This is a genomic window from Cryobacterium breve (genome assembly GCF_004402375.1).
In the GTDB taxonomy this organism is placed as follows: Bacteria; Actinomycetota; Actinomycetes; order Actinomycetales; family Microbacteriaceae; genus Cryobacterium; species Cryobacterium breve.
Genome location: NZ_SOGJ01000021.1, coordinates 171,439 through 225,421, shown reverse-complemented (window position 1 = coordinate 225,421; position 53,983 = coordinate 171,439). Strand labels below are relative to the sequence as shown.

Annotated in this window: 66 protein-coding genes (2 of these 66 running past the window's edge); 9 read left to right on the top strand and 57 right to left on the bottom strand. The window is 65.7% G+C overall.

From position 1 onward, the window contains the following. The 7 genes from guaA to E3O65_RS08890 all read right to left on the bottom strand — a co-directional run. Window positions 1-475, bottom strand: the 5' end (the start) of a protein-coding gene (guaA, locus tag E3O65_RS08920) for a glutamine-hydrolyzing GMP synthase (RefSeq protein WP_134363398.1). It extends 1,106 nt beyond the left edge of the window; the window shows 475 of its 1,581 coding nt (coding positions 1-475); its start codon is at window positions 473-475; its stop codon lies beyond the left edge, outside the window. A gap of 8 nt (window positions 476-483) precedes the next feature. Next, window positions 484-927, bottom strand: a complete 444-nt coding sequence (locus E3O65_RS08915; RefSeq protein WP_134363367.1) for a DUF3817 domain-containing protein — start codon at window positions 925-927, stop codon at window positions 484-486. A 9-nt stretch (window positions 928-936) separates the two neighbouring features. Then, the gene (locus E3O65_RS08910) at window positions 937-1,722 is read right to left on the bottom strand and encodes an SURF1 family protein (RefSeq protein WP_134363366.1); all 786 of its coding nucleotides are present in this window, start codon (window positions 1,720-1,722) and stop codon (window positions 937-939) included. Continuing rightward, window positions 1,722-3,170: a cation:proton antiporter gene (locus E3O65_RS08905; RefSeq protein ID WP_134363365.1), complete on the bottom strand. Its 1,449-nt coding sequence runs from the start codon at window positions 3,168-3,170 to the stop codon at window positions 1,722-1,724. Before E3O65_RS08905 ends, E3O65_RS08910 begins: the two co-directional genes overlap by 1 nt. 3 nt (window positions 3,171-3,173) lie before the next feature. Beyond that, window positions 3,174-3,701, bottom strand: coding sequence for a cation:proton antiporter regulatory subunit (locus tag E3O65_RS08900; protein ID WP_104100916.1), 528 nt, complete (start codon window positions 3,699-3,701; stop codon window positions 3,174-3,176). Between the two features lie 237 nt (window positions 3,702-3,938). Beyond that, a complete protein-coding gene (locus E3O65_RS08895) occupies window positions 3,939-5,669 on the bottom strand; it encodes a glycerol-3-phosphate dehydrogenase/oxidase (protein WP_134363364.1) in 1,731 nt (576 codons plus the stop codon). Window positions 5,670-5,788: 119 nt separating this feature from the next. Next, window positions 5,789-6,907 carry a GuaB3 family IMP dehydrogenase-related protein gene (locus E3O65_RS08890; protein WP_134363363.1) on the bottom strand — a complete coding sequence of 373 codons (1,119 nt, stop codon included), beginning with the start codon at window positions 6,905-6,907 and terminating at the stop codon, window positions 5,789-5,791. Window positions 6,908-6,970: 63 nt separating this feature from the next. Here E3O65_RS08890 and E3O65_RS08885 point away from each other — a divergent pair, with 63 nt between their 5' ends. Then, on the top strand, window positions 6,971-8,113 hold the full coding sequence (locus tag E3O65_RS08885; RefSeq protein WP_134363362.1) for a MalY/PatB family protein: 1,143 nt from the start codon (window positions 6,971-6,973) through the stop codon (window positions 8,111-8,113). Here the strand turns inward: E3O65_RS08885 and guaB are convergent. Continuing rightward, window positions 8,110-9,612 (bottom strand): IMP dehydrogenase, encoded by a 1,503-nt coding sequence (gene guaB / locus E3O65_RS08880; protein WP_134363361.1) that lies wholly within the window; start codon window positions 9,610-9,612, stop codon window positions 8,110-8,112. The two genes, E3O65_RS08885 and guaB, sit on opposite strands and share 4 nt — an antisense overlap. Before the next feature lie 278 nt (window positions 9,613-9,890). Between guaB and E3O65_RS08875 the strand changes: the two genes are divergently transcribed. From E3O65_RS08875 to E3O65_RS08860, 4 genes are read left to right on the top strand one after another with little or no spacing between them, the layout of a single operon-like run. Continuing rightward, window positions 9,891-11,168: a branched-chain amino acid ABC transporter permease gene (locus E3O65_RS08875; RefSeq protein ID WP_134363360.1), complete on the top strand. Its 1,278-nt coding sequence runs from the start codon at window positions 9,891-9,893 to the stop codon at window positions 11,166-11,168. A 14-nt stretch (window positions 11,169-11,182) separates the two neighbouring features. Beyond that, on the top strand, window positions 11,183-12,163 hold the full coding sequence (locus E3O65_RS08870) for a branched-chain amino acid ABC transporter permease (protein WP_134363397.1): 981 nt from the start codon (window positions 11,183-11,185) through the stop codon (window positions 12,161-12,163). After that, window positions 12,153-13,067: an ABC transporter ATP-binding protein gene (locus tag E3O65_RS08865; RefSeq protein WP_134363359.1), complete on the top strand. Its 915-nt coding sequence runs from the start codon at window positions 12,153-12,155 to the stop codon at window positions 13,065-13,067. Before E3O65_RS08870 ends, E3O65_RS08865 begins: the two co-directional genes overlap by 11 nt. Beyond that, complete coding sequence (locus E3O65_RS08860; protein WP_134363358.1) at window positions 13,064-13,834, top strand: ABC transporter ATP-binding protein; 771 nt, start codon at window positions 13,064-13,066, stop codon at window positions 13,832-13,834. Before E3O65_RS08865 ends, E3O65_RS08860 begins: the two co-directional genes overlap by 4 nt. Window positions 13,835-14,127: 293 nt before the next feature. On the opposite strand, the gene E3O65_RS08855 is transcribed toward E3O65_RS08860, so the two are convergent. The 4 genes from E3O65_RS08855 to groES form a co-directional block, all read right to left on the bottom strand. Further along, window positions 14,128-15,423: an ABC transporter substrate-binding protein gene (locus E3O65_RS08855; RefSeq protein WP_134363357.1), complete on the bottom strand. Its 1,296-nt coding sequence runs from the start codon at window positions 15,421-15,423 to the stop codon at window positions 14,128-14,130. Between the two features lie 126 nt (window positions 15,424-15,549). After that, window positions 15,550-16,278 carry an ABC transporter substrate-binding protein gene (locus E3O65_RS08850; protein ID WP_134363356.1) on the bottom strand — a complete coding sequence of 243 codons (729 nt, stop codon included), beginning with the start codon at window positions 16,276-16,278 and terminating at the stop codon, window positions 15,550-15,552. Between the two features lie 46 nt (window positions 16,279-16,324). Further along, complete coding sequence (rarD, locus tag E3O65_RS08845; RefSeq protein WP_422386414.1) at window positions 16,325-17,293, bottom strand: EamA family transporter RarD; 969 nt, start codon at window positions 17,291-17,293, stop codon at window positions 16,325-16,327. Between the two features lie 74 nt (window positions 17,294-17,367). Continuing rightward, the gene (gene groES / locus E3O65_RS08840; RefSeq protein WP_066597535.1) at window positions 17,368-17,664 is read right to left on the bottom strand and encodes a co-chaperone GroES; all 297 of its coding nucleotides are present in this window, start codon (window positions 17,662-17,664) and stop codon (window positions 17,368-17,370) included. A gap of 128 nt (window positions 17,665-17,792) precedes the next feature. Here groES and E3O65_RS08835 point away from each other — a divergent pair, with 128 nt between their 5' ends. Then, window positions 17,793-18,992, top strand: coding sequence for a class I SAM-dependent methyltransferase (locus tag E3O65_RS08835; protein WP_134363355.1), 1,200 nt, complete (start codon window positions 17,793-17,795; stop codon window positions 18,990-18,992). Between the two features lie 17 nt (window positions 18,993-19,009). On the opposite strand, the gene E3O65_RS08830 is transcribed toward E3O65_RS08835, so the two are convergent. The 10 genes from E3O65_RS08830 to glmS all read right to left on the bottom strand — a co-directional run bounded on the left by E3O65_RS08830 (window position 19,010) and on the right by glmS (window position 26,810). Continuing rightward, a complete protein-coding gene (locus E3O65_RS08830) occupies window positions 19,010-19,420 on the bottom strand; it encodes a DUF4190 domain-containing protein (protein WP_134363354.1) in 411 nt (136 codons plus the stop codon). 19 nt (window positions 19,421-19,439) lie between these two features. Beyond that, a complete protein-coding gene (locus tag E3O65_RS08825; RefSeq protein ID WP_134363353.1) occupies window positions 19,440-19,985 on the bottom strand; it encodes a DUF4190 domain-containing protein in 546 nt (181 codons plus the stop codon). 93 nt (window positions 19,986-20,078) lie between these two features. Continuing rightward, window positions 20,079-20,498 carry a DUF4190 domain-containing protein gene (locus tag E3O65_RS08820; protein ID WP_166785702.1) on the bottom strand — a complete coding sequence of 140 codons (420 nt, stop codon included), beginning with the start codon at window positions 20,496-20,498 and terminating at the stop codon, window positions 20,079-20,081. Window positions 20,499-20,634: 136 nt separating this feature from the next. Next, window positions 20,635-21,729, bottom strand: a complete 1,095-nt coding sequence (tsaD, locus tag E3O65_RS08815; protein WP_134363351.1) for a tRNA (adenosine(37)-N6)-threonylcarbamoyltransferase complex transferase subunit TsaD — start codon at window positions 21,727-21,729, stop codon at window positions 20,635-20,637. Next, window positions 21,726-22,238 (bottom strand): ribosomal protein S18-alanine N-acetyltransferase, encoded by a 513-nt coding sequence (gene rimI / locus E3O65_RS08810; protein ID WP_134363350.1) that lies wholly within the window; start codon window positions 22,236-22,238, stop codon window positions 21,726-21,728. Before rimI ends, tsaD begins: the two co-directional genes overlap by 4 nt. Then, complete coding sequence (gene tsaB, locus E3O65_RS08805; protein ID WP_134363349.1) at window positions 22,238-22,870, bottom strand: tRNA (adenosine(37)-N6)-threonylcarbamoyltransferase complex dimerization subunit type 1 TsaB; 633 nt, start codon at window positions 22,868-22,870, stop codon at window positions 22,238-22,240. Before tsaB ends, rimI begins: the two co-directional genes overlap by 1 nt. Before the next feature lie 9 nt (window positions 22,871-22,879). Further along, a complete protein-coding gene (gene tsaE, locus E3O65_RS08800) occupies window positions 22,880-23,398 on the bottom strand; it encodes a tRNA (adenosine(37)-N6)-threonylcarbamoyltransferase complex ATPase subunit type 1 TsaE (protein ID WP_134363348.1) in 519 nt (172 codons plus the stop codon). Next, window positions 23,398-24,558: an alanine racemase gene (gene alr, locus E3O65_RS08795; RefSeq protein ID WP_134363347.1), complete on the bottom strand. Its 1,161-nt coding sequence runs from the start codon at window positions 24,556-24,558 to the stop codon at window positions 23,398-23,400. The genes tsaE and alr overlap by 1 nt, the downstream gene beginning before the upstream one ends. Then, the gene (locus E3O65_RS08790; protein WP_134363346.1) at window positions 24,555-24,911 is read right to left on the bottom strand and encodes a holo-ACP synthase; all 357 of its coding nucleotides are present in this window, start codon (window positions 24,909-24,911) and stop codon (window positions 24,555-24,557) included. Before E3O65_RS08790 ends, alr begins: the two co-directional genes overlap by 4 nt. A 48-nt stretch (window positions 24,912-24,959) precedes the next feature. After that, on the bottom strand, window positions 24,960-26,810 hold the full coding sequence (glmS, locus tag E3O65_RS08785) for a glutamine--fructose-6-phosphate transaminase (isomerizing) (RefSeq protein ID WP_134363345.1): 1,851 nt from the start codon (window positions 26,808-26,810) through the stop codon (window positions 24,960-24,962). A 33-nt stretch (window positions 26,811-26,843) separates the two neighbouring features. Here glmS and coaA point away from each other — a divergent pair, with 33 nt between their 5' ends. Next, window positions 26,844-27,800 (top strand): type I pantothenate kinase, encoded by a 957-nt coding sequence (coaA, locus tag E3O65_RS08780; protein WP_134363344.1) that lies wholly within the window; start codon window positions 26,844-26,846, stop codon window positions 27,798-27,800. A 220-nt stretch (window positions 27,801-28,020) separates the two neighbouring features. Here coaA and glmM read toward each other — a convergent pair whose 3' ends face one another. The 4 genes from glmM to E3O65_RS08760 form a co-directional block, all read right to left on the bottom strand. Beyond that, window positions 28,021-29,382, bottom strand: a complete 1,362-nt coding sequence (glmM, locus tag E3O65_RS08775) for a phosphoglucosamine mutase (RefSeq protein WP_134363343.1) — start codon at window positions 29,380-29,382, stop codon at window positions 28,021-28,023. 21 nt (window positions 29,383-29,403) lie between these two features. Then, window positions 29,404-29,889 carry a 30S ribosomal protein S9 gene (rpsI, locus tag E3O65_RS08770; RefSeq protein ID WP_104100939.1) on the bottom strand — a complete coding sequence of 162 codons (486 nt, stop codon included), beginning with the start codon at window positions 29,887-29,889 and terminating at the stop codon, window positions 29,404-29,406. A gap of 49 nt (window positions 29,890-29,938) precedes the next feature. Continuing rightward, window positions 29,939-30,385 (bottom strand): 50S ribosomal protein L13, encoded by a 447-nt coding sequence (rplM, locus tag E3O65_RS08765; RefSeq protein WP_134363342.1) that lies wholly within the window; start codon window positions 30,383-30,385, stop codon window positions 29,939-29,941. A 175-nt stretch (window positions 30,386-30,560) separates the two neighbouring features. Beyond that, a complete protein-coding gene (locus E3O65_RS08760; RefSeq protein ID WP_134363395.1) occupies window positions 30,561-31,394 on the bottom strand; it encodes a tRNA pseudouridine synthase A in 834 nt (277 codons plus the stop codon). Between the two features lie 190 nt (window positions 31,395-31,584). On the opposite strand from E3O65_RS08760, the gene E3O65_RS08755 reads away from it, so the two are divergent. Continuing rightward, a complete protein-coding gene (locus E3O65_RS08755; protein ID WP_134363341.1) occupies window positions 31,585-33,489 on the top strand; it encodes an acyltransferase family protein in 1,905 nt (634 codons plus the stop codon). Between the two features lie 366 nt (window positions 33,490-33,855). Here E3O65_RS08755 and rplQ read toward each other — a convergent pair whose 3' ends face one another. From rplQ to E3O65_RS08710, 9 genes are all read right to left on the bottom strand, one after another. Further along, the gene (gene rplQ / locus E3O65_RS08750; protein ID WP_134363340.1) at window positions 33,856-34,353 is read right to left on the bottom strand and encodes a 50S ribosomal protein L17; all 498 of its coding nucleotides are present in this window, start codon (window positions 34,351-34,353) and stop codon (window positions 33,856-33,858) included. 46 nt (window positions 34,354-34,399) lie between these two features. Further along, window positions 34,400-35,392 (bottom strand): DNA-directed RNA polymerase subunit alpha, encoded by a 993-nt coding sequence (locus E3O65_RS08745; protein ID WP_134363339.1) that lies wholly within the window; start codon window positions 35,390-35,392, stop codon window positions 34,400-34,402. 184 nt (window positions 35,393-35,576) lie between these two features. Next, window positions 35,577-35,975, bottom strand: a complete 399-nt coding sequence (rpsK, locus tag E3O65_RS08740) for a 30S ribosomal protein S11 (protein WP_055821293.1) — start codon at window positions 35,973-35,975, stop codon at window positions 35,577-35,579. Window positions 35,976-36,020: 45 nt separating this feature from the next. Continuing rightward, window positions 36,021-36,395, bottom strand: coding sequence for a 30S ribosomal protein S13 (rpsM, locus tag E3O65_RS08735; RefSeq protein ID WP_134363338.1), 375 nt, complete (start codon window positions 36,393-36,395; stop codon window positions 36,021-36,023). Window positions 36,396-36,546: 151 nt separating this feature from the next. After that, on the bottom strand, window positions 36,547-36,660 hold the full coding sequence (gene rpmJ / locus E3O65_RS08730; protein ID WP_035834639.1) for a 50S ribosomal protein L36: 114 nt from the start codon (window positions 36,658-36,660) through the stop codon (window positions 36,547-36,549). A 66-nt stretch (window positions 36,661-36,726) separates the two neighbouring features. Beyond that, entirely contained in the window at window positions 36,727-36,948 is a 222-nt protein-coding gene (infA, locus tag E3O65_RS08725) for a translation initiation factor IF-1 (protein WP_022883252.1), read from the bottom strand. Window positions 36,949-37,103: 155 nt separating this feature from the next. After that, window positions 37,104-38,255 carry a mannitol-1-phosphate 5-dehydrogenase gene (locus E3O65_RS08720; RefSeq protein ID WP_134363337.1) on the bottom strand — a complete coding sequence of 384 codons (1,152 nt, stop codon included), beginning with the start codon at window positions 38,253-38,255 and terminating at the stop codon, window positions 37,104-37,106. Beyond that, complete coding sequence (locus tag E3O65_RS08715; protein WP_134363336.1) at window positions 38,252-38,692, bottom strand: PTS mannitol transporter subunit IIA; 441 nt, start codon at window positions 38,690-38,692, stop codon at window positions 38,252-38,254. The genes E3O65_RS08720 and E3O65_RS08715 overlap by 4 nt, the downstream gene beginning before the upstream one ends. After that, window positions 38,689-40,152 (bottom strand): PTS mannitol transporter subunit IIBC, encoded by a 1,464-nt coding sequence (locus E3O65_RS08710; RefSeq protein WP_134363335.1) that lies wholly within the window; start codon window positions 40,150-40,152, stop codon window positions 38,689-38,691. Before E3O65_RS08710 ends, E3O65_RS08715 begins: the two co-directional genes overlap by 4 nt. A gap of 235 nt (window positions 40,153-40,387) precedes the next feature. On the opposite strand from E3O65_RS08710, the gene E3O65_RS08705 reads away from it, so the two are divergent. Then, on the top strand, window positions 40,388-42,313 hold the full coding sequence (locus E3O65_RS08705; protein WP_241985813.1) for a BglG family transcription antiterminator: 1,926 nt from the start codon (window positions 40,388-40,390) through the stop codon (window positions 42,311-42,313). Window positions 42,314-42,321: 8 nt separating this feature from the next. On the opposite strand, the gene E3O65_RS08700 is transcribed toward E3O65_RS08705, so the two are convergent. From E3O65_RS08700 to rplD, 22 genes are all read right to left on the bottom strand, one after another. After that, a complete protein-coding gene (locus tag E3O65_RS08700; protein ID WP_134363334.1) occupies window positions 42,322-42,651 on the bottom strand; it encodes a PTS sugar transporter subunit IIB in 330 nt (109 codons plus the stop codon). A gap of 117 nt (window positions 42,652-42,768) precedes the next feature. After that, window positions 42,769-43,599: a type I methionyl aminopeptidase gene (gene map / locus E3O65_RS08695; RefSeq protein ID WP_134363333.1), complete on the bottom strand. Its 831-nt coding sequence runs from the start codon at window positions 43,597-43,599 to the stop codon at window positions 42,769-42,771. A 57-nt stretch (window positions 43,600-43,656) separates the two neighbouring features. Then, window positions 43,657-44,271 carry an adenylate kinase gene (locus tag E3O65_RS08690; protein ID WP_134363332.1) on the bottom strand — a complete coding sequence of 205 codons (615 nt, stop codon included), beginning with the start codon at window positions 44,269-44,271 and terminating at the stop codon, window positions 43,657-43,659. Further along, window positions 44,268-45,590, bottom strand: coding sequence for a preprotein translocase subunit SecY (gene secY, locus E3O65_RS08685; protein WP_134363331.1), 1,323 nt, complete (start codon window positions 45,588-45,590; stop codon window positions 44,268-44,270). The genes E3O65_RS08690 and secY overlap by 4 nt, the downstream gene beginning before the upstream one ends. A 98-nt stretch (window positions 45,591-45,688) precedes the next feature. Next, on the bottom strand, window positions 45,689-46,246 hold the full coding sequence (gene rplO / locus E3O65_RS08680; RefSeq protein WP_134363330.1) for a 50S ribosomal protein L15: 558 nt from the start codon (window positions 46,244-46,246) through the stop codon (window positions 45,689-45,691). After that, window positions 46,246-46,428 carry a 50S ribosomal protein L30 gene (gene rpmD, locus E3O65_RS08675; RefSeq protein WP_174235710.1) on the bottom strand — a complete coding sequence of 61 codons (183 nt, stop codon included), beginning with the start codon at window positions 46,426-46,428 and terminating at the stop codon, window positions 46,246-46,248. The genes rplO and rpmD overlap by 1 nt, the downstream gene beginning before the upstream one ends. Beyond that, entirely contained in the window at window positions 46,428-47,099 is a 672-nt protein-coding gene (gene rpsE, locus E3O65_RS08670; protein ID WP_104101028.1) for a 30S ribosomal protein S5, read from the bottom strand. Before rpsE ends, rpmD begins: the two co-directional genes overlap by 1 nt. A 35-nt stretch (window positions 47,100-47,134) precedes the next feature. Continuing rightward, window positions 47,135-47,506 (bottom strand): 50S ribosomal protein L18, encoded by a 372-nt coding sequence (gene rplR / locus E3O65_RS08665; protein ID WP_134363329.1) that lies wholly within the window; start codon window positions 47,504-47,506, stop codon window positions 47,135-47,137. Window positions 47,507-47,508: 2 nt separating this feature from the next. Then, on the bottom strand, window positions 47,509-48,045 hold the full coding sequence (gene rplF, locus E3O65_RS08660; protein ID WP_134363328.1) for a 50S ribosomal protein L6: 537 nt from the start codon (window positions 48,043-48,045) through the stop codon (window positions 47,509-47,511). A gap of 6 nt (window positions 48,046-48,051) precedes the next feature. Beyond that, a complete protein-coding gene (gene rpsH / locus E3O65_RS08655) occupies window positions 48,052-48,450 on the bottom strand; it encodes a 30S ribosomal protein S8 (RefSeq protein ID WP_134363327.1) in 399 nt (132 codons plus the stop codon). Window positions 48,451-48,568: 118 nt separating this feature from the next. Then, window positions 48,569-49,171, bottom strand: a complete 603-nt coding sequence (gene rplE, locus E3O65_RS08650; RefSeq protein WP_134363326.1) for a 50S ribosomal protein L5 — start codon at window positions 49,169-49,171, stop codon at window positions 48,569-48,571. After that, window positions 49,171-49,530 (bottom strand): 50S ribosomal protein L24, encoded by a 360-nt coding sequence (rplX, locus tag E3O65_RS08645; RefSeq protein WP_134363325.1) that lies wholly within the window; start codon window positions 49,528-49,530, stop codon window positions 49,171-49,173. Before rplX ends, rplE begins: the two co-directional genes overlap by 1 nt. Window positions 49,531-49,533: 3 nt before the next feature. Further along, complete coding sequence (rplN, locus tag E3O65_RS08640) at window positions 49,534-49,902, bottom strand: 50S ribosomal protein L14 (RefSeq protein ID WP_104100960.1); 369 nt, start codon at window positions 49,900-49,902, stop codon at window positions 49,534-49,536. A gap of 33 nt (window positions 49,903-49,935) precedes the next feature. Further along, entirely contained in the window at window positions 49,936-50,235 is a 300-nt protein-coding gene (gene rpsQ / locus E3O65_RS08635; RefSeq protein WP_134363324.1) for a 30S ribosomal protein S17, read from the bottom strand. Between the two features lie 2 nt (window positions 50,236-50,237). Further along, complete coding sequence (gene rpmC / locus E3O65_RS17420) at window positions 50,238-50,555, bottom strand: 50S ribosomal protein L29 (protein WP_134363323.1); 318 nt, start codon at window positions 50,553-50,555, stop codon at window positions 50,238-50,240. Continuing rightward, on the bottom strand, window positions 50,555-50,974 hold the full coding sequence (gene rplP / locus E3O65_RS08625; protein WP_104100963.1) for a 50S ribosomal protein L16: 420 nt from the start codon (window positions 50,972-50,974) through the stop codon (window positions 50,555-50,557). The genes rpmC and rplP overlap by 1 nt, the downstream gene beginning before the upstream one ends. 2 nt (window positions 50,975-50,976) lie before the next feature. Further along, entirely contained in the window at window positions 50,977-51,738 is a 762-nt protein-coding gene (rpsC, locus tag E3O65_RS08620) for a 30S ribosomal protein S3 (RefSeq protein WP_134363322.1), read from the bottom strand. Beyond that, window positions 51,738-52,103: a 50S ribosomal protein L22 gene (gene rplV, locus E3O65_RS08615; RefSeq protein WP_104100965.1), complete on the bottom strand. Its 366-nt coding sequence runs from the start codon at window positions 52,101-52,103 to the stop codon at window positions 51,738-51,740. Before rplV ends, rpsC begins: the two co-directional genes overlap by 1 nt. A 26-nt stretch (window positions 52,104-52,129) precedes the next feature. Continuing rightward, a complete protein-coding gene (rpsS, locus tag E3O65_RS08610) occupies window positions 52,130-52,411 on the bottom strand; it encodes a 30S ribosomal protein S19 (protein WP_104100966.1) in 282 nt (93 codons plus the stop codon). 9 nt (window positions 52,412-52,420) lie between these two features. Beyond that, a complete protein-coding gene (rplB, locus tag E3O65_RS08605; RefSeq protein ID WP_104100967.1) occupies window positions 52,421-53,260 on the bottom strand; it encodes a 50S ribosomal protein L2 in 840 nt (279 codons plus the stop codon). A 25-nt stretch (window positions 53,261-53,285) separates the two neighbouring features. Continuing rightward, on the bottom strand, window positions 53,286-53,588 hold the full coding sequence (gene rplW / locus E3O65_RS08600; protein WP_104100968.1) for a 50S ribosomal protein L23: 303 nt from the start codon (window positions 53,586-53,588) through the stop codon (window positions 53,286-53,288). Beyond that, window positions 53,588-53,983, bottom strand: partial view of a 50S ribosomal protein L4 gene (gene rplD, locus E3O65_RS08595; RefSeq protein ID WP_134363321.1) — the 3' portion only. 255 nt of this gene lie beyond the right edge of the window; the window shows 396 of its 651 coding nt (coding positions 256-651); the start codon falls outside the window, past its right edge — the gene reads right to left on this strand; its stop codon occupies window positions 53,588-53,590. The genes rplW and rplD overlap by 1 nt, the downstream gene beginning before the upstream one ends.

The following is a 53,983-nucleotide window of genomic DNA, read 5'->3' as shown; positions in this document are numbered from 1 at the left end:
CGACCGGGGTGGAGGCGGTGGACGCGAGCACCGCGAAGCCCGCGGGGGCCTTCGACACGGAGTCGCCGTGGCTCATCCACGCCGTCTGCTCGGCCGGCTGGCCGGCCAGCAGCGCGTTAGCGCTGTCGGTGACTCTGACCGGGGTCGCGCCGTACTCGCTCTGCCCGGTTCGGGCCACCTCGCCGCCGAGGGTCGTCGCCATCACTTGGAAGCCGTAGCAGATGCCGAGGATCGGGATGCCGAGGTCGAAGATGGCCGGGTCGAAGGTGGGGGCACCCTCGGCGTAGACGCTGGACGGTCCGCCGCTGAGCACGATGCCGAGCGGGTTCTTCTCCACGACCTCGGCCGCGGTGATCGAGTGGGCCACGATTTCGGAGTAGACGGATGCCTCGCGCACCCGGCGCGCGATCAGCTGCGCATACTGGGCGCCGAAGTCGACCACCAGAACGGGACGGGCGCCGGTCTGCGCGGCCACGGCGGCGCTCACGGACGGGCCTCGGCCGCGGCCGGCGAATCGGCCGCGGAGCGCGTGGCCAGGAAGGCGTTGACCTCGCGCGCGACGCGCACCTCGAGGAAGAAGGACAGGGTAGGAATGATGCCTCCTAGTGCGATCAGCAGGAACTTGGGGAATGACCAGCGCATCAGGCTCCAGAGCTGGAAGTCACTGAACAGGTAGAGCACGTACAGCCAGCCGTGCACGATCAATATGCCGGTGCTCAGATTGAATGCGGTCACGGAGTCCCGAGCGACGAGGGCGATGATCCCATTCGGGCCGGCGACTTCGATTTCGAGTTGGAGCACGAACTTCAGGAAGACCTCGACGCAGAGCAGCAGGAGGAAGACACCGGTGATGACCGAGGAGACCTTGTAGAGCCGGAGCGCGCCGGGGATTTTGGGAATGTCGGCGGGCTTGGGGTCGAGGGGCATTCTCTAATTCTAGACGGCCTCCGCCGCGTCAATGGCGGCCTGTTCCGTCTGCCGCTCCCAGTCGTCGCGCACGAGGCGGTACCAGAGGAAGACCGCGAAGCCGGCGAAGACCGCCCACTCGAGGGCGTAGAAGATGTTGAGCCAGTTGATCGAGGCGTCGTTGCCGGGCACGGGCGAGTCGATCGCAATGAGGTTCGGGGCGGCATCCGTGTCAACGATGTAGCCGGCGTAGACGGACTGGTCGGTGAAGTCGGTCCACTGGTTGATCAGCGCCGCGGTGGAGACGGTGGTCTGGCTCTGCGGGTCGTTGGCCGCGTCCGGGATGGCCGGGGCCTCGGAGGGCACGAACCGCCCGGTCACTCTCTGCTGCTGCTCAGCCGCCTGGGCCGAGAGCTCCTCCATCGCCACTCGGGCCTCGGCCTCGGTGGCCGCCCAACCGCGGGCCACCGCGATGGTGGAAGCGGGCACAGCTGCCGTCTCCGCAGTCTGGAAGCGGCTCACCACCCAGAATCCGCTGTCGCCGTCGTTGAGGCGTTCACTGATCAGCGTTTCGTCGCCCGGCACGAAGGAACCGTCCGTCGTGACGAGCTGTCCGGTTGCGGCCTCGCGGGGCGGCCCGTCGGGCTGCAGGGCGCTAGCGAGCGGCTGAACTGTTTCGGTGCTGCGCTCCACAACCTCTCCGGAGGCGATGGCGCGTTCGAGCTGCCACCGGCCGAGGAGAGCGAAGGCGGCGGCGATGGCGAGTGCCAAGAGCAGGGCGAGCAGCCACCTTGGACGGAGCATGGTCTTGATCATCAATAGTCCCCTGTGGCCGTGCCGCGCGCCGGTTTGTCGCCCGGTCCGGTTTCGGTGGGAAGCCGGTCGGAAATGAAATCGAGCATCGAGTCCCGCGCGGTGGGATCGGCGACGTCGGGAGCGGCGTCGGGATCGGTCAGCAGCAGCGGTTGTGCGGGACGGGTGCGGCGGTCGGCGGCACGCTGGGCATCCGATCCGGCGTCGGCGCTGGTGACCGCCTCCACCAGCGCGATCTCCTCGGCCAGCATCCGGTCGCTGGCGCGCTGGCCCGACGGAGCGACGTCGGGGCGATGGCGCAGGGCGGCGCCGATCTTCTCGGAGTTCGCCGTGAACAGCGGTCCCAGGATCGCCATCGTGAGCACGTAGAGTCCCGCGAACGGTTGCAGCCGCTGATCGAGGCCCGCAGTCACCGACAGGGTCGCCAGGATCAGCGTGAACTCACCGCGGTTGACGAAGATAGCCGCGGTGTTGAGCCCCTGGCGGGGGCCCATACCGTGCAGTTTGGCCAGGAGCATCCCGGAGACCAGGCTCAACGCGAATGTCATGGCGACGGCGGCGAGCACGACGGTGATCACCGATCCGAATTCGGCCACGTTCAGCGCGAGGCCGAAGTTGAGAAAGAAGAAGGCCCCGAACACATCGCGCAGGGGCACGGCGACGCGCTCGATTCGGCCGCGGTACGTGCTCGCACCGAGCACCACCCCGATCAGGAAGGCGCCGATCGCATCCGTCACCCCGATGATTTCGCCGATCCCGGCGAACAGCACGGCGAGCCCGAAGAAGAGGATGGTGAACAGCTCGTCGTCTTTCGTGCGCATCAGCCGCGACACGACCTTGGCCCCCCAGCGGGCCACCGAGAACATCACGACCAGGAAAAGGAAGGCAATGCTCAGTTGCAGCACGATCGGCCAGACCTCGGTCTTCCCGCTGAGCACGACGGAGACGATCGCCAGGTAGACCGCGATGAAAATGTCGCCGACGACGGTCACACCGAGGATCATCGGGGTTTCCTTGTTCGCCAGGCGGCGCAGTTCGATCAAGAGCTTGGTGATGATGGCGCTCGAGGAGGTGCCGGTCATACCGGCGATCACGAGGGCTTCCCGGCTGCCCCAGCCGACCATCAGACCGAAGGCGAACCCGGCGCCCATGTTGATCAGAACATAGGATCCGCCGGAGATCAGGAGTTTTCCGGCATCGCCGAAGAACGCTTCCTGGTCGAATTCGAGGCCCAGGCTGAACAGAAGCAGGATCAGGCCGAAGATGGCGATCAGTTCAATGTCGGCCGACTGGAAGTTGAGCGGGAACCAGCCGCTGTTCGGGCTCGCCAGCAGGCCGACGATCATGTAAATGGGAATGGACGGCAGACCGATCAGCTTTCCGGCGCGACCGAGCACATAGGCAACGACAAGCAGGATGCCAAGAGTGATGAGGTCTTCGCCGAGGTGCATCGGCTAACCTCCGGGCGGCGCGTCGACGGACTTGGCCTTAACCTCGCCGGTGCGGAAGAAGGCGAAGGCCTTGGCGACCTTCTCCGGGGAACCGGCCACGACGAGCGTGTCGCCGGGAAAGACACGGAAGTCGTGGGCGGGCGCCGGGTTGGCGGACTCCCCGCGTACGACGGCCACGACCGTGAGGCCGGCGATGCCGCGGTCGGCGGGGTTGCCCAGCGCCTGGCCGGCGATGTGGTCCTCGTAGTCGACGGTGAACCAGTCGATGCTCAGGCCCGGGATCTGGTCGAGCGCGGTCAGCGACTCGGTGATCTGGGTGCCGCCGAGTAGCTCGGCGAGGGTGTGCGCCTCGTCTTCATTCAGGCGCAGGGACACTTTGGCCGCGTCAGGCCCGCCCTCGTCGTCCGCGAAGGTGATGAGGTCGCTGTGCCCGGACCGGTGGGCGATGACGCCGACTTTGCCGCCATCATCCGTAATGAAGGTGTGCAGCACTCCCACCCCGGGAAGTTTGACCCGCCGAACGTCAACCATGGTGCGACTCCTGAGGTTTGTGGGCAGTCAGCCCAGTCTACCGGAGCGAGTTCGGGTGCCATCTGCCCGTGGAGACGCGGGCCGGCCCCTCACGCATTCGACGGAGATTTTGCTCTCGAACGCACTGACGGGCGTGTTTCGGCACGTCACTGGCACTATCTCCGTCGAATTGGTTCGGGCCGTGGACGCACCGGGGGCAGGTGCCGCTGCGGCGTGACGGATGCGACGCCCTCTCCCTTACTTCGTGGCCACGATGTCTGGGGCCTCGAGGCGCGCGCGGTCGGCGGACTCGTCGTCCGGTTGCTGTTGCGACGCCCGCTCCGCGGCCACCCGCTTGAGGTAGTGGCCCACCTCGCGCGTTTCTCGGGCTTCATCCCAGCCGAGAACGCCGGCCATCAGCCGGGCAGCCACGGGGGCGGCGGACACACCACGGTCCCAGGCCTCTATCGAGATGCGGGTGCGGCGGGCCAGCACGTCCTCGAGGTGCAGGGCGCCCAGATGGGTGGCTGCATAGACCACCTCGGCCTCGATGTAGTCGTCTGCCCCTGGCAGCGGGTCGGCCAGCGACGGCGTGCCGCGGATGAGGTCGAGCAGCTCGTCGGTCAGAGTGCCGTACCGGTTCAACAGGTGCTCGACCCGGGCGGTATGCAGGCCGAAGGCCCGGGCGATCCGGCTGCGCTTGTTCCAGGCGGCCTGATAGCCTTCCGCGCCGAGCAGGGGGATGTCGTGGGTGGTGGAGGCAGGCACGCGTTCGTCGAGCGCGTCGGCGGCGGCATCGATCGCATCCTTCGCCATCACCCGATACGTGGTCCATTTGCCGCCCGCGATCACCACGAGTCCGGGCACGGAATGCCCGACCAGGTGTTCGCGTGACAGCTTCGAGGTGCTCTCCGACTCGCCGGCCAGCAGCGGCCGGAGGCCCGCATAGACGCCTTCGACGTCTTCCCGGGTGAGCGGCACCCGCAGCACCGCGTTCACATGCTCGAGCAGGTAGTCGATGTCGGCGGCCGTAGCCGCGGGATGCGCCTTGTCCAGGTGCCAGTCGGTGTCGGTCGTGCCGATCAGCCAGTGACGTCCCCACGGGATGACGAACAGAACACTCTTCTCGGTGCGCAGCAGCAGACCCATCGCCGACTGGAACCGGTCCCGGGGCACGACAAGGTGCACGCCCTTCGACGCCCGCACCTTGAATGTGCCGCGTTCGCCGACCATGCGCTGGGTGTCGTCGGTCCAGACGCCCGTCGCGTTCACGACCTGACGGGCCCGCACATCGAACCGCTCCCCGGTCTGAAGGTCGTGGGCGTGCACTCCGACCACCCGCTCGCCGACCTTGATGAAGCCCTCGACGCGCACCCGGCTGGCCGCGTGCGCCCCGTAGAACGACGCTGTGCGCACGAGCGAGGCCACGTAGAGCGCGTCATCGACCTGGCCGTCGTAGTAGGTGATGCCGCCGACGATCGTGTCGGTGTTCAGGCTCGGCAGGAGTGCCTTCACCTGCCGCTTGGACAGGTGGCGATGGTGCGGCACGCCGGGGGCCCGCCCGCCGGCATAGGAGAACAGGTCGTAGAGCAGCATGCCCGCGCCCACGTAGAAGCGCTCGGTGACCCGCTTCCGGAGCGGGTACAGGAACCGGACCGGCTTCACCAAATGCGGGGCGATGCGCTGCAGAAGTAGTCCACGCTCAGTCAACGCCTCGCGCACCAGCCGAAAGTCGGCCTGTTCCAGATAACGGATGCCGCCGTGCACCAGCTTCGACGACCGGCTCGACGTTCCCGATGCCCAGTCTCTGGCCTCGAGGATGCCGACGCTCAGGCCGCGGGTGACCGCGTCCAGGGCGGCGCCTGCGCCGACGATGCCGCCGCCCACGACCAGGATGTCGAGCTCCTTGCCCGTGAGCCGTTCAAGGGCCGCGGCCCGTTCTTCCGGACCCAGTTTCGCGGACCGTGACGCCGAGTTGCCTGTTGCCATGTGCTCACTCCCAGTTCGGATGGTGTGGTGTGTACACAGAAGCTAGTTCACTCGGAACGGCGCGACAACCGCCCGCGGCGGATCCGGCCGCTGACGGCCGGGTTCACCCGCGTGCCGGCCTAGTTCCCCCGGTAGGGAGCGACGACCACCTCGACGCGCTGGAATTCCTTCAGGTCGGAGTAGCCGGTCGTGGCCATCGAACGGCGCAGGGCGCCCACGAGGTTCGCGGTGCCGTCGGCGATCGGAGTCGGGCCGTAGAGGATCGTCTCGAGCGGCGCGAGAGCGCCCACCTCGACCCGTTTGCCGCGGGGCAGCTTCGAGTGGTGCACCTCGGCACCCCAGTGGAACCCGCCGCCGGGGGCATCCGTCGCGCGGGCCAGGGCTGTGCCGAGCATGACCGCGTCGGCGCCGCAGGCGATGGCCTTGACGATGTCGCCGGAGGTGTTGAGTCCGCCGTCGGCGATGACATGCACGTAGCGTCCGCCGGACTCGTCCATGTAGTCCCGGCGGGCGCCGGCGACGTCCGCCACGGCCGTGGCCATGGGGGCGTGGATGCCGAGGGATGCGCGTGTGGTCGACGCCGCACCGCCGCCGAAGCCCACGAGCACGCCAGCCGCGCCCGTGCGCATGAGGTGCAGGGCCGCCGTGTATGTCGCCGCGCCGCCCACGATCACGGGCACGTCGAGCTCGTAGATGAACTTCTTGAGGTTGAGGGGTTCCTGGTTCTGCGAGACGTGCTCGGCCGAGACGGTGGTGCCGCGGATGACGAACAGGTCGACGCCGGCGGCGACGACCGTTCCGTACAGTTCCTGCGTGCGCTGCGGCGACAGGGCTCCGGCCACGGTGACACCGGCCGCGCGGATCTCCGCGAGGCGCTCGGTGACGAGTTCGGGCTTGATCGGCTCGGCGTACATCTCCTGCATACGTGCGGTGGCCCGGTCGGCGGGCAGCTCCCGAATCTCGGCGAGGAGCGGCTCGGGGTTGTCGTATCGGGTCCAGAGGCCTTCGAGGTCGAGCACGCCGACGCCGCCGAGCTGGCCCATCATGATGGCTGTCTTGGGCGACACCACGGAGTCCATCGGGGCCGCGAGGAACGGGATCGAGAACTGGTACGCGTCGATGGCCCAGCTGACCGACACATCCTCCGGGTCGCGGGTGCGCCGGCTGGGCACAATCGCGATGTCGTCGAAGGCGTACACGCGGCGAGCGCGCTTGGAGCGGCCGATCTCGATTTCCATGATTCCAGTTTAGGTGCCGCGGGGCTCCTCGCCGACGGATGCCGCGGGGTGCATCCTGAGGTGATGGACGTCACCGCCGACCCACTGACCCTGCTGCGCGAGCGCACGAGCATGAAATGGCGTAGTTTTCCCGCCGATATTCTGCCGCTCTTCGTCGCCGAATCCGACTTCCCGCTCGCGAAGCCCGTGGCCGAAGCGCTGATCGCTGCGGTGTTGCGAAGCGACACCGGCTACGTTGCGCCGGTCAATGGCCTCGCCGAAGCCTTCACGGGGTTCGCCGGCCGCCGCTGGGGCTGGCAGGTCGACCCGGACCAGGTGAGCACCACAACGGATGTCAGCGTGGCCATCGTGGAGACGCTGCGGCTGCTGATCCAGCCCGGTGACCGGGTCGCGATCACCCCGCCGGTCTACCCGCCGTTCTTCGACCTTGTGCCCGAGGCGGGCGGCCAGGTGGCCTGCGTCCCGCTCCTGAACGGGCAGACCGGTTGGACCCTCGACCTCGACGGCCTGGAGCACTCGTTCCAGGACGGCGTGCGAGCCGTGCTGCTCAGCAACCCGCACAACCCGGTCGGGCATCCGCACACCGCTGAAGACCTCACGGCGCTGGCCGGACTCGCCGCCCGGTACGGCGTCACGGTGGTCAGCGACGAGGTGCACGCCCCGCTGACGTATGCCGAAGCCGTCTTCACGCCCTACCTGGCCGTCTCCCCCGAGGCCGCCGACCACGGCGTCTGCGTGACGAGCGCCAGCAAGGCCTGGAACCTGGCCGGCCTCAAATGCGCGCTTCTCGTCACGGCGGGCGAACGGATGCGCGCCGAGCTCGCCGCCCTGCCCCGGGAGGTGTCCTGGCGAACGAGCCAGTTCGGCCTGATCGCGGGCATCGCGGCGTACAACGACGGCGAATCGTGGTTGGACGGCGCGATCGCCGCGCTCGACTCCAACCGCCGGCTGCTCTCCGAGTTGCTCGACGCCCAGTTGCCCGGGGCGGGCTATCGGCCGCCCGGCGCCAGCTACCTGGCCTGGCTCGACCTGCACAGCCTCGGCTGGGGCGACGACCCGGCCCTGGTCGCGTTGGAGCAGGCGCGGGTGGCGCTCAGTCCCGGCCCGATGTTCGGCGAGCCGGGCCGGGGTTTCGCGCGCCTCAACTTCGGCTGCTCCCCCGAGGTGCTCGCCGAGGCGGTCTCCCGACTCGCCGCGGCCCTCTAGCGGCGGTAGTTGGGTGCCTCGACCACGATCTGCACGTCGTGCGGGTGCGACTCCTTCAGCCCGGCGGAGGTGATCCGCACGAACTTGCCCTTCTGCTTGAGCTCGTCAATCGTGCGCGCGCCCACGTAGAACATCGACTGGCGCAGGCCGCCGATCAGCTGGTATGCCACGGCGGACACCGGTCCGCGATAGGGAACCTGGCCCTCGATGCCTTCCGGGATGAGTTTGTCGTCAGACGGGACATCCGACTGGAAGTAGCGATCCTTGGAGTAGGAAGTCTTGGTTCCTCGGCTCTGCAGCGCGCCCAGCGAGCCCATGCCGCGGTAGGTCTTGAACTGCTTGCCGTTGACGAAGACGAGTTCGCCGGGGCTTTCGTCACAGCCGGCGAGAAGGGATCCGAGCATGACAGTATCCGCGCCGGCGACCAGTGCCTTGGCGATGTCGCCGGAGTACTGCAGGCCGCCGTCGGCGATGACCGGGATGCCGGTCTCCCTGGCCGCCAGCGACGCCTGGTAGACGGCCGTGATCTGCGGCACGCCCACCCCGGCGACGATGCGAGTGGTGCAGATCGAGCCGGGGCCGACGCCCACCTTGATCGCGTCCGCGCCGGCGTCGATGAGGGCCTGGGCGCCGGAGCGCGTGGCCACGTTGCCGCCGATCACGTCGACAGCCTCGAACGCGGGATCGGACTTCAAACGACGGATGATCTCGAGCACCCCGGCACTATCGCCGTTGGCGGTGTCGACCACGAGCACGTCGACGCCCGCGTCGAGCAGTGCGGTGGCGCGCTGCCAGGCGTCGCCGAAGAAGCCGATGGCCGCGCCCACGCGGAGGCGTCCGGCGTCGTCCTTGGTGGCGAAAGGGTATTCCTCGCTCTTGTCGAAGTCCTTGACCGTGATCAGGCCCGTGAGACGGCCGTGGTCGTCGACGAGGGGAAGCTTCTCGATCTTGTGGGTGGCGAAGATGGCGACGGCGTCCATCGGAGCCATGCCCACCTTGCCCGTGATCAGCGGGGCCGTGGTCATCACTTCGCGCACGCGCGTGGTGTGCTTCTTGGTGCTGGAGACGAAGCGCATGTCCCGGTTGGTGATGATCCCCACCAGTACGCCGTCGGCGTCGACGACGGGAAGACCACTGATGCGGAACTGCCCGCAGAGGGCGTCGACCTCCGCGACGGTGGCGTCTGGCGAAGTTGTTACCGGATTGGTAATCATGCCGGATTCGCTGCGTTTGACGAGGTCGACCTGCTCGGCCTGGTCCGCGATCGAGAGGTTGCGGTGCAGCACGCCGAGGCCGCCTTCGCGGGCCATCGCGATCGCCATCCGGGTCTCGGTGACGGTGTCCATCGCACTGGAAAGCAGTGGAGTGGCCACGCTGATCCGGCGCGTTAGGCGAGACGTGGTCTCGGCTTCACTGGGAATCACGTCGGTGTGCCCAGGGAGAAGAAGCACGTCGTCATACGTGAGCCCGGTGAAACCGAACGGATCTGGCTGATCCATGAAACCCCTTTTTACAGATGCGAGAAAGTGGAAAAAGACCGGCATTCCAACACAAAGTCCGGCCTGTCAATGTTAAGCGACGTTGCGCTCTGCGCATTCCTCGACAGAGAATCTAGGAGGTGCCGATGCCTGTCGTGACATTTGCGACATAATCGTCACTTACTGTCGACAAAGATGTTGGCAGGTGAGACCCGGGGCACGCCCGGTCACAGACCCAACGGTGCCCCCATGGAGGTGCAGTGAATTCCACTGAAGCTGTTCGCAGATTCTCACCCAGGATGCTGGTGATCTTTCTCGGCCTGCTCTTCGCAGCCCTGACGATGTCCACATTCGCCACACTGTCCGCCGGTCCGGCTCACGCGGACGAGGTGGGCACCGAGGAGTATGACTACGTTCTCTCCGGCAACGTGCAGTTCAACCAGGAACCGCTCGAGGGTGTGCTGATCACCGTCGAGGGATCCGGCTACGAGGCATCCGTGAAGACGGGCGTCGACGGCAAGTGGAAGGTCGGGGTGCCCGAGAAGGCCACCTATACCGTCTCCCTCGACGAGGAGACGCTGCCCAAGGGCGTCATCGTCGCCAAGGGCGGCAGTACGACCGAGGCCGAGTTCGGTCTCACCAAGGTGAAGGCCGTCAACTTCTTCCTCGGCGAGGGCGTGCGCACGACGGTCAGCTTCTTCGACCAGTTCGTCAACCGCTTCGTCAACGGGCTGAACTTCGGTTTGCTTCTGGCCCTCGCCGCGATCGGGCTGTCGTTGATCTTCGGAACCACCGGGCTGAGCAACTTCGCCCACGCCGAGATGATCACCTTCGGGGCGCTGATGACCCTCCTCTTCTCGGTCACCCTGGGTGTTCCGATCTGGCTGGCGATCGTCATCGCGATCGCGCTCAGCGCCGGCCTCGGCTGGAGCCTGGACGCGGTGATCTGGAAACCGCTGCGTCGCAAGGGCGTCGGTTTGATCCCACTGATGATCGTGAGCATCGGTCTCTCCCTCGCCCTGCGCTACCTGTTCCAGATCTTCGTCGGCGGCGGAACGAGTCAGCTTCCCGGCTCCGGCCTGGCAGACATGAAGCTGGGACCGATCCGGCTCTCGATGATCGACCTCGCCAGCATGGGGATCAGCATCGTGGTGCTGCTGGCAGTGTCCTACTTCCTGCTGCGTACCCGCATCGGCAAGGCCACCCGCGCCGTCTCCGACAACCCCAGCCTGGCCTCGGCCAGCGGGATCGACGTCGACGGCGTCATCCGGATCGTCTGGGTGCTCGGCGGCGGGCTCGCCGGCCTCAGTGGCGTGCTGTGGGCGTATTTCCGGCCGGGCGTCAGCTGGGACATGGGCTTCCAGATCCTGCTGCTCGTCTTCGCGGCCGTGACCCTCGGCGGACTCGGTACCGCTTTCGGCGCCCTGATCGGTTCGATCATCGTCGGCCTGTTCGTCGAGCTGTCGACGCTGTGGCTTCCCTCCGACCTTAAATACGTCGGTGCACTTGTCGTGCTGATCCTGGTTCTGCTGCTTCGGCCGCAAGGCATCCTGGGTCGCAAAGAGAGAATTGGCTAGAAGGGCATCCGATGATCGACTGGGGAGCAATCTTTAGCAACGCAGCCGTCGAGCTGATCAGCCCGACCACCGCCGCCTACGCCCTCGCGGCGCTCGGGCTGGCGATCCACTTCGGATACACCGGCCTTCTGAACTTCGGCCAGGCCGGCTTCATGGCCCTCGGCGCCTACGGGTTCGCCATTTCCACCCTCAGCTTCGGCTTCCCCGTCTGGGGTGCCGTGCTGGTGGGGATCGGCGCATCCGTCATCTTCGCCCTGATCCTGGGTATTCCTACCCTGCGTCTGCGGGCGGACTACCTGGCGATCGTGACGATCGCCGCGGCGGAGATCGTGCGCCTCCTGTTCACGACGAACACGTTCCAGGCCATCACCGGCTCGGCGAACGGGCTCAGCGGGTACAAGGGCGGTTTCGCCGGCCTCAACCCCATCCCCGAGGGGCGGTACGGCTTCGGTCCCTTCGAGTACAACGAGTACGACTGGTGGCTGCGCATCGTGGCCTGGTCGATCGTGGCTCTCGCCTGCCTGTTCACCTGGCAGATCATGCGCAGCCCGTGGGGTCGCGTGATCAAGGGGATCCGTGAAGACGAGGATGCCGTGCGCGCGCTCGGCAAGAACGTCTACTCCTACAAGATGCAGTCTCTGATCCTCGGCGGCGCGTTCGGCACGATCGCGGGCATGATCTTCGTGCTCCCCCGTGCTGTGGTGCCGTCGAACTACCAGACGTCTCTGACATTCTTCATCTACGCGATCCTCCTGCTCGGCGGCGCATCGACGATCCTCGGGCCGGTCATCGGCTCGATGGTCTTCTGGGTTCTGCTCTCCTTCTTCTCCGGGTTCATCGCCCGCGCGGTGGAAGCAGGCTGGATTCCCTTCATGACCAGCATTCAGGCTGGCCAGCTGCGCTTCATCCTGGTGGGAGTGGCGATCATGCTCATAGTCATCTTCAGACCGCAGGGCATCTTCGGAAACAAGAAGGAGTTGGCCTTTGTCAAATAACACCGTTCCCAGCAACAAGCCGGTCAAGTCCACCGACCTGCACATCGGCGAGGCCCGACCGGGATGCACAAAGCGCGACCCGATCTTGGTGGCCGACGGCGTGAGCCGCACCTTCGGCGGGCTCAAGGCCGTGGATGTCGACCACGTCGAAATCCCCCGCGGAGCCATCACGGCGCTGATCGGTCCGAACGGGGCCGGTAAAACGACCCTGTTCAACCTCCTCACCGGATTCGACAAACCCGATTCCGGGTCGTGGACGTTCGAGGGCCGCCCGCTCTCAGGCATGCCGGCGTTCAAGGTGGCCCGGATGGGCCAGGTGCGCACCTTCCAGCTCACCAAAGCCCTCGGCCTGCTGACGGTCATGGACAACATGCTTCTCGGTGCCAAAGGCCAGGCGGGCGAAAACCTGTTCCGGGCGATCTTCCCCTTCTTCTGGCGCAAGCAGGAGGAGGCGAACAAGGCCCGGGCCATCGACATCCTCGAACGGTTCAAGCTCGACGCCAAGAAGGACGACTACGCCGCCAGCCTGTCCGGCGGGCAGCGCAAGCTGCTGGAGATGGCGCGGGCGCTGATGAGCGAGCCGAGTCTGGTCATGCTCGACGAGCCGATGGCCGGGGTGAACCCGGCGCTGACGCAGTCGCTGCTGGACCACATCCTGAACCTGAAGGCCGAAGGCATGACGGTGCTGTTCGTCGAGCACGACATGCATATGGTTCGCCACATCGCCGACTGGGTCATCGTCATGGCCGAGGGCCGGGTGGTCGCCGAAGGCGACCCGCACGAGGTGATGCGCAATCCCGCCGTGATCGACGCCTACCTGGGCCAGCACCACGACGAGGACCTCGGCGAAGATCCGGCCGCCGAAACAGAACACGTCGAAGCCATTAAGGAGCTGCTCGATTGACGAACACTAGCCCTGCCGCCGCACCGGCCTACACCCCCACCGGGCAGCCCGTCGTCGAGGTCAAGACCGTGACGGCCGGTTACCTGCCGGGCGTCAACATCCTCAACGCCTGTTCCCTGACCGCCTTCGACGGCGAGCTGATCGGGATCATCGGCCCGAACGGCGCCGGCAAGTCCACACTGCTCAAGTCGATCTTCGGCCAGGTCAAGGTGAGGGAGGGTGAGATCCTGCTTCGCGGCGAGAACATCACCAACCTCAAGGCGAACAAGCTCGTCGCCAAAGGCGTCGGCTTCGTGCCTCAGACGAACAACGTCTTCCCCACGCTCACCATCCAGGAGAACCTGGAGATGGGGATGTTCCTGAAACCGAAGGGCCTGCACGAACGCCTCGAGTTCGTCACCGAGATCTTCCCGGAACTGAAGAAGCGGCTTCAACAGCGCGCCGGGTCGCTGTCGGGCGGCGAGCGCCAGATGGTCGCCATGTCGCGGGCACTGATGATGGGCCCGCACGTACTGCTGCTCGATGAGCCGAGCGCCGGGCTCTCCCCGGTGCGCCAGGACGAAGCCTTCCTGCGCGTCAAGGAGATCAACAAGGCCGGCGTCACGACCATCATGGTGGAGCAGAATGCCCGTCGGTGCCTGCAGATCTGTGACCGCGGCTACGTGCTCGACCAGGGCCGCGACGCCTACACGGGCACCGGACGGGAGCTGCTGAACGATCCCAAGGTGATCGGCCTCTACCTCGGCACTCTCGGCCAGGACGACTAACCTCAGCTGCACGACCAGCACGACCAGCACGCAGAAGCGGCACCCGAGATTCTCGGGTGCCGCTTCTGCGTGCCCGCACCGCGACGTGTCCGCATTGCGACGTACCCGCATCGCGACGTACCCGCACCGCGACGTGTCCGCATCGCGACGTACCCGCATCGACGTGTCCGGCACCGACGACGGATTCTGGGGAGTCGCCCAGCGCCGTAGGCGGGCGCTGGGCGCACGAAAAGGGCCCCGACCGAGGTCGGGGCCCTTCACCTGTCAGAGATCAGTCAGCGACCGATCGGTGGCTAGTTGATGCGCTTGTACGTGTTGTCCTCGACATATTCGTAGACGCCGATGGTCGCCTCGGTCGGGTCGCCGTTCTCGTCGAACGTGACCGGGCCGGAGAAGCCGTCGTAGTCGACCTGGTCGCCGGCCGCGAGTGCCTCGGCCGCCGCGGTGAAGTCGGTGACCGTCGCGCCGTCGCCGGTTCCGCCCGAGACCTGGCGGAGGTGCTTGGAGATGGCCTCACCCGAGACGTCGTTGGCCGCGTAGGCAGCCATCGCGACCAGCATGACGGCGTCGTAGGACTCGGCCGCGTAGCTGAAGTCGGTCAGGGTCGGGTCGATCTCCAAGAGACGGTCGGTGAAGTCGCCGAGGGTTCCCACGTCGAGTCCGGGCAGGGTGCCCTTCGCGCCGGTGATGATGCCCGCGTCGAAGTCCTTGCTGTAGTCAGCCAGGTTGCCGTCCACGAAGTAGAGGTTGCCACCGGGGTAGCCGGAGCCGACCAGTGCGGGGGTGATGACCTTGGCCTGGTCGAACGTGATCAGGGCGATCGCGTCCGGGTTTGAGGCGGTCACTTCGGAGATCTGAGCCGCGAAGTTGGAGTCACCCTCGTTGAAGAGCGATGTAGCGACAACCTCGCCGCCGGCAGCCTCGAAGGCCGCCGTGGTGGACTCGGCCAGGCCGGTGCCGTAGGAGTCGTTGAGTACGATGAGGCCGAGAGTGCTGTTGCCGTCCTCGGCGATCTGGGTGCCCAGAACTTCACCCTGCAACAGGTCAGACGGGGCGGTGCGCCAGTAGAGGTCCTTATCGGCGTACTTCGTGAAGTCCGCCGAGGTGTTGGCCGGGGAGAACTGCACGACGCCAGCACCAGTGATCTGGTCGATCACAGTCTTGGAGACGCCCGAGGACGCCGCACCGATGATCGCGGAGACATCCTGCGAGAGAAGGTCGGTCACAGAGCCGGTTGCGGTATCCGTCGTGGTGTCGCCGGAGTCGCGGAAGATCGCCTCGACGGTGAGGCCGAGGTTCGCGTCGTTGATGTCCTTGACGGCAAGTGCGACACCGGCTTCTTCGGGCGGGCCGAGGAAGGCCAGGGCGCCACTCTGGGGAAGGATGGTGCCGATCTTCAGGGTGAGGTCGCGGTCGCCGGCCGTGATGGCTTGGGCGTCTCCGCTCGCAGCGGGGGCTTCCGATTCAGCCGGATCTGCAGCGTTGCTGCTGCATCCGGTGAGCAGAAGTGCACTGACGCCGACCATGGCGACTCCAGTGACGACGGCCCGGACTGAGCGGGAGGCCGAGGCCTTCGCGAATACGCTCATGTTGCTCCTTGGGAGTAGAGAATGAGAAATGACAGCGGTCGATTGACTGCCGTTCTGTCACATTATTGACAGGGATCGCACGAAACAAGGCAACCGTGTCACATCCGTGTAACGCAGACCCAATCGTTACGATCGGCGGCCGGTGACTCCTGAATAGGCGATCTGTTGCGCATCGGCCAGCGCGGCCGCACATTCTCCCCACGAGGCGCACGCCGCCGACCCGGTGCTGACCTGGTCAAGGGCAGGCGAGATCGACGCTGCTCCGTCGTCCCCGGCCCGTGCGGCGGCCAAGGCGCTCAGGACAACTCCGTCGTAGGCCTCCCCACCGCCGGCGGTGTCGACCAGGCCCGGGTCGAGGGTGCGCAGCCGCACCGCGAATTCCTCGCCCGCGGCCAGCGGCGTGCCGCCGTTCGCGAAGCTTCCGAGCGCCAGCAGCGCCACCGGGGCCGCCAGGGCCGCAGCGGCCAGGTCGTCCGGGACCGGAATCGTGGCGTCCCACAGCACGACGTCGACGCCACGGGCAAGCAGGTCGGCCAGGGAGTCCGCCGCAGTGACGGCGGAGTCACGGTGGATCAGCTGGATCGGAGTCCCGAGCACGCGGCCCTGCTCGGTGATTTCCCGGGCCGCCAATTCAGACCCGGCCACCTGTGCGGCACCGCTGGCAGCGTCATCGCCCGTCATGGGAAACAGGGTTCCGATGCGCACAGTCCCGTCGCCGGTCGGTTCAACCACGACGGGGGCCGCGGACTGTGGCGCGGCGGTCGGGGTCACCTCCGGCACGCAACCCGAGAGCAGAAGAACGCCGGCGAGCGCCCCGATCAGCCTGACGGGGACGGAAGTCGAAGCAGCGCGCATCCGGTGTCCTTTCACGTACGAGGTGCGCCATCGAGCGTAACGCGGCTTAGGCGGGTTCGAGGGACGCACGCCGGGGAGCGCGACCGGTGAGGACCATGTCGGTTGTGAGAACGATGAGAGCCACCCAGACCAGTCCGAAACCGACCCAGCGCTCGGGCGGCATGGGCTCCAGAAGCACGAAGACGCCGACCAGGAACTGGAGGATCGGCGCGAAGTACTGGATCAGTCCCATGTAGGTCAAGGGCAGACGCCGGGCCGCCGCGGCGAAGAACAGAAGCGGGACGGCGGTCACGATTCCCGTGGCAAGCAGCCCCAGCGTGTGCCAGGTCGACAGGGTTCCAATAGTGAGGCCGGAGATGGAGGCCACCACGATCAGCTGCACGACGGCGATGGGCGCCAACCAGATCGTCTCGAGCGTGAGCCCGGCGACGGCGTCGACGTCGCGGCCCACCCGCTTCTTGATCAGGCCGTAGAAGCCGAAGGAGAAGGCGAGGATGAGCGACACCCACGGCAGCGAACCGTAGCCGACGGTCAGCACGACCACGGCGCCGAGGCTGATGCCCACGGCCACCCACTGCAGCGGGCGCAGCTTCTCCCCCAGAAGAAGAACGCCGAGGAACACCGTGACGATCGGGTTGATGAAGTAGCCCAGGGCAGCCTCGACAACGTGGCCACTGAGAGCGGCGTACACGTAGGTTTGCCAGTTCACGAAGATAAGCAGCCCGGCCAGCCCCATGGTGAACACGATGCGCGGCCGCCGCACCAGGACGAAGAACGCGCGCCATTTGCGGGTGACCGTGATCAGAAGCGCGCAGAAGACGAGCGAGAAGAGCACCCTCCAGGCCACGATCTCGAAGGCGCCGCTCGGGGCGAGCAACAGGAAGAAGAGCGGCAGCATGCCCCACAGGGCGTAGGCGAGGATCGCGTAGATCAGGCCCTTACTCTGCTCCGACCGCGCCGGCCGGGTCGCCCTGCCCCCTCGGGGTGTGCCAGGTGAGGACGGGCCTTGTTGCACGGACGCGCCTTTCTTAACGAAGAAGAATCCCGAATGGCCAGGCCATCCGGGATTCTATCAATCAGTGCGTGTGACTAGCGAACGACGACCGCGAGCACGTCGCGAGCCGAGAGCACGAGGAGGTCCTCGCCACCGAACTTGACCTCGGTTCCGCCGTACTTGGAGTAGATCACCTTGTCGCCGACGGCGACGTCGAGCGGAATGCGGTTGCCGTTGTCGTCAATGCGGCCGGGGCCGACTGCGACAACTTCGCCCTCCTGGGGCTTTTCCTTGGCGGTGTCAGGAATGACCAGACCTGATGCGGTGGTCTGCTCTGCGTCGACCTGCTTGATGACGATGCGATCCTCGAGCGGCTTGATGGAGACCGACACGGTTGACCTCTTTCTTAGCTAAGACATAGTTAGCAGACTCACAGCGAGAGTGCTAAGCCGAGTTTAGGGCGCATCTGGCACTCACGCAACGTGAGTGCCAGATGCGCCGGGGTTGATAGGTTTGCACGATGGAACGCTCAGAGCTCGTCGAGCTGTTGTCGCCGGGCGGTTTGCGCCTGCTGGACTCGTTGCCGCCGTACGAATCGGCCGCCGATGTCGTGCGGGTGGTAAGCGACCTGCGCAAGGCCGGGCACAGCCCTGACCTGGTCACCGCCGTGCTCGGCCAGTCGCGACTGCGCGCCAAGGCTGTGCCCAAGTTCGGAGAGTTCGCCGGGCGGATGCTCTTCACGGATGCCGGGCTCGAGCAGGCCACGCGGCTGCAGGTGGCCGCCCTGCACGCGGGCCGGTTCGTCGGCGGCGGCCTGAACCGGGTCGCCGACCTCGGCTGCGGCATCGGCGGCGACGCCATGGCCCTGGCCGCGATGGACCTCACCGTGACGGCGGTGGACGCCGACGAGGTGACCGCGACCGTCGCCAGCTACAACCTGGCCCCGTTCGAGAACGCGAGCGTGCTGCACTCCGCCGCGGAAGACGTGGACCTGGCCGGGTTCGACGCCGCCTGGTTGGACCCGGCCCGCCGCACCGCCGGGCATGCCAATACCAAGCGCCTCACCCGGCCCGAGGACTACTCCCCGCACCTCGACTTCGTCTTCGGCCTCAGTGAACGAATGCCCATCGGCGTCAAGCTCGGTCCGGGGCACGACCGCGACCTCATCCCCGCGGCGGCCGAAGCGCAGTGGGTGTCCGTGGACGGCAAGCTCGTGGAGATGGGGCTGTGGTTCGGTGCTCTGGCGCGGCCCGGCATCCGTCGTGCCGCCCTCGTGTTGGGCCGCACCGGAACTCACGAACTGACCGCACCCGGCGACAGCGTGGATGCCCCGGTGGGCGTGCTGGGCGACTATCTCTACGAGCCGGACGGTGCGGTCATCCGCGCCCGCCTGATCGGCGATCTGGCCCGATCGCTCGACGCGCAGATGCTGAGCGACGCCATCGCGTATCTCACCTCCCAGACGCTGCAGCGCACGCCTTTCGCCACCGCGTTCCGGGTGCTGGAGCTGCTGCCGGTCGACGAGAAGAAGCTGCGGCTGGCCCTGCAGGAACGCCGCATCGGCACCCTCGAGATCAAGAAGCGGGGCGTCGACGTCGATCCCGCCACCCTGCGCACCCGGCTGAAGCTCAAGGGCCCCGAATCCGGCACGCTCATTCTCACCCGCGCGGCGGGGCAGCGCGTCGCCCTGCTGGTAGAACGGGTTGCGCCACTCCACTGACTGCTGTGCGGCCGCAGTCAGCCCGGCACGATCGTGAGAGCCTGCATGACGATCAGCACCCACGCGACGGCCAGGATCAGACCGGCTAAACCGGTGCCGAGACCATAGGCCCACAGGGCGCCGGAGCGCCGCTCCGTGATGCGGGCCATGACGGCCAGCACGACCGCGGCCAGCGACAGCGCCGCCCCCCAGACACCGAAGACGGCGATGCCCAAACCGAGCAGTCCGAAGACCAGGGCAGCAATGGACAGCCCGCCCCGGCCGGCCTGCGCGCTGAGTTCACTGTCGGTGTAGACGTAGGGCACCCATTCGGTGGGAGCCGTAACGGTCGACGCGTAGTCCAGCTCACCCTCGACGGGTGCCGACGGCCGGGTGAGGTCGAACCGGAATTCGTCATCGCGGGGCGGCTCTCGGTACTCCCCAGCCATCGGCTTCGCTAGCTCCGGCTCAATACGTGGAGTAGTCGCTGGGCACGCTGGCGAAGAGTACCGCCCAGGCCACAATGCTGATGACGGCCAGGCCGACCCCGACAAACCCGGTGATGAGGCCGGTCAACCAGAAGCCCTTCGCCTGCGGTTCCTTCGACTTGCCGAGGAATCCGAGGATGACGGCCGCGGCCGGAATGAAGAGCCCCAGGATGCCGCCCACGATCGGAATGAAGACGACCGGGGCACCGAGGATGCCGACGATTCCGGCGACGAGCGCCAGAATGCTCAGGATCGGCTGCTTCGTGGCGGGCGCTGTGCCGTAGCCCGCGTAGGGCGCACCGTAGGCCGGTTCCTGGGCAGCCATCGGTGCTCCATAGGCGGGCGGAGCGGACGGGGCCCCGTAAGCGGGCGGCGGGGTCGGGGCACCGTAGGCCGGCGGCGTCGTCGGAACATCCAGGCGCACGTCGGAACGCGGGATGTCCGGGACCTGAGGCACGTCAGGCACCTGGGGTACGTTCGGCACTTGGGGGACCTCGGGAGTGCTGGGGATATTCGAATCGCTCATGCGAGTTCATTCCTTTCCGGACGACGGGGTGTGCGTCGCAGGTTTTCTGGGGTCACCGGCTAGCGGCCCAGGTGTCGACCAATGGCCGCTGGGTCAGTAACCGTCGACCAGGGACGGGTCGTTGAGAATCGCGACCATGACCGGGATGAGCACGACCAGCAGGACGAGCCCGGCTACGATCCCGAGATAGCCGAGGACGAGGCCGGCGATCGCGAGCCCCCGACCCTTTTCGCCGGTCCGGCCGATCTGGCTCAGGCCGATGTGGCCGCAGATGATGCCGGCCAGCGAGATCCCCAGCACGCTCGTCACCAGCGACACGATGGCCAGCACGTTGTATTTCTCGGTCGGGGACTGCTGCGCGTACGGCTGCTGGTAGGGCTGCTGCCCGTACGCCGGAGCGGCCTGGGGTGCACCCTGCTGCTGCGGGGCCGGAGTCCCGGCTCCGGGTGCAGGGGAGGACTGCGGCTTGAACATCGGGGGTGGGGTTACGGGAGGCTGGTTCGGATCGGTCATGTCGCGTGCTCCTTTGAGAATGGTGCATCTGGTCTGCCAGAGTGGCTCCCAGCCGGACAGCGGGGCAGGTTCGATTGAACGGGGTCTGCCGATGCCAGAATACCCGCCCGACGGCGAAACGCCGGTGATCGGGGCTTCAGACCTGAATGTCGGACACCGGAAGTGTCGAATCCGCGCCGAACTCCAGCGACGAGGGCTCATGCCCGGCCATGATCAGCTGCGCCCCGAGGGCGGCGATCATGGCACCGTTGTCGGTGCAGAGCGACAGCGGCGGGATGCGCAAGGCGATGCCCGCGGCATCCGTGCGTTCCTGAGCGACCTGGCGCAGCCGGGCGTTGGCGATGACGCCACCACCCAGCAGAAGCCGCGGCACGCCGAGGTCCACGCAGGCCGCAATGGCCTTCGTCAGCAGGATGTCGACGACCGACTCGCGGAAACTGGCCGCGACGTCGGGGACCGGCACCGGTTCGCCGGCGTCGCGTTTCTGCTCGACCCAGCGGGCCACCGACGTTTTCAACCCGGAGAAGGAGAAGTCGTAGCGGTGCTTCTCCATGTCCTTGGTCTGACTGAGCCCCCGGGGGAAACGGATGGCGGTGGGGTTGCCCTCCAACGCCGCCCGGTCGATCTGGGGGCCGCCCGGGTAGGGCAGACCGAGCAGCCGGGCAACCTTGTCGAAGGCTTCGCCCGCCGCGTCGTCGATGGTCTCGCCGAGCAATTCAACGTCGGAGACCAGGTCTCGCACCAGGAGCAGCGAGGTGTGGCCTCCGCTGACGAGGAGCGCGATGGTGGGGTACTCGAGCGGCTCCGTGGTGTCATCGGTGTCGAGCCGCAGCACGTCGGCGCCGACGTGGCCGACGAGGTGATTGACCGCGTAGATCGGTTTGCCGAGCGAGATGGCGAGCGCCTTGGCCGCGCCGACCCCCACCATGAGCGCACCGGCCAGGCCGGGGCCGCAGGTCACGGCCACCGCGTCGATCTCGTCCAGGCGGATGCCGGCTTCGGCGGTTGCCGCCCGGATCGCCGGCACCAGCTCCTCGAGGTGAGCGCGCGCCGCGACCTCCGGCACCACTCCCCCGTAACGGGCATGTTCGTCCATCGACGACGCAATCGTGTTCGAGAGCAGAATACTGCCGCGCACGATCCCGATGCCGGTCTCGTCGCAGGAGGTCTCGATGCCGAGCACGAGCGGGTTCTGGCGGTTCAGCGTGGTGGGATCGTTCCTGCCGGTCATTCGTGGGCCTCCGCCGCGGACTCTGCCGGCGTCATTTTCATTTCAGGGTCAGGCACGTGCAGGCGCATCACGATCGCGTCGACGTTGTCGGGCTGGTAGTAGCCGCGACGGATGCCCAGCTCCTCGAAGCCGAGCCGGCGGTAGAGTTCCTGGGCCGCCGGGTTGTCGGCACGCACCTCGAGGAACACCTCCCGCACGCCCCGCTTCCGGGCCTCGGCGATCAGGCTGAGCATCAGCGTGCGGCCGAGGCCGTGCCCACGGGCCTGCTCGGTGACCGCGATGGTCTGAATGTCGCCCTCGTGAGCCCCGGATGGTGCCAGCAGGCCCGCGTAGGCCTCGATCCGGTCGGGCTCGTCGGGCGGGAAGGCCACGAGGTAGTAGCAGTCGGAGCTGACCACGTCGTGGGCCATCGCAGCAGTGGACCAGGCGTCGTTGACGAAGATTCGAGTCTCAAGGGCCATGATCGCCTGCACGTCGTCGGCTTTGGCGCGGCGCAGCTGCCAGGTCATCAGCTCACTCGCTTCGGTCCGCTGGACAGTGTGACGTCGGGCGAGCGCAGGTAGAGCGCCTCGTCGGCGGCAAAGGGGCGATGGTGGGCCCACATCAGCTCAGCAACCTGACCCAATTCCGCGGCCGATACGGCGACCGCGTCGAAACGGGGCACTGCCGCGTGGAGCCACTCAGCCTCGAGCAGCACGGCCGGCTTGGCCACTCCCGGACCGTCGACCCGGATCGGAAGGCCCGCGGCATCCGCCCCGCTGTACACGGACCAGTTCACCTCGCGCCGCCGGGCGTCGGTGACGACGACAAGGGGGCCGGTGTGGCCCGCCTCGTAGCGCCCGAAGGCGAGCGCGTCATGGCTGACGACGGGCACGAACGGCACCCCGGCACCGAGAGCGAAAACCCGCGCGGCAGCGATGCCCACGCGCAGGCCGGTGAACGGCCCTGGGCCCATACCGCCGACCACTGCGGACAGAGCGCTGATCGGAATGGCCGCGTCGCGTAGGCAGTCGGCGATCAAGCGGCCGACCACCTCAGCGTGACGCATGGTGTCGGTGGTGGATTGTTCGGCGATCACGCCTCGGTCGAGGTCGACGACCGCGACGCTCGTCCCGGCGGAGGTATCGATGGCGAGAAGCACCTCACCAGCCTATTCGCTGAATTCGCCTGAGTCGGCCCAGCGGAGGCCGTGCGGCGTGAGCGTGACCGTACGCGGTTCGTCAAGGTCGAGCACCTCGTCGGGGTGGTCGGGGTGAAGCGCGACAGCGGACGCCGCGGCCTGGGAGGCCCCAACCGGCCGTTCGATCTCGATATCCAGCCACGAGTCGGCGAGGCCGTCCAGCATGCCGCGGCCCCACTCGACCACGACGATCGACCGGGCGAAATCGATGTCGAGGTCATCCAGCTCGAGGGCGCCTCCGAGCCGGTAGGCGTCGACGTGCACGAGCGGGGGCCCGCCGACCGTGCTGGGGTGCGTGCGGGCGAGCACGAACGTGGGGCTGGTGACCGCGCCCCGCACCTGCAGCCCCTCCCCCAGACCGCGGGTGAAGGTGGTCTTCCCGGCTCCAAGGGGCCCGGTCAGCACGATCAGGTCGCCGGCCCGCAGCAGCGCCGCCACCGAACGGCCGAACTCGTGCATTTCGGCGGCGTCGGGGATGACGGTGCGCATCACCGCTGACCACCGGCAGTACCGGCACCGGGGGCGGCGTTTCCGATCGCGTTCCGGTAGCTGCGGGGAATCCGGTGGCCGATCCGGGTCACGATCTCGTAGTTGATCGTGTCGGCGGCGTCTGCCCAGTCGGTAGCGCTCGGCACGCCGGTGGACGGATCGCCGAAGAGCACGACCTCGTCGCCGACGGCGACACCCTCCCGCCCGACGCTGACCACGAACTGGTCCATGGCGATGCGCCCGACGATGGGATCGAGCCGTCCCGCCAGGCTGACCCGCGCGGTGCCCGATGCCTGGCGCGGCACCCCATCCGCGTAGCCCAGGGGCACAAGGGCGAGGTAACCGTCGGCAGGAGCCCGCCACAGGTAGTCGTAGGAGACACCGGCGCCGGCGGCCACCGGCCTCACCGCGGCGATCCGGCCCCGCAGGGTCATCGCCGGGATCAGACCCAGGTCGTGCGAACTCTGGTCCGCGAATGGCGACAGCCCGTAGATGCCGATGCCCACGCGCACCATGGAGTAGCGCGCCGCCGGCACTCGAAGTGCCGCGGCCGTGGACGCGAGGTGGATCAGCGACGGGGTCAGACCAGCGGCCCGAGCCGCGGCGAGACCGCGATCGAAGCGCCGGATCGCCTCGGCGTCGTCCTCCGGGGAAGCATTCGAGAGGTGACTGAAGACACCGGTCACGGTGAGCCGGCCGGACTTCTCGAGCTGTGCCGCCAGCGCGAACGCCTCTGCCCAGTCCGGTTCGTGCACGCCGTTGCGGTTGAGCCCGGTCTCCAGTTTGATGTGCACGTCCGCCACGAGGCCGAGGGTGCCGGCGGCCTCCGCGACCTGATGCAACTGCCGCAGGGAAGACAATCCGAGGGACACGTTCCGGGAGAGAGCGCCGGCGAAATCGGCATCCGGATCGTGCAGCCAGGCCAGGAGCGGCGCGTCGATACCGGCACTCCGCAGCTCCATCGCCTCGTCGACGTCGGCTACGCCGAGCCAGTCGGCCCCGGCGGCGAGCGCGGATCGGGCGACCGGAACGGCCCCATGGCCGTAGGCGTTCGCCTTGACGACGGCCATCAGATGCGGTGTGCCGACCACGCTCTTCAGGTGCGCGACGTTGGCGAAAACGGCGCCGAGGTCGACGACGGCTTCGCGATACCCGGTCATGCGGTTCCTTCCGTGACCACGAACGCACAGGCCACCCCGGCGTCGTGGGTCATGGTGAGGTGCACCGTGTCGATGCCCCGGGCGACCAAGGCTGCGGCGGCGGCGCCGGTCAGTACGAAGCCGGGGTTCCCGTGCGGGTCGGTGACGACGGCCATCTCCTGCCAGCTGGCGCCCGCGCTGTCGCCAAGGGCCTTGATCAGTGCCTCCTTGGCCGCAAAACGCGCGGCCAAGGAGTGCACCGGGAGTCCGCGCTCGACTTCCGTGAAGAGCCGCGCGATGAGCCCGGGCGTGCGCAGCACCTGCCGTTCGAAGCGGGCGAGGTCGACGATGTCCACCCCGATGCCGCGGATCACCCGGTCACCCTGTGCACCCTGTGCTGCTCTCCGGCCGCTCCGACTCCGTTACTCGACCGTGACGGACTTCGCCAGGTTGCGCGGCTGGTCGACGTCGAGTCCCTTCACCGTGGCGAGTTCCATGGCGAAGATCTGCAGCGGCACAACGGCCAGCAGCGGCTCGAACAGCGGCGACGCCAGCGGAATGCGGATGACGGTGTCCGCGAACGGCAGCACCGCGACATCTCCCTCTTCGGCGATCGCGATGATTCGCGCGCCTCGGGCACGGATCTCCTGGATGTTGGAGACCACCTTGGGGTGCAGGTGAGCGGAGCCGCGCGGGCTCGGCACGACGACGAAGACCGGCTGGCCGGGCTCGATCAGCGCGATCGGGCCGTGCTTGAGCTCACCGGCGGCGAAGCCCTCGGCGTGGATGTACGCGAGCTCCTTGAGTTTGAGCGCGCCCTCGAGCGCGATCGGGAAGCCAACGTGGCGGCCGAGGAACAGCACGGCACGCGTGTCGGCCATCCAGGTGGCCAGCTCGTGCACCGTGGACTCCTGCAGCAGCGTGGTCGCCAGCTTGTCCGGGATGGCCTGCAGCTCGGTGATCTGAGCGGCGGACTCCTCCGCGCTGATGCTGCCGCGCACCCGGGCGAGGTGCAGGGCGAAGAGATAGAGCGCGGCGATCTGGGCAGTGAAACCCTTGGTGGACGCCACGGCGACCTCAGGGCCCGCGTGGGTGTAGATCACGGCGTCCGACTCGCGGGGAATGGTGGCACCCTGCGTATTGCAGATCGAGATGGCCTTCGCTCCGGATTCCCGGGCGAACTTGACTGCCATCAGCGTGTCCATGGTCTCGCCGGACTGGCTGATCGAGATCACCAGGGTCTCGGGGGTCAGCACCGGGTCGCGGTAGCGGAACTCGTGGCTGAGTTCGATGTCGACCGGAACCCGGGTCCATTTCTCGATAGCGTACTTGGCGACGTAACCGGCGTTGGCCGCCGTGCCGCAGGCGACGATGACGATTCGACGGATGCCCGCGAGCACGTCGTCGCCGAATTCGGTCAGCTCGGGAACAACGGCCTGACCCTCGTGGATGCGGCCGCGCAGGGTGTTGCGCACGGCATCCGGCTGCTCGGAGACTTCCTTGGCCATGAAGCTGGACCAACCGCCCTTTTCGGAAGCGGAGGCGTCCCAGGCGATGTCGAACTCTTCGGTTTCGACCGGGTTGCCGGCGAAGTCGGTGACCGTGACGAGGTCGGGCGTGATGGTGACGATCTGGTCCTGGCCGATGGCGACCGCGCGGCGGGTGTACTCGACGAAGGCGGCGACGTCGGAGCCGAGGAAGTTCTCTCCGTCGCCCAGGCCGATCACGAGCGGTGAGTTGCGGCGGGCGCCGACGACCACGCCGGGCTGGTCCTGGTGCACGGCCAGCAGGGTGAAAGCTCCGTCGAGCCGGGAGACGACCGCGCGGAACGCTTCGCCCAGGTCGCCAACGCGCTGGTATTCGCGCCCGAGGAGGATGGCGGCGACCTCGGTGTCGGTCTCGCTCTCGAAGTTGAAGCCCTCGGCGAGGAGTTCGTCCTTCAGGACGGAGAAGTTTTCAATAATTCCGTTGTGGATAAGGGCAAGTTTTCCGTTGTCACCCAGGTGCGGGTGCGCGTTCAGGTCGTTCGGTGCCCCGTGGGTTGCCCACCGGGTGTGCCCGATCCCGGTGTTCCCGTTGTTGATCGGGTTCGCCTCCAGCTCGGCAGCCAGAACGGCCAGTTTGCCGGCGCGTTTAGCGGTATTGAGCGTGCCCTCACCATCGATGACGGCGATCCCCGCAGAGTCGTACCCCCGGTATTCAAGCCGCCGCAGACCCCCCATCAGGACCTGAACGCTCTTGTTGTCTCCTACGTATCCAACGATTCCACACATGACTGCGATATTAGTCCGAGTAAGCTCGGTGGAATGTCCGATCCGGTTGCGAGTCCTTGGAACAACGGCCACAGCACTCCCTTCGTCGAACTGGACCGGGCAGACTGGGCTGCCCTCGCGCCAACAACCCGCCTGCCTCTGCGGGAGACCGAGATCGTCCAGCTGCGTGGTCTGGGTGAGCCGCTCGACCTCGGTGAGGTCACGGATGTCTACCTACCGCTCAGCCGCCTGCTCAACCTGTACGCCGCCGGCGCCCGCCAACTGCACCGGGCCACGAGCGACTTCCTCGGCGAACGGGCCCAGCGCACACCCTTCGTCATCGGCGTCGCCGGGTCGGTCGCGGTGGGCAAGTCGACCATCGCCCGGCTGCTGCGTGAGCTCCTCGCCCGCTGGGAGGACACTCCGCGGGTCGAACTGGTCACCACCGACGGCTTTCTGCTGCCCAACGCGGAGCTCAACCGCCGGGGGCTGATGGAGCGCAAGGGGTTCCCCGAGTCTTATGACCGACGGGCCCTCCTGCGCTTCGTAGCCGCGGTCAAGAGCGGCGCTGCCGAGGTGCGGTCGCCGTTCTATTCCCACCTCAGCTACGACATCGTGCCGGACGCCCAGATCGTCGTGCGCCAGCCCGACATCCTGATCGTCGAAGGTCTCAACGTGCTGCAGCCGCCCGGACCAGGCCACGGGTTGGCCGTCAGCGACCTGTTCGACTTCACCGTGTATGTGGATGCCCGCACCCAGGATATCGCGCGCTGGTACGAGGAGCGCTTCCTGAACCTGCAGCGCGGCGCATTCAGCAACCCCAAGTCGTACTTCCACCGGTACGCGAGCATGACCGAGCCAGAGGCGCGCAGCCGAGCGCGGGAGATCTGGACCGAGATCAACGAGCCCAACCTGCTCCGCAACATCCGGCCGACCCGTTCACGCGCCACCCTCGTGCTGCGCAAGGACGCGAACCACGCGGTCTCCAAGGTGCTGCTCCGCAAGGTGTGACCGCGCAGTGCCCATTCTGATCGACAGCGGCCGCTGTGCCGCTCGCTCTGCACCGAAACGGGCACACCCGAGGACCGAGCACACGCACACCGAACCAATTCGACGGAGATTTTAGCGATTTCGCCCGTTTCCCCCATGTTTCACGCGGATTCGAGCGAAATCTCCGTCGAATTCGTCCGGAGGCAGGGCGGAACGGCGCCGGGCAGGTGGACTCTCGCCGCTAGAGGGCGAGCTGTCGGCGCACGATGTCGGCCAGTTCGTTGGCGAGGCGGTCGGCGGTGCCCTGATCGGCCGCTTCGACCATGACGCGCACCATGGGCTCGGTTCCCGACGGGCGCAGCAGCACTCGGCCAGTGTCGCCCAGTTCGGCCTCGGCGGAGCGCACGGCGTCCGCAATGACCTCGTCGGCGTTCAGACCGTGATGATTGACGCCTCGCACGTTGACGAGAATTTGCGGGAAGACCGTCATCACCGAGGCCAGCTCGGCGAGGGTCTTTCCTGTGCGGGCCATCTCGGCGACCAGGTGCAACCCGGTGAGGATGCCGTCTCCGGTTGTCGCAAATTTGGTCATGATGACATGGCCGGATTGCTCGCCGCCGAGCGAGAGCCCATCGATGTTGAGCTCCTCGAGAACGTAGCGGTCGCCAACCTTGGTCTCGATCATGCGAATGTCGTTGGCGGCCATGGCCTTGCGCAGACCGAGGTTGCTCATCACGGTTGCCACGAGAGTGCGGTCTTTCAGCACGCCGCGTTCTGCCATCGATACCGCGAGGATGGCCATGATCTGGTCGCCGTCGACGATGTTGCCTTCGCGGTCGACGGCCAGACAACGGTCGGCGTCACCGTCATGCGCGATGCCGACGTCGGCGCCGGCCTCGAGCACGGCGCGGGCGAGGTTGTCGAGGTGGGTCGAACCCACGCCGTCGTTGATGTTGTTGCCGTCCGGGTCGGCACCGATCACCGTGAGGGTGGCTCCGGCATCCGTGAAGACCTGCGGTGACACGCCGGCTGCGGCGCCGTGCGCGCAGTCGAGAACGACGTGGATGCCGTCCAGACGGTGCGGCAGGGTGCCGAGGAGGTGCAGGACGTAGCGGTCCTCGGCGTCGGCGAAGCGACTGATCCGGCCGACGTCGCCGCCGATGGGCGTGAGCATGTCGAGCTCGAGGTGCTCTTCGATGCGGTCCTCGACGTCGTCGGGAAGTTTGGTTCCCCCGAAGGCGAAGAACTTGATGCCGTTATCGGGGGCGGCGTTGTGCGAGGCGGAAATCATCACGCCGAAGTCAGCGCCGATATCGGCAATCAGGAACGCGGCCGCGGGAGTCGGGATGACGCCCGCATCGAGTACGTCAACGCCGGAACTCGCCAGTCCGGCCGCGACTGCGGCCGAAATGAATTCACCGGAGATCCGCGGGTCCCGGGCGAGGACCGCAACGGGCCGACGGCCCTCCGCGCGACGCAACTCCGCGCGGCGGCCCTGAGTCAGGACCGCCGCACTGGCTTGGGCGAGGCCCAGGGCCAGGCCAGCCGTGAGGTCACGGTTGGCCAGACCCCGGACGCCGTCCGTGCCAAATAGTCGAGGCATGTGTCTACAGTGCCGATCGACTTAACGCTTGGAGAACTGAGGAGCCTTACGGGCCTTCTTGAGTCCGGCCTTCTTACGCTCCTTGACGCGAGCGTCGCGGTTGAGGAAGCCGGCCTTCTTGAGAATGGCGCGGTTGTTCTCTTCGTCGATCTGGTTCAGCGAACGTGCGATGCCCAGACGCAGGGCGCCGGCCTGGCCGGAGGGGCCACCGCCGGTGATGCGAGCGATGACGTCGTAGCTGCCGATGAGGTCGAGGACCTTGAACGGGTCGTTGATGAGCTGCTGGTGCAGCTTGTTCGGGAAGTAGTCCCCGAATTCGCGGCCGTTGACCGTGATGGTGCCGGAGCCGGGGACGATGCGCACGCGAGCGATGGCCTGCTTGCGACGACCGACGGCTGCGCCGGGAACGTTGAGGATGGCGCGGGGCGCCTTGGTTACAGTCTCGGTCGGAGTCTCGGTCGAGTAGCTCTCCGGAGCCTGGTCAATCTGATCTGCGATTTTCGCCACGATGGTGTGAATCCTTTTTTCTTAGAGTCGAAAAGTCTGGTGGCCGGCGCTACTGAGCGACCTGGGCGAGGGTGTACGGCTTAGGCTGCTGCGCGGCATGCGGGTGCTCCGGGCCGGCGTAGACCTTGAGCTTGGCCAGCTGGGCGCGACCGAGAGTGTTCTTCGGCAGCATGCCACGGATGGCCTTCTCAACCGCACGGGTCGGGTGCTTCTCGAGCATCTCGGAGTAGTTGGTGGCCGTGAGGCCGCCCGGGTAACCGGAGTGGCGGTAGGCCATCTTCAGGTCGAGCTTCTTGCCGGTGAGGGCGATCTTCTCGGCGTTGACGATGATGACGAAATCGCCCATGTCCATGTGGGGAGAGAACGTGGCCTTGTGCTTGCCACGAAGGAGAATGGCGGCGTGGCTGGCAAGACGACCAAGCACGATGTCTGTGGCGTCGATGACGACCCAGTCGTGCTGGACTTCGCTTGCCTTGGGAGTGTAAGTGCGCGTCACTATTGAGCTGCTTTCTTGTTTCGAACGGAGGTGTTCGTGAATCCCGCTCCGGGTGTGTTCCCAGAGGGGGAACACGATCGATGGAGGGCTCACGTTCGTGTGCCTGGCTGCAACGCACAGACACCAAGGGATTACGATACCGCGACCAGCCCGGCAGCGCAATTCGGAGGGGGCACTACTCGGTGTCGTCGATCAGCTCCCGGCGCGCGCGGGTCTCCCGCGCCCGCACGGCCAGCAGCTCGTCGGCCGGGTACCCAACCTCCAACAGGGTGAGACCCTGGGCCGGCATCACCTTGAACTCGCTGGTGCGGGCCCGCTCGATCCGAAGGTCGACCAGGCGGTCCCCGGCCAGGCGCCCCTCCCCCACCGCGACGCAGGCCCCGACGAGAGCGCGCACCATGCTGTGGCAGAAGGCGTCGGCCTGAACGGATGCGACGAGCACGCCATCGGGGTCACGGCGCCAGCGGAACTCCTGCAGGGTGCGGATCGTGGTGGCTCCAGGGCGCGGTTTGCAGTAAGTCGCGAAGTCGTGCAGGCCGATCAGCGTCGCGGCCGCCGCATCCATCGCGTCCACATCGAGGGCGAACCCGTGCCACGTGGTTCGAAAGCGCTGCAGCGGGTCGTGCCCGACCACGGAGTCGGCGATCCGGTACTCGTACCGGCGGTACAACGCGGAGAACCGGGCGTCAAATCCGGGCGGTGCCAGAATCGACGACTTGATCACGATTTCGGGCTGGGTGACGAGGATGCCCCCAAGACGACGTTGCACCATCACCGCGAGTGGCGTCGGCGGCCGGCCCTTGCCACGGGTGATGCGCACGAGGCCGTCGACCTGGGCGGGGTTCAGATCGAAGTGCGCGACCTGTCCGATCGCGTGCACGCCAGCATCCGTTCTCCCGGCCACGGTCAGAATCGGAGTGGGCGGATGGCTGTGCAGGATGCCGGCCAGCCCCGCCTCGATCTGACCCTGCACGGTGCGCAGTCCGGGCTGGGTGGCCCAGCCGCTCATGCCGGTTCCGTCGTAGGCGATGTCGAGCCTGATCCGGGTGGTGCCCGCTGCTTGGGTCTCGTCGGGCGCCGGGGGAAGAATCACGGAGGTAAGTGTATGTTCCGAGCCGGGCTATCGTTGAACCCGGACTTCGGTCCCCACCTGTCATGAATACCAGTAGCCCCCGCCCTCTGACGCTTGTCCGCACTCCGTGAGCGTCCCCACTCAACGCCTGGCCGGTCTCGACGGCCTGCGTGGCATTGCCGTGGGCCTGGTCGTGGTGTTCCACTTCTTCCCCGCGGCCCTGCCCGGTGGATTCATCGGCGTGGACGTCTTCTTCGTGATCAGCGGATTCCTGATCACCGGCCTGCTCCTGACCGAACGGGACGTGACCGGGCGGATCTCATTCGGCCGGTTCTGGCAGCGCCGGGCGCTGCGCCTGGTGCCGCCGCTGATCCCGCTCATCCTGATCGCCGCCACGGCCGCGTGGCTGATTGGGGGCGACGTGTTGGTCGGGCTCGGCTGGCAGCTGATCGGAGCGGTGACATTCGGCTACAACTGGGTGTCGATCGCCGGTTCGGCGAGCTATTTCAGCGCCACTGCACCGGAGCTCTTCCGCAACCTGTGGTCCCTGGCGGTGGAGGAACAGTTCTACCTGGTCTGGCCCTTCGCCCTGGTGGCTCTGCTGCTCGTGCGGAACGGCCGGCTGCGGATCGGCCTGGTCTGCGCGCTCGCCCTGGCATCAGCCCTGGGGATGGGGCTGCTGTACCAGCCCGGTGACCCCACCCGGGTCTACTACGGTTCGGACACCCACAGCTTCGGGCTCTTCACCGGGGCCGCACTCGCGCTGCTGTCGCACCGTTCCGGGGGCAGGGCCGATGTGGCTCCCCGGCTCGCGGCGTTGCTCGCGCGCTGGCGACCCGGTCTCGGCGTGACCGCCCTGGCCGGGGTGTTGGCCGCCGCGTTCCTGCTGCCCGACACGGGGGCCGCCACCTATCGTGGCGGGCTGCTAGCCGTGAGCCTGCTGAGCGCGGTCGTGATCTGGGCGGCCGTACAGGGGCAGCGCTTCGGAGCGGCGCTCGACTCCAGAACGCTGCGCTATCTCGGCGAACGCTCCTACGGAATCTACCTGTGGCACTGGCCGGTGCTCGTGCTGCTGCAGTCCAGGTGGCCGATGACCCTCACCTCGCCCACAGTGCGCACGAGCATCGTCGTCGGCCTGCTGGCGGTGTCGCTGACGCTTCTGGCGGCAGGCGCGTCGTACCGCTGGCTCGAACTCCCGGTGCGATCGAACGGGGTGCGCGGCAGCATCCGTCGCCTGCGCTCGCGCTCCGCCCGCTCGCCCTTTCGGCGGGGCTGGCTGGCCCTCGCCGCCGTCACGGGCCTGCTCCTGGCCGGAGGGACGACGGCCGCGATGGTGACCGCCCCGCACCAGACGAGCGCCCAGAGCGAAATCGAACGCGGGCTGAAGGCAGTGGATGCCGCAGAGCGCCAAGCCCTGCAGGCCGAACGGCGCGCAACCCGGTCGCCCGCGTCGGCGCCAGCGCCAACGGGGACAGGTGCGCTGATCACGGCCGTGGGCGACTCGGTGATGCTGGCCTCCGCGCCTGAGCTGCAGGCCGGTTTCCCGGGGATCGCAATCGACGCCGCCGTGTCGCGTGGCATGGATGCCGCCCCCGACATTCTGAAAGCGCAGGCCAAGGCCGGCGCACTCCGGCCGGTCGTCGTCGTCGGACTCGGCACGAATGGTCCCATCCGAGCGAGCCAGCTCGACGACATCCGGGCGGTGATCGGACCCGACCGGGAGTTGGTCCTGGTCACGGCCTTCGCCGAGCGCGAGTGGACGGCGGGCGTCAACGCCGCCCTGGTCACCTTCGCCGGCCGCTATCGGGCGGTCGAACTCGCCAACTGGCACGACGCGATCGCCCCGCACACCGACCTCCTCGCGGGGGACAACATCCACCCGGGGCCGACCGGCGGGACGATCTATGCGGAGAGCGTGCGTGCGGCCCTGGACCGGCTCACCCAGATGCCCCCGGCGTTCGGCGGCCTGGACGCGTATCGTGAGCGCGACCCGGCACGGCCCCTGGAGTCCCGGCCCCCACGGATGCCCTGACACCGGCCAGTGGCGGCCTGATGCCCCCACGCCCGCCAACTCCGCCGTCACGGCGACCCTGCCTCACGTGGGGGTGAAGCCCAGGTAGCGGATCAGCGTCCCCGTCCGGCATTCCGAACTCCGCGGCCAGTCGCTGCCCGGCCCAGCTGCCAGGCAAGCAGTTCACGGCCGAGGCGCCGGCAATGGAAACCGAGGCACGAGAGTGCCGTCGGCGCGGCAGGTCTCCGGGTCGGCATTCCAATCGAGCGTTCCATGGCGGTATCCGGGGCTGGAGAGGCGGTCGCGGACGCGCGAAAATGGGGCCCGACCGAAGTCGGGCCCCATTTTTCGCGCAGCCGTCAGGCCGGGCTCAGCAAGCGTGGATGCTTACTTGGCTTCCTCGTCAGCAACGTCAGCTTCAACAGCTGCGTCCTCGGCGACGACCTCGGCCGGAGCCTCGGCAACGGGCGCTGCTGCGGCAGGCTTGGACGCAGCCTTGACGGAGGAGCGCTTGACCTTCGGGGTGACGGGCTCGAGAACGAGTTCCATCTGGACCATCGAAGCGTTGTCACCCTTACGGAAGCCGAGCTTCGTGATGCGGGTGTAGCCGCCATCGCGAAGAGCAACCTGGGGAGCGATCTCGGTGAAGAGCTCGTGCACGACGGTCTTGTCACCGATGGTGGCGAGAACGCGGCGACGGGCGTGCAGGTCACCCTTCTTCGCGAAGGTGATCAGTCGCTCGGCGACCGGACGCAGTCGCTTGGCGCGCGTCTCGGTCGTCTTGATGGACTTGTGGGTGAACAGGGATGCGGCCAGATTGGCGAGCATGAGGCGCTCGTGGGCCGGTCCGCCTCCGAGGCGGGCTCCCTTAGTGGGCGTAGGCATTGGTTTTCTCCAGTATCAAAGTCGAAAGACAGTCTGAACGACTGCTTTAGATGGTGGTTTCTTCGTCGTAGCCGCTGTAGAAGTGGGCACCGTCGAATCCGGGCACCGAGTCCTTCAGGGACAGGCCGAGCTCAACGAGCTTGTCCTTGACCTCATCCACCGACTTCTGGCCGAAGTTGCGGATGTTCATCAGCTGGGTCTCCGAGAGGGCGACCAGTTCGCTGACGTTGTTGATGCCTTCACGCTTCAGGCAGTTATACGAGCGAACCGACAGATCGAGGTCTTCGATCGGAATCGACAGCTCGGTCGACAGCACGGCATCGACCGGCGCGGGGCCGATTTCGATGCCCTCGGCGGCGGTGTTCAGCTCACGGGCCAGACCGAACAGCTCGGTCAGCGTACGACCGGCAGATGCGATCGCGTCGCGAGGCGAAATCGCCGACTTGGTCTCAACGTCAACGACGAGGCGGTCGAAGTCGGTACGCTCACCGGCGCGAGTTGCCTCGACGCGGTAGGTCACCTTGAGCACGGGCGAATAGATCGAGTCGACCGGAATCTGGCCGGCCTCGGAGTACTCGTTGCGGTTCTGAGTGGCCGACACGTAACCGCGGCCGCGCTCGATGGTCAGTTCGAGTTCGAACTTGGCCTTGTCGTTCAGGGTCGCGATGACGAGCTCAGGGTTGTGGACCTCGACCCCGGCCGGAGCCGAGATGTCAGCGGCCGTGACCTGACCCGCACCCTGCTTGCGCAGGTACGCGGTGATGGGCTCGTCGTGCTCGCTGGAGATGACGAGGCCCTTGATGTTCAGGATGATCTCGGTGACGTCTTCCTTGACACCGGGAACGGTGCTGAACTCGTGCAGCACACCGTCGATCCGGATGCTGGTGACAGCGGCTCCGGGGATCGAGGACAGCAGGGTGCGGCGCATCGAGTTGCCGAGGGTGTAACCGAAACCAGGCTCAAGAGGTTCGATGACGAACCTGGATCGGAACTCCGAGATGTTCTCTTCGGTGAGCGTGGGGCGCTGTGCAATAAGCACTGTTGATTCCTTTCGGCTAAGTGTCCGCTATATGACACTTGCGTGGCGAGGTTTTGAGTTGTGTGTCTCCCGACAAGCCCGACAATCGAGCACATCGTCGAACGAGGAAGGGGTTGTGCCCCACGACCCGCCACAGCCGGGCCCGTCTGACGACGGGTCCGGCCGATGGCGGAGTGTCGGTTAGTTAGACGCGACGACGCTTGGGCGGACGGCATCCGTTGTGCGCCTGAGGCGTGACGTCGTTGATCGAACCGACCTCGAGGCCGGCGGCCTGGAGTGAACGGATCGCGGTCTCGCGGCCCGATCCGGGTCCCTTGACGAAAACGTCGACCTTCTTCATACCGTGCTCCTGCGCCTGGCGGGCGGCCGACTCGGCAGCCAGCTGTGCGGCGAACGGGGTCGACTTACGCGAACCCTTGAAGCCAACTCCACCTGAGGACGCCCAGCTGATGACCGCACCAGTGGTGTCGGTGATCGAGACGATGGTGTTGTTGAAGGTGCTCTTGATGTGGGCCTGGCCCACAGCGATGTTCTTCTTTTCTTTCTTGCGCGGCTTCCGAACGGCCGACTTTGGTGCTGCCATGAATTTCTCCTGAATCCTAAAGGCTTTGGCGGGCCGGGCCGAGGCCTAGCGCGCCTTCTTCTTGCCGGCTACGGTGCGCTTCGGGCCCTTGCGGGTGCGAGCGTTGGTCTTGGTGCGCTGGCCGCGAACGGGCAGGCCCTTGCGGTGGCGGATGCCCTCGTAGCTGCCGATCTCCACCTTGCGGCGGATGTCAGCGGCAACCTCGCGGCGGAGGTCACCCTCAACCTTGAAGGTTCCTTCGATGTAGTCCCGGAGGGCGACGAGTTGATCGTCGCTCAGGTCCTTGACTCGGATGTTTCCATCGATTTCAGTGTCGGCGAGGGTCTTGAGTGCCCTCGTACGGCCAACACCAAAGATGTAAGTCAGTGCAACTTCCACGCGCTTATCGCGGGGAATATCAACGCCGGCTAGACGTGCCATTGTGGCTTCTCCTGTATATGAGTGGAGGTCTGTGACAGTGCCTGTACATCGGCCTCCAACCGATGGTGTCCCCCCGAAGAGTTCCCGGCACTGCTATTTTCTGTATTCAGTTGCATCGCGACGGGCTCGATGTTGACCGAGCCTGTCGAAATCAGCCCTGACGCTGCTTGTGACGAGGGTTCTCGCAGATGACCATCACGTTGCCGTTACGGCGGATGACCTTGCACTTGTCGCAGATCTTCTTGACGCTGGGCTTGACCTTCATGGTGTGTCCTTGTATTCGCTGTCTTCGTACCCCAGGAACGCCTCGGGCCGTTACTTACAGCACTCTCTACTTGTAGCGGTAAACGATCCGGCCGCGAGTCAGGTCGTACGGGCTCAGCTCAACGATCACGCGGTCCTCGGGGAGGATACGGATGTAGTGCTGACGCATCTTGCCTGAAATGTGGGCAAGAACTTTGTGGCCGTTGGTCAACTCAACGCGAAACATCGCATTGGGAAGAGCTTCGACTACTGCGCCCTCGATTTCGATGACACCGTCTTTTTTGGCCATAACTCACTATCGCTAGGGTATTGATTGCTGGTCGTGCGTGGATTGTGGTGAAATGACACGCCGCACAGGCAGGCATCAGACACCAAGGATTTACTCTATGGTACTGAGTTGCCTTTTGGCAATTCTTCCTTATAATCCCAGCCGGGATTCCCCGGTCACAGCGCCCGCTGCACGGCGGCGACAACCAGGACGACGTCGGCGAACAACGGATGCGTGGAGTTCAGGCCGCACACGGTGGCGGTGAACATTTCGGCAGTCTCGGCGCGCAGCATCCTTTGCATCAGGACGCTCTGCTCATCGTCGGCGACGTCGAAGCGGAGTGCGGCGTCGATGGCGGCGAGGAGCGCGACCGGGCGGGTGCCACGTTCGACGATCTCGGCGGCCGGGCCGATGAACCGTTCGTGGCGACTGAGCTTTCGCAGCGGCTGACGTCCCACGCGCTGGGCTGTGTCCGGCAGGGACGGGTTGGCGAAGCGCACCAGGATCTTCTCCCGGTAGGCACGCTGTTCCTCCACGTCGAGGCCGTGCTTGGCCACGAGCAGGGCAGAGGTCTCCTCGAGCACGGCGCGGGCGCCGTCCAGAACCGCCGGCACCAGGAGTGCGTCGGAGATCTTGGAGACCCCGGCGAGTGAGCCGAGGTAGGCGACCGTGGCGTGCCCGGTGTTCACCGTGAACAACTTGCGTTCGATGTACGGGGCGAGGTTGCCGACGAAGGTCGCACCCGGGATGTCCGGGACGGCGCCGTTGAAGGCGCGTTCCTCGATGACCCACTCGTAGAATGCCTCAACCGTGACGTCGATGCCGGCGTCCTCGGCCTGGCCGGGAACGATGCGGTCGACCGCCGTGTTGGCGAAGACGACCCGGTCGGCCAGGGCCGCGCGTTCCGGTTCGGTCACGTTGGCCCAGACCTGCTCGGCGAGATCGTCGGTGGCGTTGATGGCGTTCTCGCACGCCATCACGGCCAGTGGCGGCAGCCCCGCCGCCCTTCGCCGCAGCCCGGCAGCGATCACCGGGGCCACGAAGCGGAGGATAGTCGGGCCGACCGCGGTGGTCACGATGTCGGCCGTCGCGATCTCAGCGATCAAGGCCGCTTCATCCGTGGCACTATTGATGGCCCGGAAGGCGTCGACCACGCGGGCGGTCGACTCCGTCCCCACCTCGTGCACGGTGTAGCTGCTGGCGGTCTGCAAAGCGTCGATCAGGGAAGCATTCACATCGGCGAAGACAACCTCGTATCCGGCATCGTGCAATAGGAGGCCGACGAATCCGCGGCCGATGTTCCCCGCACCGAAGTGAATGGCTTTCATTCTGCGTTTACCTCCTCGAGGAGCGTGTAGATCTCCTCCGCTGTGACGGCGTCAATCAGTTTCTGCACTTCGTCTTCGTCCGAGAAGACGATGGCGATCTTCTGCAGGATTTCGAGGTGCTCGTTGTTGAGCCCCGCGATCCCGACGGCGAAGCGAACCTGCTGTCCGTTCCAATCGATCGGTTCGGCGTAGCGCACGAGCGACAGGGACGACCGGATGATCGTTTCCTTGGCGTCATTCGTCCCGTGCGGAATCGCCAAGAAGTTGCCCATGTAGGTCGACACGCTGGCTTCACGGTCGAACATCGAGTCGACGTATTCCTCGCGGACGGCGCCGGACTGGACCAGCAAGGCGCCCGCTTCTCGGATTGCATCGATCTTGGTGGTGGCCGATCCGGCGGCCACCACGTTGCCCAATTGAAGAATGCGGTCTGTCATCGCGCCACTTCCCCGGCCGCCTGGCTCTGCAGCAGGGCGACGACCTCGTCGTATTTCGGACTGTTCATGAAGTTCTCGACCGAGACGTGCGTCGAGTCGGGTGACTGTGTCTGGGCCCGGGCGGTCAGGTCCTGGTGCGTGATGACCAGGTCGGCGGTTCCGTCGAGGTTCGCGATGGCCTGGTTGGTCACCGTGATCCCGTCGAGACCGGCCTTCTCGATCTTGTTGCGCAGCACAGAGGCACCCATGGCGCTGGAGCCCATTCCGGCGTCGCACGCGAAGATGATGTTCTTCACGGGGCGAGCGGTGGTGGACGACGCGCCCAGGCTGCCGAGGATCGAGCTGGACGTCCCCTTGTTCGTTTCGGTCTTGGCGATGGCGTCGGCCAGTGCGGTGTCGTTCTCGGCGGCCAGGTCCTTCGTGCGGCTGGCCCGGAGGATGACACCACCGATCGCGAATGACACGGCGGCGGACGCGAGGACCGAGAGGATGACTCCGAAGAAATCAGACCCGGGGGTCTGAGCCATCACCGCGATGATGCTGCCGGGCGAGGCGGGCGCGCGCAGGCCGGTCTGGAAGGCTACGTTCACGGCAACACCGGTCATGCCACCGCCGATGGCGGCGAGGATGAGCATCGGCTTCATGAGCACGTACGGGAAGTAGATCTCGTGGATGCCGCCGAAGAATTGGATGATGATCGCGCCGGGTGCACTCGCGCGGGCCAGGCCGACACCGAAGAACGAGAACGCGAGCAGGATGCCAAGGCCGGGGCCGGGGTTCGCCTCAAGCAGGAACAGGATGGACTTGCCGTTGTCAGCAACCTGCTGGACTCCGATGGGGGTCAGCACGCCGTGGTTGATGGCGTTGTTCAGGAAGAGGATCTTGCCCGGTTCGATGAAGATCGAGGCGACCGGCAGCAGGCCGTTCGTGATGAGCCCGTCGACGATCATCTCCAGGAAATTACTGATCCCGGTGACGAGCGGTGCGATTCCGAAGAACGCTCCCAGGGCGAGGACGAAGCCGAGGATGCCAGCGGAGAAGTTATCCACCAGCATCTCGAAGCCGGGACGGATCTTGCCGGCCCACAGCTTGTCGACCTTCATCAGGATCCACGCGGACAACGGGCCCATGAGCATCGCACCGATGAACATCGGGATCGAGCTCCCCACGATGACGCCCATGGTGGCGATCGAGGCGATCACTCCACCGCGAGTGCCATAGACCATCCGGCCCCCGGTGTTGGCGATCAGCAAGGGGAGCAGGTACAGGATCATCGGGTCGACGAGTGCGACCAGTGTGCTGTTGGGGGTCCAGCCGGTGGGGATGAAGAACGCGGTGATTATGCCCCACGCGATGAAGGCCGCGATATTGGGCATGACCATTCCGCTGAGGAACGTGCCGAAGCGCTGGACGTGCACACGGGTTCCCCCGCTCGTGGTCTTGTCTGACGTCGTCGTCATTATTCTGCCTTTCCTGGGAGATGTGATCGAGAGTGATTGCGGGCGGTGCAGGTGACGCACGGATCGGCCCGTGCGGTGAAGCGTGTCGGGGACGGTTGTCCAGAACTGATCCCAGTCTCCTTACGCGCTCCTCTCAGGGCCACCAGGAACTTTTCCGCACCCCCGGAAATCACGCGGCGAGGTCCGGGGCCCGAAGGCCATGGGAGACTTGACTCTCACAATGGAGTTGCGTGCAATGAGCGACAAACAGACACGGATGCTGGATTTCCTGTCTCAGGCGCCGGTCTGGGTAACCGCCGGCGAGCTTGCCGACCTCTTGGGCGTTACGCCGCGCACGGTGCGCAGCTACATCACAAGCCTGAAGTCGGCCGCTCATCCGCTCGAAATCATCGAGTCAGGACCGGCGGGCTACCGGCTGGACCTCGAGGCGTTCGCCGTGCACCGTTCCAGCCTTCGCGTGCAGGCGGACGAGCCGGTGACCCCGCAGGATCGCCTGTATGCACTGATGCGCCGGCTCACGGAGTCCCCCGACGGGCTCGACGTCTATGAATTGTCCGCCGACCTGTTTGTCAGCGACTCCACGATCGACGCGGACCTGACCAAGGTTCGGCAGCTGCTACTGCCTGAGACCGGGCTCACTCTCACTCGCCATGGCAGCGTCGTCATGCTCACGGGGTCTGAAACCGACCGGCGCCGACTGCTCAGCCGGATGTTCCGCGAGGAGAGCTCGCGCGGCCTGCTCGAGCTCGAGGCGATCCAGCGTGAGTTCGCCTCCGACAGTCTGGGGGCGTTCAAGACAGATTTGATCGCGATGCTCGACTCGCAGGGATACTTCGTCAACGAGTACGGCACGAACGACGTGCTGCTCCATGTCGCCATCGCCATTGACCGGGTCACGAAGCGCACCTCCCCCGTTGCGGCCCAGGCGCGTCCGGACGAAGGGTCGCCCGACGGCATGACGCTTGCCCTGTCCGGCCTGATCTTGCGCCATTTCCACGTCGAACTGGGAACGGGCGACCTGGACTACATCGCCCTACTGCTGAAGACCCGGGTGATCACCCCCGGCCACGACCAGCCCGCCCAGGTTCTGATCGAGAGCTTCGTGCGTCCGGAGGATCTCAAGGCCGTGCGCCGGATAGTGGGCCAGGCCGGCGACGAGTTCCTGCTGGACCTCGCCGAGGAAAACTTCATTGTGCGGCTCACCCTGCACGTGCGCAACCTGATCAACCGGGCCCAGGACCGGTCCTACTCACACAACCCGTTGACCCGCTCCATCAAGACGTCGTACCCGTTGATCTACGAGGTCGCGGTCTATATCGCCAGTCAGCTGCAGCGGCAGGAGCAGATCGTGATCAACGACGACGAGATCGCGTATATCGCCATGCACGTCGGGGCACACCTGCAGCAGCAGTCCCGGCGCGAGGATCTGGTCACCTGTGCCCTGGTCTGCCCGAACTACTACGACATGCACGTGCTCCTGCGCGAACGCATCGAGCGCGTGCTCGGCGACGAACTGGAAGTGGTCTCGGTCGTCACCCGCAGCGACGTCGACTGGAAAGCCCTTGATGCGAGCTTGGTGCTCACCACCATCGACCCACAGTCCCCCACGGACGGCGTGCTCGTGATCCAGCCGTTCCTGACCGAGGCGGACATCGACCGGATCCGGAAGGCGGCCAGCCGCATCCGTCGTCTGCGACGTCGCGCCCACCTCAAAGATGAGCTGTTGCAGTTCTTCGACGAGTCACTGTTCGCGCACAACTTCCACGCGGCCGACGAGTCCGCGATGATCCAGGCCCTCGGCGAACGGATGATCGAGCACGGCGACATCGACCAGAGCTACATCGACGGGGCAATCGAGCGCGAACTCATGTCGTCCACGGCCTTCACGGACAATCTGGCCGTGCCGCATTCCATGTCGATGACGGCCATCCGCACCTCGATCGCGATCGTGATCAACGACACGCCGATGCCCTGGGGTGAGAATCGTGTGAATGTGGTGGCGATGGTCGCCTTCAGTTCCGCCGGACGCAAGAGTTTCCAGACCGTTTTCGACCAGTTCGTCGAGGTCTTCTCGGAACGCACCGACGTCCAGCGCCTGGTGAAGAGATCGGTCGACTTCGCGTCCTTCATCGACGAGCTCGTGCACCTGATGGACCAGTAGACGTGAGGCTACTTCTTCGTGTCGGCCCAGTCGCGCGTCTTGTAGGCGTAGATGGCCGCGTCGAGGGCTTCATCGCCGTTTTGTGAGGCGAAGACGGTGGCCTCCATCAGGGCCACGCCAACGCCGGCGTGGACGGCCTGAAGGCGGATCTTCTCGAAGCGGGGCGCCAGGTGAGGACCAACCAGGAGCACGTCGATAGGGCCGAGGGAGGCCGGAAGGTCCGATTCGCTGCCCGCAGACACGTGCACGTCCAGACCGCGGGCCTTCGCGGTGTGGCGAACCCGGTGCGCAACGAAGGCACTGGAAGCTCCAGCACCGCAGATGACGAGAATCCTCATTGAATCGCTCTTTTCCGATTGCCGAGACGGACAGTTTGTCCTCCCTCAATCTTCCCGCTTCCGGGCGTCTGAAAAGACCAGGCCCTACACGTAGCGCTGCGGCCTCGGCGACGCGGGCTACGTGATCGGAACGGGGGTGATGCCGAACGGAGCAAGCGCCGCGGCGCCGCCGTCGGCAGCGGTGAGCACCCAGATACCGTCCTTGTGCACTGCAACGCTGTGCTCCCAGTGCGCGGCGGCCAGTCCGTCGCTGGTGGCGACAGTCCAGTCATCCTCGCGCACATACGTGTCGATGGACCCCAGAACGACCATGGGCTCGATGGCGATCACGAGTCCGGGCTTCACGTCCGGGCCCTTCTGGCGCACGCGGTAGTTGAACACGGGCGGGGCCTCATGCATGGAGCGGCCGATGCCGTGGCCGACGTAGTCGGTGAGGATCCCGTAGCTACCCTGGGATTCAACGTAGTCCTCGATGGCCTCACCCACCTCGTTGAGGTGGCGGGCCACCGCGAGGCGCGCGATCCCGTGCCACAACGACTGCTCGGTCACGTCGGACAGCTTCTGGCGCTCGGCAACGATCTCCGGACGGTCAGAGTCGGGAATCACATAGGAGAACGCAGCGTCGCCGTTCCAGCCCTCGATGATCGCACCACTGTCGATCGAGACGATGTCACCGGCACCGAGTACGCGCACACCCGGGATGCCGTGCACGACATCGTCGTTGACGGACGCGCACACCGTGTGGTGGTACCCCTGTTCAAGCTTGAAGTTGGGCAGGCCACCGTGGGCCACGATGGCAGCTTCCGCCGCAGCGTCGAGCTCCAGTGTGGTAGCGCCGACCCGGATGGCCGCCCGAGCCGCATCGAGCGATGCGGCCGTGGCCAACCCGGGTGCGATCATCAACCGCATCTGCGCCGGCGACTTGTAGATGGAACGTCGAAGGCTCATCGTGAAATTCTCTGCAAACTGCTGAGGACGCGCCTGCCGCAGGGGCGCACGTCCGGGTTAGGAGGCGCTGGCTGCGTCTCCGCTGGTGGCGGGCACGGATACTCCGCGCGCGGCCAGAGCCGCGAGGATACGTCCGGTCACCTCGTCGACGGCGCCGAGGCCGTCGACGGTGACCACAAGTCCGCGGGCGGAGTAGATGTCGATCAGTGGGGCGGTCTGCTCTTCGTAGACGGAGAGACGATGACGGATGACGTCAGCCGTGTCGTCTGCACGCCCCTGCTCCGCGGCACGCTTCAGTAGCCGGGCGACGACCTCTTCGGTGTCGGCCACGATCAGCACGACAGCATCGAGCGCATCATTGTCGGCCTCGAGCATGCGGTCGAGTTCGAAAACCTGATCCTGCGTTCGCGGATAGCCATCAAGGAGGAATCCGTCGACTGCGTCATCCTGCTTCAACCGGTCGGACACGATGGCATTCGTGAGGGTGTCCGGCACGTAGGCGCCGGCATCCATGAATGACTTGACCTGGAGACCCAGCTCGGTGTCGTTCTTGACGTTGTACCGAAAGATGTCCCCAGTGGACACGGCCGGCACCGCGAAGGCCTCGGACAGGCGTTCAGCCTGGGTACCCTTGCCCGCACCGGGCGGCCCGATCAGGAGAAGACGGGTCATCGGAGAAGCCCTTCGTAGTGGCGCTGCTGGAGTTGTGCGTCGATCTGCTTGACCGTCTCCAGTCCGACACCGACCACAATCAGAATGCTGGCCCCGCCGAACGGGAAGTTCTGGTCGGCGCCGATCGCGGAGAACGCGATCAGAGGCAGTAGGGCGATCAGGCCGAGGTACAGGGCACCGGGCAGCGTGACCCGGGTGAGGACGAAGTCCAGGTACTCGGCGGTCGGGCGACCGGCACGAATGCCCGGAATGAATCCGCCGTACTTCTTCATGTTGTCGGCGACCTCTTCGGGGTTGAAGGTGATCGCGACGTAGAAGTAGGTGAACCCGACGATGAGGAGGAAGTACAGCGCCATGTACAGCGGGTCGTTGCCCTGGGTGAGGTTATTGGTGACCCAGGTGACCCACGCCGGCGGAGCCTGTCCCGCGGCCGGCTGGTTGAACTGAGCGATCAGAGCCGGCAGGTACAGCAGGGACGAGGCGAAGATAACGGGCACGACACCGGCCATGTTCACCTTGATCGGAATGTACGTGTTGTTGCCGCCGTAGGTGCGGCGACCGACCATCCGCTTGGCGTACTGCACAGGGATGCGGCGCTGGGATTGTTCGACGAAGACCACTGCGGCGACGACGACCAGGCCGATCGCGAGCACGACCAGCAGAACCTCGATGCCCTTCTGCTGGCCGATGGAGGCGAGCGAACCCGGGAACAGCGCTGCGATCGACGTGAAGATCAGAAGCGACATCCCATTGCCGATGCCGCGCTCGGTGATGAGCTCACCCATCCACATGATCAGGCCGGTACCGGCGGTCATGGTGATGACCATGAGCATGATTGCGTACCAGGCGTCATTGGTGAGCAGCTGGGAGCACTCGGCACTGGCAGAGGTTCCGTAGAGAGCGCCACTGCGGGCCACGGTGATCAGCGTCGTCGACTGGAGGATTGCGAGGGCGATGGTGAGGTACCGCGTGTACTGGGTGAGCGTGCCCTGTCCGGACGCGCCCTCCTTGTGCAGGGTCTCGAAGTGAGGGATGACCACGCGCAGAAGTTGCACGATGATCGAGGCCGTGATGTACGGCATGATGCCGAGCGCGAAGACCGACAGCTGCAGCAGGGCACCGCCGCTGAAGAGGTTGACAAGCTCATAGAGGCCGCTGGTCCCTTGGTTCGCCGCCAGACACGCTTGCACGTTTCCGAAGTCGACGAAGGGAGCCGGGATGAACGAGCCCAGTCGGAACAGGGCAACAATACCCAGGCTGAACCCGATTTTCCTGCGCAGGTCGGGCGTGCGGAATATCCGCGCAATGGCGCTGAACACAATGCCTCCAGTTAATAACGAGAAAAACGAGCTTGTCGAGACCGGCATCGAAAGATTTCGATTGGTGGCCTCGACAAGCTCGCTCAGCGTCTACGGACTTACTTGATTGAGCCACCCGCAGCGACGATCTTCTGCTCTGCTGAGCCGGAGACCTTATCCACTGCAATGTTCAGCTTAACGGCAATGTCACCGTTGCCGAGCACCTTGACCTTCTCGTTGTCACGTACCGCGCCCTTGGCGACCAGGTCGGCGATGGTTACATCGCCACCGTTCGGGTAGAGCTCGGCAAGCTTTTCCAGGTTCACAACCTGGTACTCGACGCGGAACGGGTTCTTGAACCCGCGCAGTTTCGGAGTACGCATGTGCAGCGGCATCTGGCCACCCTCGAACCCGATACGCACGTTGTAACGTGCCTTCGTGCCCTTGGTACCACGGCCGGCGGTCTTACCCTTGGATCCTTCACCACGACCGACGCGCATGCGCGACTTCTTGGCTCCGGGGGCGGGGCGAAGGTGGTGGACCTTCAGGACCTGCTCGCGCTTTTCGGTCGGAGCAACTTTCACGGCGACCTTGGCGGCGGCAGCCTTCTTGGGGGCCACCTTCTTTGCAGTGGCGGGCTTGGCGGCTGCGGCGGCAGCTTCCTTCTCGTCAGCCATTAGTCAATCTCCTCGACCTTTACGAGGTGAGCAACGGTGTTGACGTAGCCGCGGTTCTGCGAGTTGTCCTCGCGAATCGTGACTGCGCCAATGCGCTTGAGACCCAGGCTGCGAAGCGTGTCGCGCTGGTTCTGCTTCTCACTAATTTTGGACTTGATCTGTGTCACTTTGAGGCGAGCCATCAGGCACCTGCCTTTGCTGCCGCTGCAGCTGCTGCTGCTGCGGCGTCGGCACGCAGGAAACGCGCCGGAGCGACGTCTTCATACGCGAGGCCACGACGAGCCGCAACCGCACGCGGCTCTTCGAGCTGGTGCAGGGCCTCGACGGTGGCGTGAACGATGTTGATGGTGTTCGACGAACCGAGCGACTTGCTCAGGACATCGTGGATGCCTGCGCACTCAAGGACGGCGCGCACCGGGCCACCGGCGATAACGCCGGTACCGGCCGCGGCGGGACGCAGCAGGACAACTCCGGCTGCGGCTTCGCCCTGAACGGGGTGCGGAATCGTCAGGCCGACGCGGGGAACGCGGAAGAAGTTCTTCTTCGCTTCCTCGACACCCTTGGAGATAGCGGTCGGGACCTCGCGGGCCTTGCCGTATCCAACGCCGACGAGGCCGTTTCCGTCACCGACGACGACGAGGGCGGTGAAGCTGAAGCGACGACCACCCTTCACCACCTTGGAAACGCGGTTGATGGTGACAACGCGCTCCAGGAACTGGCTCTTGTCGGCATCGCGGCTTCCGCGGTCCTTGTTCGGGTTGCGCTCACGGCCGCCACGACGAGCCTCACGAGGCTCGTTCTGGGCGGGTGCCGTTGACGCAGCGGTCTCGACGGGTGCCTCTGCAGCCACCACGGTCTCCTTCGTTGCTGTGCTAGCGGTTTCAGTGCTCACAGGTTCAATCCACCCTCTCGAGCTCCATCGGCGATCGCAGCGACGCGTCCTGCGTACTTGCTTCCGCCACGGTCAAATACGACGGCTTCGATGCCGGCGGCCTTCGCACGTTCGGCGACGAGCTCGCCGACCTTGCGTGCCTTGGCGGTCTTGTCACCATCGAAGGTGCGCAGACCGTCTTCAAGCGTGGACGCCGAAGCAAGGGTGAAGCCCTTGCTGTCATCGACGACCTGCACGAAGACGTGGCGAGCCGAACGGGTCACGACGAGACGCGGACGAAGCGCGGTCCCCTCGATCTTCTTGCGAAGACGTGTGTGCCTGCGTCCGCGGGCAGCAGCCTTGCTCTTACCTCTAGTTCCGAGACCCATGGTTACTTACCACTCTTTCCGGCCTTGCGGCGAACAATCTCGCCGGCGTAACGCACACCCTTGCCCTTGTAGGGCTCTGGCTTGCGAATCTTACGGATGTTGGCGGCGACCTCGCCGACAGCCTGCTTGTCGATGCCACCGACCGTGAGGCGGTTAACGCTCTCGACGGTGAGGGTGATTCCGGCAGGTGCCTCGACGAGGACCGGGTGCGAGAAGCCGAGGGCGAACTCGATCGAGCTGCCCTTCTGGGCGACGCGGTAACCGGTACCGACGATCTCGAGGGACTTGGTGTATCCCACCGTCACCCCGATGATCTGGTTTGCGATCAGCGTCCGGGTCAGTCCGTGCAGCGAGCGCGAGTTGCGCTCATCGTTCGGGCGAGTGACGACAACGTGACCGTCTTCGATCTTGACCTCGATGGGGTTCGCGACGGTGAGCGCGAGCTCACCCTTCGGGCCCTTGACGCTGACGCGCTGGCCTTCAGCGGCGACCGTGACATCCGCGGGGATCGGGATGGGGAGTCTTCCGATACGTGACATTGTCGGCTACCACACGTAGGCGAGAACTTCTCCGCCTACGCCCTTCTTCTCGGCCTGGCGGTCGGTGAGCAGACCGCTGGAGGTGGACAGGATGGCAACGCCGAGGCCACCGAGAACGGTGGGAATTTCGGTCGACTTCGCGTACACGCGCAGGCCGGGCTTGGAAACCCGCTTGATGCCGACGATGGAACGCTCGCGGTTCGGACCAAACTTGAGGTTGAGCGTGAGGGTCTTGCCGACCTCTGCATCCTTGACATCCCACGCCGAGATGTAACCCTGGGCCTTGAGGATGTCTGCGATGTTCGCTTTGAGCTTGCTGTGCGGCATGGACACGGTGTCGTGGAACGCCGAGTTAGCGTTGCGCAGTCTGGTCAGCATGTCTGCGACCGGATCTGTCATTGTCATTTGTGGTGCCTTTCTCGCCTGGTTTCGTTCATCCGTTACACGGATGACGACCTTGGTCGTGGTGGGGCTGGACGGTTGTCCAGCCCCGGATTTTTACTACAAGAGCCAAGGAGCTACTTTACTTGGTGTTTTCGGCCGTCTTGAACGGGAAGCCCAGCGCCTTGAGCAGCGCGCGTCCTTCGTCGTTGTTCTTGGCCGTCGTCACAACCGTGATATCCATACCGCGGATACGGTCGATCCGGTCCTGGTCGATTTCGTGGAACATGACCTGCTCGGTGAGCCCGAAGGTGTAGTTACCGCTTCCATCGAACTGCTTGTCGCTCAAACCGCGGAAGTCGCGGATGCGCGGCAGAGCCAGGCTCAGGAGCCGGTCGAGGAACTCCCACATGCGGTCGCCACGAAGTGTGACGTGCGTGCCGATGGGCTGTCCTTCACGCAGTTTGAACTGCGCGATCGACTTACGTGCCTTGGTGACCTGCGGCTTCTGACCGGTGATCTTGGTGAGGTCGGAGACGGCGCCATCCATGATCTTGCCGTCGCGAGCTGCCTCGCCGACACCCATGTTCACGACGATCTTGACCAGGTTCGGAACCTGGTGAACGTTCGTGAAGCCGAGGTCCTTGGTGAGCTGGGCCATGATCTCATCGCGGTACTTCTGCTTGAGACGCGGCAGGGCTGCCTCGACGGGCGCTTCTGCTGCTGCAACTGAAGAGTCGGTCATCAGAGGTCCTTCCCTGACTTCTTGGCGTAACGAACGCGGACCGTCTTGGTGACGCCGTCCTTCGTTACTTCTTCGAGGCGGAAACCGACGCGAGTCGGCTTCTTGGTCTCCGGGTCGACGAGTGCCACGTTGGACACGTGAATCGGCGCCTCCATGGTCTCGATGCCACCGGTCTTGGTGCCGCGCTGGGTCTGGCCCACGCGAACGTGCTTGGTGACGAAGTTGATGCCCTCGACGAGGACACGGTTCTTCTCCACCAGGACGGCGATGACTATACCCTGCTTGCCACGGTCTCCGCCGCGGGCCTGGGTGCGGCCGGTAATGACCTCTACGAGGTCACCCTTTTTGAGTCTGGCCATGATTTAGATAACCTCCGGTGCCAGCGAGATGATCTTCATGAACTTCTTGTCGCGGAGCTCGCGACCGACCGGTCCGAAGATACGGGTGCCGCGGGGGTCACCTTCGTTCTTCAAAATCACTGCGGCGTTCTCATCGAACTTGATGTACGAACCGTCTGAACGACGGGTCTGCTTTTTGACGCGAACGACGACGGCCTTGACGACGTCGCCCTTCTTGACGTTTCCGCCCGGGATCGCATCCTTGACCGTGGCGACGATCGTGTCGCCGAGGCCTGCGTAGCGGCGACCGGAGCCGCCGAGCACGCGAATGGTCAACAGCTCCTTGGCACCCGTGTTGTCTGCGACCTTGAGTCGTGATTCTTGCTGAAGCACTTTTTATACCCTTCTATCAAGTAGGCGCGAGGCCTACTTGGCCTTCTCGAGGATCTCGACCAGGCGCCAGCGCTTGGAGGCGCTGAGCGGACGGGTCTCACTGATCAGGACCAGGTCGCCGATGCCGGCGATGTTCGCCTCGTCGTGAGCCTTCAGCTTGGACGTACGGCGGATGACCTTGCCGTACAGGGGGTGCTTCACGCGGTCTTCAACCTCGACAACGATGGTCTTGTCCATCTTGTCGCTGGTCACATAACCACGCAGCGTCTTGCGGTAGCCGCGAACGAGAGCTTCAGCCTCGACAGCGACGACCTTTTCGTCAGTCTTCGCCATGACTAGGCCTCCTTCGTCTCGACGGCGTCAGCCTCAACTGCAGGCTTGGCCTTCTTGGTCTTCTTCTCAGCCTTGGCCGGAGCCTCGACCGGTGCGGGAGTCGGGCGAATACCCAACTCGCGCTCACGGAGAACCGTGTAGATGCGAGCGATGTCGCGCTTGACCGCGCGGAGGCGGCCGTGGCTTTCGAGCTGGCCGGTGGCCGACTGGAAGCGAAGGTTGAAAAGTTCTTCCTTCGCCTTCTTCAGCTCATCGAACAACCGCTCGTTTTCAAAAGTGTCGAGCTCGACTGAGGCGAGCTCCTTGGATCCGATCGCCATTATGCGTCGCCCTCCTCGCGCTTGATGATGCGTGCCTTCAAGGGCAGTTTGTGAATTGCGCGGGTCAGCGCTTCCTTGGCAACGATGTCGGTGACACCGCTGAGTTCGAAAAGGACGCGACCCGGCTTGACGTTGGCAACCCACCACTCGACGGAACCCTTACCGGAACCCATGCGGGTTTCGGCCGGCTTCTTGGTGAGCGGGCGGTCTGGGTAGATGTTGATCCAGACCTTGCCGCCGCGCTTCATGTGACGGGTGATCGCGATACGAGCGGACTCGATCTGGCGGTTCGTCACATAGGCGGGCGTGAGCGCCTGGATGCCGTACTCACCGAACGACAGCTCGGTACCACCGGTTGCGTGACCGGTACGGCCCGGGTGGTGCTGCTTGCGGTGCTTGACTCTGCGTGGAATCAACATGGTTATGCCTCAACTCCTGCTGCAACCGGGGCCGCTGCCTCTGCGCGGGGCGCACGACGCGGTCGGTCGTCACGACGCTCGGGGCGGGACGACTTTGCGTTGGCCTGCTCGCGAGCGAGTTCCTTGTTGGTGATGTCGCCCTTGTAGATCCAGACCTTCACGCCGATGCGGCCGAAGGTGGTCTTGGCTTCGTAGAAGCCGTAGTCGATGTTCGCACGCAGGGTGTGCAGGGGCACACGGCCTTCGCGGTAGAACTCCGAACGGCTCATCTCGGCGCCACCAAGGCGACCGGACACCTGGATGCGAACACCCTTGGCGCCGGCGCGCTGGGCACCCTGCAGGCCCTTACGCATCGCGCGGCGGAAGGCCACTCGAGCGGAGAGCTGCTCGGCAATGCCCTGAGCGACGAGCTGAGCGTCCACCTCGGGGTTCTTCACCTCGAGGATGTTCAGCTGGATCTGCTTCGCGGTGAGCTTCTCGAGGTCGGAGCGGATGCGCTCGGCCTCCGCGCCGCGGCGACCGATCACGATGCCCGGACGGGCGGTGTGAATGTCGACGCGAACGCGGTCACGAGTGCGCTCGATCTCGATGCGGGAAACGCCGGCGCGGTCGAGGCTGGTGCTCAACAGGCGGCGGATCTTGACGTCTTCAGCGACGAAGTCGCTGTAACGCTGGCCAGGCTTCGTGCTGTCAGAGAACCAACGCGACACATGGTCGGTCGTGATTCCCAGACGGAAGCCATAGGGGTTTACTTTCTGACCCATTACTTCGTACCCTCCTCAGGAGTGGCGAGCACAACCGTGATGTGGCTCGTGCGCTTCTTGATCTGGAATGCGCGACCCTGTGCGCGGGCCTGGAAACGCTTGAGGGTCGTACCCTCGTCAACGAACGCCTGACTGACGAACAGGTCCTGCTCGTCCAGGAAGGTGTTCGCTGCATCTGCCTTGACTCGGGCGTTGGCTATCGCCGAGGCGACCAGCTTGTATACCGGGTCGCTCGCGCCCTGCGGCGCGAACTTCAGAATTCCCAGGGCCTCGAAGGCCTGCTTGCCGCGGATCAGGTTGACAACGCGACGAGCCTTCTGGGGGGTAACGCGGATGTGACGCACGCGTGCGATCGACTCCACCATTTCTTATCCTCCTTCACGTCCCCGCGTTAGCGGCGACGGCCCTTCTTGTCGTCCTTCACGTGTCCACGGAAGGTGCGGGTGGGCGCGAACTCGCCGAGCTTGTGCCCGACCATGCTCTCGGTGACGAACACCGGGATGTGCTTGCGTCCGTCGTGCACGGCGATGGTGTGCCCGAGCATGCCGGGGATGATCATCGACCGGCGCGACCAGGTCTTGATTACGTTCTTGCTGCTGGCTTCGTTCGCCTTGACAACCTTGCGAAGCAGGTGGTCGTCAACGAACGGGCCTTTCTTGAGACTGCGTGGCATCGTCTACTCCTACTTACGCTTCTTGCCGACGGTACGGCGACGAACGATGAGCTTGTCGCTTTCCTTGTTCGGGTGGCGGGTACGCCCTTCTTTCTGGCCCCAAGGGCTGACGGGGTGACGTCCACCGGACGTCTTACCCTCACCACCACCGTGCGGGTGGTCGACCGGGTTCATGGCAACACCACGAACGGTCGGGCGAACGCCTTTCCAGCGCATACGACCGGCCTTGCCCCAGTTGATGTTCGACTGCTCGGCGTTGCCGACCTCGCCGATCGTGGCGCGGCAGCGGGCGTCGACGTTACGGATTTCTCCGGACGGCAGTCGCAGCTGGGCGTAGATGCCATCCTTCGCGACGAGACGAACAGACGATCCGGCGGAGCGGGCCATCTTGGCGCCACCGCCCGGACGCAGCTCGACCGCGTGAATGATGGTACCGGTCGGGATGTTCTTCAGCGGCAGGTTGTTGCCGGGCTTGATGTCAGCACCGGCGCCCGACTCTACGATGTCGCCCTGGTTCAGCTTGTTCGGGGCGATGATGTAGCGCTTGGAACCGTCCATGAAGTGCAGGAGCGCGATGCGCGCCGTACGGTTCGGGTCGTACTCGATGTGAGCGACCTTGGCGTTGACGCCGTCTTTGTCGTTACGACGGAAGTCGATTAGACGGTACTGACGCTTGTGTCCACCACCGATGTGACGCGTGGTGATGCGACCCTGGTTGTTGCGGCCACCGGTCTTGGACAGGGGGCGAAGCAGTGACTTCTCCGGCGTGGAGCGGGTGATCTCTGCGAAGTCTGCAACAGATGAACCGCGACGACCGGGAGTCGTGGGCTTGAACTTACGAATAGCCATTTCTTATTCCTCTAGTCCGCGCCGCTTAGCCGACGGCCGTGAAGATGTCAATGGAACCGGACTTGAGCGTGACGATGGCACGCTTGGTGTCCTTGCGCTTGCCCTGACCGAACTTCGTGCGACGCGTCTTGCCGATGCGGTTCATGGTGTTGATCGAAGCGACCTCTACCTTGAAGATCTTCTCAATCGCGAGCTTGATTTCGGTCTTGTTCGAGCGCGGGTCCACGATGAAGGTGTACTTGCCTTCGTCGATCAGGCCATAGCTCTTTTCAGAGACGACCGGAGCGATGATGACGTCGCGGGGATCCTTGTTGATCGGGGTAGCCATTATGCGGGCACCTCTTCCTTCTTGGTCTTGCTCGCCACGAACGCGTCGAAGGCGCCCTTGGTGAAGACGATGTCGTCGCTGACGAGCACGTCATAGGCATTCAGCTGGTCCCACGGCAGAACGTGCACCGTCGGCAGGTTGCGGATGCTGCGAAGCGTCAGTTCGTCGGTGCGCTCCAGAACAACCAGCACGTGCTTGCTGCTGGCGATCTGGCTGAGCAGCTCGATGGCGCCCTTGGTGCTGGGCGTCTCGGCGCTGAAAAGTGCGGTCACGACGTGAAGGCGGTCGCCACGGGCGCGGTCGGAAAGCGATCCGCGCAGTGCTGCCGCGATCATTTTCTTGGGGGTGCGCTGTTCGTAGTTACGCGGGGTCGGTCCGTGGACGATGCCACCACC

Coding starts and splice junctions, on each gene's coding strand:
- E3O65_RS08915 (WP_134363367.1), bottom strand. CDS start 927: ATGCCCCTCGACCCCAAGCCCGCCGACATTCCCAAAATCCCCGGCGCG.
- E3O65_RS08910 (WP_134363366.1), bottom strand. CDS start 1,722: ATGATCAAGACCATGCTCCGTCCAAGGTGGCTGCTCGCCCTGCTCTTG.
- E3O65_RS08905 (WP_134363365.1), bottom strand. CDS start 3,170: ATGCACCTCGGCGAAGACCTCATCACTCTTGGCATCCTGCTTGTCGTT.
- E3O65_RS08900 (WP_104100916.1), bottom strand. CDS start 3,701: ATGGTTGACGTTCGGCGGGTCAAACTTCCCGGGGTGGGAGTGCTGCAC.
- E3O65_RS08895 (WP_134363364.1), bottom strand. CDS start 5,669: ATGGCAACAGGCAACTCGGCGTCACGGTCCGCGAAACTGGGTCCGGAA.
- E3O65_RS08890 (WP_134363363.1), bottom strand. CDS start 6,907: ATGGAAATCGAGATCGGCCGCTCCAAGCGCGCTCGCCGCGTGTACGCC.
- E3O65_RS08885 (WP_134363362.1), top strand. CDS start 6,971: ATGGACGTCACCGCCGACCCACTGACCCTGCTGCGCGAGCGCACGAGC.
- guaB (WP_134363361.1), bottom strand. CDS start 9,612: ATGGATCAGCCAGATCCGTTCGGTTTCACCGGGCTCACGTATGACGAC.
- E3O65_RS08875 (WP_134363360.1), top strand. CDS start 9,891: ATGCTGGTGATCTTTCTCGGCCTGCTCTTCGCAGCCCTGACGATGTCC.
- E3O65_RS08855 (WP_134363357.1), bottom strand. CDS start 15,423: ATGAGCGTATTCGCGAAGGCCTCGGCCTCCCGCTCAGTCCGGGCCGTC.
- E3O65_RS08850 (WP_134363356.1), bottom strand. CDS start 16,278: ATGCGCGCTGCTTCGACTTCCGTCCCCGTCAGGCTGATCGGGGCGCTC.
- E3O65_RS08835 (WP_134363355.1), top strand. CDS start 17,793: ATGGAACGCTCAGAGCTCGTCGAGCTGTTGTCGCCGGGCGGTTTGCGC.
- E3O65_RS08830 (WP_134363354.1), bottom strand. CDS start 19,420: ATGGCTGGGGAGTACCGAGAGCCGCCCCGCGATGACGAATTCCGGTTC.
- E3O65_RS08825 (WP_134363353.1), bottom strand. CDS start 19,985: ATGAGCGATTCGAATATCCCCAGCACTCCCGAGGTCCCCCAAGTGCCG.
- E3O65_RS08820 (WP_166785702.1), bottom strand. CDS start 20,498: ATGACCGATCCGAACCAGCCTCCCGTAACCCCACCCCCGATGTTCAAG.
- tsaD (WP_134363351.1), bottom strand. CDS start 21,729: ATGACCGGCAGGAACGATCCCACCACGCTGAACCGCCAGAACCCGCTC.
- rimI (WP_134363350.1), bottom strand. CDS start 22,238: ATGACCTGGCAGCTGCGCCGCGCCAAAGCCGACGACGTGCAGGCGATC.
- tsaE (WP_134363348.1), bottom strand. CDS start 23,398: ATGCGCACCGTCATCCCCGACGCCGCCGAAATGCACGAGTTCGGCCGT.
- alr (WP_134363347.1), bottom strand. CDS start 24,558: ATGACCGGGTATCGCGAAGCCGTCGTCGACCTCGGCGCCGTTTTCGCC.
- glmS (WP_134363345.1), bottom strand. CDS start 26,810: ATGTGTGGAATCGTTGGATACGTAGGAGACAACAAGAGCGTTCAGGTC.
- coaA (WP_134363344.1), top strand. CDS start 26,844: ATGTCCGATCCGGTTGCGAGTCCTTGGAACAACGGCCACAGCACTCCC.
- glmM (WP_134363343.1), bottom strand. CDS start 29,382: ATGCCTCGACTATTTGGCACGGACGGCGTCCGGGGTCTGGCCAACCGT.
- E3O65_RS08760 (WP_134363395.1), bottom strand. CDS start 31,394: ATGAGCGGCTGGGCCACCCAGCCCGGACTGCGCACCGTGCAGGGTCAG.
- rplQ (WP_134363340.1), bottom strand. CDS start 34,353: ATGCCTACGCCCACTAAGGGAGCCCGCCTCGGAGGCGGACCGGCCCAC.
- rpsK (WP_055821293.1), bottom strand. CDS start 35,975: ATGGCAGCACCAAAGTCGGCCGTTCGGAAGCCGCGCAAGAAAGAAAAG.
- rpsM (WP_134363338.1), bottom strand. CDS start 36,395: ATGGCACGTCTAGCCGGCGTTGATATTCCCCGCGATAAGCGCGTGGAA.
- rpmJ (WP_035834639.1), bottom strand. CDS start 36,660: ATGAAGGTCAAGCCCAGCGTCAAGAAGATCTGCGACAAGTGCAAGGTC.
- infA (WP_022883252.1), bottom strand. CDS start 36,948: ATGGCCAAAAAAGACGGTGTCATCGAAATCGAGGGCGCAGTAGTCGAA.
- E3O65_RS08720 (WP_134363337.1), bottom strand. CDS start 38,255: ATGAAAGCCATTCACTTCGGTGCGGGGAACATCGGCCGCGGATTCGTC.
- E3O65_RS08715 (WP_134363336.1), bottom strand. CDS start 38,692: ATGACAGACCGCATTCTTCAATTGGGCAACGTGGTGGCCGCCGGATCG.
- E3O65_RS08710 (WP_134363335.1), bottom strand. CDS start 40,152: ATGACGACGACGTCAGACAAGACCACGAGCGGGGGAACCCGTGTGCAC.
- E3O65_RS08705 (WP_241985813.1), top strand. CDS start 40,388: ATGAGCGACAAACAGACACGGATGCTGGATTTCCTGTCTCAGGCGCCG.
- E3O65_RS08700 (WP_134363334.1), bottom strand. CDS start 42,651: ATGAGGATTCTCGTCATCTGCGGTGCTGGAGCTTCCAGTGCCTTCGTT.
- map (WP_134363333.1), bottom strand. CDS start 43,599: ATGAGCCTTCGACGTTCCATCTACAAGTCGCCGGCGCAGATGCGGTTG.
- E3O65_RS08690 (WP_134363332.1), bottom strand. CDS start 44,271: ATGACCCGTCTTCTCCTGATCGGGCCGCCCGGTGCGGGCAAGGGTACC.
- rplO (WP_134363330.1), bottom strand. CDS start 46,246: ATGGCTGACGAGAAGGAAGCTGCCGCCGCAGCCGCCAAGCCCGCCACT.
- rpmD (WP_174235710.1), bottom strand. CDS start 46,428: ATGGCTCGCCTCAAAGTGACACAGATCAAGTCCAAAATTAGTGAGAAG.
- rplR (WP_134363329.1), bottom strand. CDS start 47,506: ATGGGTCTCGGAACTAGAGGTAAGAGCAAGGCTGCTGCCCGCGGACGC.
- rplF (WP_134363328.1), bottom strand. CDS start 48,045: ATGTCACGTATCGGAAGACTCCCCATCCCGATCCCCGCGGATGTCACG.
- rpsH (WP_134363327.1), bottom strand. CDS start 48,450: ATGACAATGACAGATCCGGTCGCAGACATGCTGACCAGACTGCGCAAC.
- rplE (WP_134363326.1), bottom strand. CDS start 49,171: ATGACCGACTCTTCAGTTGCAGCAGCAGAAGCGCCCGTCGAGGCAGCC.
- rplX (WP_134363325.1), bottom strand. CDS start 49,530: ATGGCCAGACTCAAAAAGGGTGACCTCGTAGAGGTCATTACCGGCCGC.
- rpsQ (WP_134363324.1), bottom strand. CDS start 50,235: ATGGCGAAGACTGACGAAAAGGTCGTCGCTGTCGAGGCTGAAGCTCTC.
- rpmC (WP_134363323.1), bottom strand. CDS start 50,555: ATGGCGATCGGATCCAAGGAGCTCGCCTCAGTCGAGCTCGACACTTTT.
- rplP (WP_104100963.1), bottom strand. CDS start 50,974: ATGTTGATTCCACGCAGAGTCAAGCACCGCAAGCAGCACCACCCGGGC.
- rpsC (WP_134363322.1), bottom strand. CDS start 51,738: ATGGGTCAGAAAGTAAACCCCTATGGCTTCCGTCTGGGAATCACGACC.
- rplV (WP_104100965.1), bottom strand. CDS start 52,103: ATGGTGGAGTCGATCGCACGCGTGCGTCACATCCGCGTTACCCCCCAG.
- rpsS (WP_104100966.1), bottom strand. CDS start 52,411: ATGCCACGCAGTCTCAAGAAAGGCCCGTTCGTTGACGACCACCTGCTT.
- rplB (WP_104100967.1), bottom strand. CDS start 53,260: ATGGCTATTCGTAAGTTCAAGCCCACGACTCCCGGTCGTCGCGGTTCA.
- rplW (WP_104100968.1), bottom strand. CDS start 53,588: ATGGCTACCCCGATCAACAAGGATCCCCGCGACGTCATCATCGCTCCG.